Origin of the sequence: Amycolatopsis dongchuanensis, from assembly GCF_039542405.1 — a bacterium.
GTDB lineage: Bacteria > Actinomycetota > Actinomycetes > Mycobacteriales > Pseudonocardiaceae > Amycolatopsis_E > Amycolatopsis_E sacchari.
Genome location: NZ_BAABIB010000035.1, coordinates 1 through 55,311, shown reverse-complemented (window position 1 = coordinate 55,311; position 55,311 = coordinate 1). Strand labels below are relative to the sequence as shown.

Here is a 55,311-nt window from a genome sequence, read left to right as displayed (position 1 = left end):
GGGGTCACCGCGTCCGACATCGCGGCCGCGAAAGCGCTGGGCCGCACGGTGAAGCTGCTCGCGATCTGCGAGCGCGTGACGGCCGACGACGGCACGGAGTCGGTGTCAGCCCGCGTGCACCCGGTGATGATCCCGCGCAGCCACCCGCTCGCGGGCGTCGGCGGCGCGTTCAACGCCGTGTTCGTCGAGGCGGACGCGGCGGGCGAGCTGATGTTCTACGGGCAGGGCGCCGGCGGCGCGCCGACGGCCAGCGCGGTGCTGGGCGACCTCGTCGCGGTGGCGCGCAACCTGGTGCTCGGCGGGCGAGGCCCGCGCGAGTCCGCGCACGCCAACCTGCCCGTGCGCCCGATGGGCCAGACACCCACGCGCTACCACGTGAGCCTCGACGTGGCCGACCGCCCTGGTGTGCTGGCCCAGGTGGCGCAGGTGTTCGCCGACCACGGCGTGAGCATCGCGGCCGTGCGCCAGCGCGACCGGCTGTCCACCGCGAGCCTGGTCATCGTGACCCACCTCGCTCCTGACGCGGCTCTCGACGCGACGGTCGAGGCGATCGGGAAGATGGACGTCGTGCGCGAAGTGGTCAGCGTGATGCGGGTGGAAGGCGAAGACTCATGACCGGTGCGAAGCCCGGTTGGCCGGGGATCATCGAGGCGTACGCGGACCGGGTGCCGATCCCGGCCGGGGCGAAGGTGGTCACCCTCGGCGAGGGCAACACGCCGCTGCTGCCCGCCCCGCACCTGTCGGAGCTGACCGGTGCCGAGGTCTACCTCAAGGTCGAGGGCGCCAACCCGACGGGCTCGTTCAAGGACCGCGGCATGACCGTGGCCATCACGCACGCGCTCGCCAGCGGGCTGCAGGCCGTGATCTGCGCCTCCACCGGCAACACCTCCGCCTCCGCCGCCGCGTACGCCGCGCGGGCCGGGCTGACGTGCGCGGTCCTCGTGCCGCAGGGCAAGATCGCGATGGGCAAGCTCGCCCAGGCCGTCCTGCACGGCGCGCGGATCCTGCAGGTCGACGGCAACTTCGACGACTGCCTCGAACTCGCCCGCAAGACGGCGGCCGACCACCCGGTGACGCTCGTCAACTCCGTCAACCCGGTGCGCCTGATCGGCCAGCGGACCGCCGCGTACGAGGTGTGCGACGTGCTCGGCCGGGCGCCCGACATCCACTGCCTCCCGGTCGGCAACGCGGGCAACATCACCGCGTACTGGGCGGGTTACACGGGTTACGCCGCCGACGGGATCGTCGAGAACACCCCGCGGATGTTCGGTTTCCAGGCCGCGGGTGCTGCGCCGCTCGTGCACGGCGAACCGGTCAAGGAGCCGGAGACGATCGCGACCGCGATCCGGATCGGCAGCCCCGCCTCGTGGGAGGGCGCGGTCAACGCGCGCAACGCTTCCGGTGGCCTGTTCGAGAAGGTCACCGACGAGCAGATCCTCGCCGCGTACCGGCTGCTGGCGAGCAAGGAGGGCGTGTTCGTCGAGCCCTCGTCGGCGACGAGCGTCGCCGGGCTGCTGCTCACCGCGGCGGACGGGCGGCTGCCCAAGGGCGCGACGGTGGTCTGCACCGTCACCGGGCACGGCCTGAAGGACCCGTCTACGGCCCTGGAAGGCAACGTCGAGGTCGAACCCCTGTCGGTGGACCCGAACGCGGTCGCGGCGGCGCTGGACCTGTCGTGACGTCGTTCAAGGTGACCGTGCCGGCGTCGTCGGCGAACCTCGGGCCCGGCTTCGACGCGCTGGGGCTGGCGCTCGGGCTGCACGACGTGGTCGAGGTGCAGGTCATCGAGGCCGGGCTGAAGGTCGAGGTGTTCGACGCGGGCGCGGGTGGCGTCGAGGACGTGCCGACCGACGAAACACACCTCGTCGTACGTGCGATTCGCCACACCTGCGAGCGGCTCGGGGTGCGTGTGCCGGGCCTGCACCTGCGTTGTTTCAACAAGATCCCGCACGCGCGCGGGCTCGGCTCGTCCGCCGCCGCGGTCGTGTCGGGTGTCGCGGCGGGCTACGCGCTCGCGGAGCGCGAGCCGGACGCCGAGGCCGTGCAGCTGGCCGCCGAGTTCGAGGGGCACGCGGACAACGCGGCCGCGAGCCTGCTGGGCGGCCTGGTCATCGCGTGGTGCGAGGACGGGCGGTTTTCGGCCGAGCGGCTGACGGTGCACCCTTCGATCCGCCCGGTCGTCGCGGTACCCGGCGTGAAGTCCTCCACCGCGGCCACTCGCGGGCTGCTGCCGCCGCAGGTCCCGCACCCCGACGCCGCCTTCTCCGCGGGCCGCGCCGCCCTCGCCGTGCACGCGCTGACCTGCGATCCCGCCGTGCTGCTGCCCGCCACCGCGGACCGGCTGCACCAGCACTACCGCGCCTCCGCCTACCCGGCGACCGCGCGGCTCGTGCGTGAGCTGCGTGACGCCGGGGTGGCGGCCACGGTGTCCGGCGCCGGACCCACGGTGCTGGCGCTGACGACCGACGGAATAATTCCCGGTTCGGTCGGTGTTGAAGGCTTCGTCGTCTCCGAACTACCGGTCGATCCGGTCGGAGTCCAGGTCACGCCGCGGTAGCGGGGTCAACCCGATTCGGCGCCACGCCGGGGGTGGTTGTTGCACCTCGACTCCGCTCGGTCTACCCTCGGGGGCGTTCGATCACCGTGCGCAGTTCCGCACCCGGTGACGGTCCCGGGGGATCCTTCCCGGATCGCATCTTCAGTTTGAAGCCGATGATTCCGCACAGCTGATGCAGGGATGGACCTCAGGCGGGTTTCCGGTGGCAACGGTGACGAATTCAGCGTGCTCCCCCGTGGAGCAGGCATCCCGTGTGGCGGCTCCGCCGCTGTGACCTGCCGGTCTCGGGCTGGAGAAGCCGCACCGGGCAGTAGCGAACCGCTGCGCGATCAGACGCGGGCGGTAGTCCGCTGATCCACCTGGAGGCGTGGATCGGTCAGGAAGGACATGTGTGAGCAACACCGATCTTTTGAGCGGTGACCTGGAGACCCAGGCCGCTCCGGTCGCGTCGGGATCAGCAGGGGAACAGGCCAATGGCACGGCGCCGAAGCGCCGCACCGGCGGGCTGTCCGGCATGGTGATCGCTGACCTGCGGGAACTCGCGGCGGAACTGGGTGTCGGGGACACCAAGGGCATGCGCAAGGGCGACCTCATCGCCGCCATCCGCGAGCGTCAGGGCAAGGCACCCCGCAGCAAGCGCGCCGCGGCGGACGACACGCTGCCCTTCGACGCCGTGACCGCCGAGAAGGCGGCCCCCGCCCCGGCCGGGAAGCCGGAAAAGGCGGAGAAGGCGGACAAGCCCGTGGAAAAGCCGGCCGAGCAGCCCGCCGCCGCCAAGGCGCCGCAGGCGGAGAAGACCGCCGAGGAAACCCCCCAGCAGGGGGAGGACGGTGCCCGGCGTGAGGGCGGCAGCCGCCGTCGCCGCGGCTCCAACCGCGCCGCGGGCAGCCCCGACGCGGGCGGCCAGCGCGACGGTGGCCAGCAGCGTGACGGTGGCCAGCAGCGTGACGGTGGCCAGCGTGACGGTGGCCAGCAGCGCGGCGGCGACCAGCAGCAGCGCGAGCGTGGCGGTGAGCAGCGTGACGACCGCCGCCAGCAGAACAACAACCAGTCCCAGAACAACCGCGGCCAGCAGGGTGGCGGTGGCAACGCCGGCGGGTCGGACGACGACGAAGGCGGCCGTCGCGGTCGCCGGTTCCGCGACCGTCGCCGCCGTGGCGGCAGTGGCCGTGGCGAGGGCGGCGGCCCCGACACCGAGATCCGCGAGGACGACGTCCTGCTGCCCGTCGCGGGCATCCTCGACGTCCTCGACAACTACGCGTTCGTGCGCACCTCGGGTTACCTGCCGGGGCCGAACGACGTGTACGTGTCGCTGTCGCTGGTCCGCAAGTACGGCCTGCGCCGCGGTGACGCCATCACCGGTGTCGTCAAGCAGCCGCGTGAGGGCGAGCAGCAGCGCCAGAAGTTCAACCCGCTGGTGCGGGTCGACAGCGTCAACGGGCTCGAGCCGGACCAGGCCAAGAAGCGCCCCGAGTTCACCAAGCTCACCCCGCTCTACCCGAACGAGCGGCTGCGCCTGGAGACCGAGTCGCACAAGCTGACCACCCGCGTCATCGACCTGGTGATGCCGGTCGGCAAGGGGCAGCGTGCCCTGATCGTGTCGCCGCCGAAGGCCGGCAAGACCACGATCATGCAGGACATCGCGAACGCGATCACCACGAACAACCCCGAGTGCCACCTGATGGTCGTCCTCGTCGACGAGCGTCCGGAAGAGGTCACCGACATGCAGCGCTCGGTGAAGGGCGAGGTCATCGCCTCGACCTTCGACCGGCCGCCGTCGGACCACACGTCGGTCGCGGAGCTGTCCATCGAGCGGGCCAAGCGCCTCGTGGAGATGGGCATGGACGTGGTGGTCCTGCTCGACTCGATCACCCGCCTCGGCCGTGCGTACAACCTGGCGGCCCCGGCGTCCGGCCGGATCCTGTCCGGTGGTGTCGACTCGACCGCGCTGTTCCCGCCGAAGCGGTTCCTCGGCGCGGCGCGCAACATCGAGAACGGCGGCTCGCTGACCATCTTCGCCACGGCGATGGTGGAGACCGGGTCCACCGGTGACACGGTCATCTTCGAGGAGTTCAAGGGCACCGGTAACGCGGAGCTCAAGCTCGACCGCAAGATCGCCGAGCGCCGCGTGTTCCCGGCCGTGGACGTCAACCCGTCCGGCACCCGCAAGGAGGAGCTGCTGCTCTCGCCGGACGAGCTGGCCATCCACCACCGGCTGCACCGCGTGCTGTCGGCGCTGGACTCCCAGCAGGCCATCGACCTGCTGCTGTCCCGCCTGCGCAAGACGAAGAACAACGTCGAGTTCCTCATGCAGGTCTCCAAGACCGCGCTGGGTGCCGACGAGGACTGACGGTTGCGAGATGGCGACGCCTGCTCGCGCAGGCGCTTCGCCATCTCTCGCCGTCAGGTGTTTTCCGGGGGTCGAACCCCCGGACCCCCGCCGGGGGCGGGGATTCCCCTGGACCCCCAGGGGAATCCCCGCCCGCGGAATTTCCGTGGGCGGGGGTGCGTTGTGCCAGACGTCAGCTGATCTGGCAAAATCATCCCGCTGAAGTCCGGCTCCGGTTCACCTCCACGCGAGGACCCGGCGGCCACGATGAGAGGACCCCATGAAGAGCGGTATCCACCCCGAGTACGTGCCGACCACGGTCACCTGTGGTTGCGGCAACACCTTCACGACGCGGAGCACGAAGGCGTCCGGCAACATCACGGTCGAAATCTGCTCCAACTGCCACCCGTTCTACACCGGCAAGCAGAAGATCCTGGACACCGGTGGCCGGGTCGCGCGCTTCGAGGCGCGCTACGGCAAGCGTCAGAAGAAGGCCGACGCCAAGTAGCTTGCTCGACGGCGCCCGCACCCGGTCCCGGGGGCGGGCGCCGCTTTCGTGTGTAGGTCTTCTTCCCGCTGAAACCAGAGGTCTTTGAAGTGGAATCGTCGTCACTGCGCGGACTGCTCGACGAGTACGCCGAGCTGGAGAAGCAGCTCGCGGACCCGGCGGTGCACGCCGACCAGGGCCGCGCGCGCAAGCTGGGCCGCCGCTACGCCGAGCTGAGCCCGGTGGTCAAGGCGATCGGTGAGCTGGACGCGGCCCGCGACGACCTCGCCGCGGCGCAGGAGCTGGCCCACGAGGACGCGGCGTTCGCCGCCGAGGCCCAGGAGATCGCGGAGCGCATCCCGGCGCTCGAGTCCCGGCTGACCGAGCTGCTGCTGCCACGCGACCCGTACGACGGCTCCGACGTGGTCATGGAGATCAAGTCGGGCGAAGGCGGCGAGGAGTCGGCGTTGTTCGCGGGCGACCTGCTGCGCATGTACCTGCGTTACGCCGAGCGGCACGGCTGGAAGGCCGAGGTGCTCGACTCCGTGGAGTCGGACCTGGGCGGCTACAAGGACGTCACGGTGTCGCTGAAGAGCAAGGGCACGGACGCCGACGGCGTGTGGGCCCGGCTGAAGTTCGAAGGCGGCGTGCACCGCGTGCAGCGCGTGCCCGCGACGGAGTCGCAGGGCCGCATCCACACCTCCGCCGCCGGGGTGCTGATCTACCCCGAGCCCGAGGAGGTCGAGGTGGAGATCGACCCCAACGACCTGCGCATCGACGTGTTCCGCTCCTCGGGCCCCGGCGGGCAGAGTGTGAACACCACGGACTCGGCGGTCCGCGTGACCCACCTGCCGACCGGGATCGTCGTGTCGTGCCAGAACGAGAAGTCGCAGATCCAGAACCGGGCGCGGGCCATCCAGGTGCTGCAGGCCCGGCTGCAGGCGCTGGCGGAGGAGGAGGCCGCGAGCAAGGCGGCCGACGCGCGGCGCTCGCAGGTCCGGACGGTCGACCGCTCCGAGCGCGTGCGCACGTACAACTTCCCGGAGAACCGGATCTCCGACCACCGGGTGAACTACAAGGCGTACAACCTCGACCAGGTCCTCGACGGCGACCTGGACGGGGTGCTCGACGCACTGGCGGCCGCCGACCGCGAGGAACGGCTGGCCACCGCCGGGTCGTGAGCTGCGGGGTGCGGCAGGCGGGCGGTTCTCCCGCCCGCGTGCGAGGGTTTTCCGACTGCTTGTGGGAAGGTTGAAGCCGTGAAGCGGCAACCCCTGCGCCTGGCGATCCTCGAGGCGACCCGGATCCTGGAACAGGCCGGCGTCGCGTCGCCGAGGACGGACGCCGAGCTGCTCGCCGCGCACGTCCTCGGCGTCGAACGCGGGCGGCTCCCGCTGATCCCGCTGGTCGACCCGCCCGTCATCGACGCGATCGGGCAGCTCGTCGCGCAACGCGCCAAGCGGGTGCCGCTGCAGCACCTGACCGGCTGGGCGGCACTGGGCAACATCACGGTGAGCGTCGGGCCCGGCGTGTTCATCCCGCGTCCGGAGACCGAGCTGCTCCTCGAATGGGGGTTGCAGCTGCTCAAGGGCCGTGAACACCCCGTGGTCGTGGACCTGTGCACGGGTTCGGGTGCGCTCGCGCTCGCCGTCGCCCACGAGCGCCCGGACGCCATCGTCTACGCCGTCGACAACGACCCGACGGCGCTGGCGTGGGCGCGCCACAACGCCGACGCCTGCGCGGCCGCGGGGGACACCCCGATCCGGCTGTACTCCGGCGACGTCGGCGACAGCACGATCTTCGCGGAGCTGGACGGGCTCGTGGACCTCGTCCTGTGCAACCCGCCGTACGTGCCGCCGGGCGGTGACCTGCCGCCCGAGGTGATCGACTACGACCCCGCGCAGGCGGTGTTCGCGTCCGAGGGCGGGCTCGCGGTGCTCCGGCTGGCCGTCGCGACGGCCGCGCGCCTGCTCAAGCCCGGCGGGGGCATGGCCATCGAGCACGACGACTCCCACGGCACGGCGGCCCCGTCGGTCGTCTCGGCGCGCAAGGTCCTCACGGACGTGCGGGACCACCAGGACCTCACCGGACGCCCGCGCTTCGTCACGGCCCGCCGAACCTGAGCGACCCGCGACGGAGACGCTACGCGTCACGGAATAAGCTGCCCGCCATGAGCGCGGTGTACGACTGCAGCCGTCCGGAATCGCGGGCGGAGGGATTGGCGGCGGCCGCGAGCGCGGTGCGTTCGAGCCGCCTGGTCGTGCTGCCGACCGACACGGTCTACGGCATCGGCGCGGACGCCTTCGACGCGGGCGCGGTGCGCGCCCTGCTGCGCGCGAAGCACCGCGGTCCGGACATGCCCGTCGGCGTGCTGGTCGGTTCATGGTCCACAGTGGACGGTCTCGTACTCGGGATGCCGCCCCAGGCAAGGGCTTTGGTCGAGGCCTTCTGGCCGGGCGACCTCTCGATCGTGCTGCCGCACGCGCCCAGCCTGCAGTGGGACCTCGGCACCACGCGCGGCACGGTGATGCTCCGGATGCCGCTGCACCCGGTCGCGCTGGAGCTGCTGCGCGACGTCGGGCCGATGGCCGTCTCGAGCGCGAACGTCTCCGGGCAGCCGCCGGCCGCCACCGCGCAGGAGGCGCAGGAGCAGCTGGGCGACTCGGTCTCGGTGTACCTCGACGGCGGCCCGAGCGGTGAGCCGGTGCCCTCGACGATCGTCGACCTCACCGGCAGCGAGCCGGTGCTGCTGCGGGAGGGTTCCGTGAGCGCGCAGGCCGTGTCCGAGGTGCTCGGCGTGCCGGTGGCGCCCCGCTCCTGATGACTCCCATCGCGACCGCCGGGCTCCCGATCCGGGAGTACATCCTCGTCGGGCTCATCTCGGCGACGCTGACCTTCCTGCTGACCGGTCTCGTGCGCCGGTTCGCGATCCGCGCCGGCGCCATCGCCAACCCCCGCGCCCGCGACGTGCACGTCATCCCGATCCCGCGCATGGGCGGGCTGGCGATGTACCTCGGCGTGGCCGGTGGCATGGCGATGGCCCACCAGCTGCCGGTGCTGCGCCGCGCGTTCGAGTACTCGCTCGACCCCGTCGGCGTGCTGCTCGGCGGCGGCGTGATCGTGCTGATCGGCGCGCTCGACGACCGGTTCGAGATCGACGCGTGGACCAAGCTCGCCGGGCAGGTGCTGTGCGCGGGGATCCTGGTCATCTTCGGCGTGCAGTGGAACGTGTTCTGGGTGCCGTGGGGCGGCGAGGGTGACGCGCTGGGCTCGGTCGTCACGCTCGACAGCAACCAGGGCAGCCTGCTGATGGTCGTGCTGGTGGTCCTGCTGGTCAACGCGATGAACTTCGTCGACGGCCTCGACGGGCTCGCCGCGGGGCTGGGGTTCATCGCGGCGACGGCCACGTGCGCGTTCTCGCTGGGCCTGCTCAACTCCGCGGGCGGCGACGTGGGCACGTACCCGCCGGCCCTCATCGCCGCGACGCTCGCCGGCGCGTGCCTCGGCTTCCTGCCGCACAACTTCCAGCCCGCGAAGATCTTCATGGGCGACTCCGGCTCGATGATGATCGGGCTGATGCTCGCCGGCGCCACCACCTCGGCCTCCGGGAAGATCAACTACACCCGGTTCGGCGGTTCGGACGCGCTCGCGCTGCTGTCCCCGCTGCTGGTCGTGGTCGCGGTGCTGTTCCTGCCGGTGCTGGACCTGCTGATGGCCGTCATCCGCCGCACGCGGCGCGGCCAGAGCCCGTTCGCGGCCGACAAGATGCACCTGCACCACCGGCTGCTGGAGATCGGCCATTCCCAGCGCAGGGCCGTGCTGCTCATTTACCTGTGGGCCGGGCTGCTCGGTTTCGGTGCCGTTTCGCTGACCCTGTTCGATACGGCCGCGGTGCTGTGGATCGCGGGTGCGGGGCTGGTGCTCGCGGCGATCGTTTCGGTCATCCCTAGACTGAGGTCGAGGAACCAGCAGGGAGCGACGTGATGACCGAGACCGAAAACCCGCACGCCCAGTCCGTGCTCAAGCTCGCGGACGCGATGTACCGGGGCGCGCTGTGGCCTGGCCTGGCCACCGTCGCCATCGGGGCGGTGGTGTCCGTCGTCCTCGTCGGCCTGCCCGGGCTGTTCGGCGCGCTCGTCGGCGGTGCCGTGGCCTTCGCGTCCTCGCTGGTCACGCTGTGGATGATGCGCAAGACCGCCGCGATGGAGCCGATGGCCGTGATGGCCGTTTCACTCGGCGGCTACATCCTCAAGATCCTGGTGCTGCTCGGCGTGATGATGCTGCTGCGCCACGTGGGCTTCCTCCACGTGAAAGCGCTGGCGTTCACGATGCTCGCCGTCATTGTCGTGTGGGCCGCGGCCGAGTTCGTCGCATTCCGCCGGACGCGGATTCCGACCATCATTCCCGCGGGCGACCGTTAAGGAGTACGGCCGTACGGCAGCCGGATACCGGCTGGTATCGTCCGCACCGTGGAGGCGGGCCTCGACCGCGCTCCCCGATGGCGGAACCCCGACCAGCACTGTCGCGATCGTGATGGAGCCTCGGGCAACGGTCCTCCCCGGTCCCCGTCCTCGGGAATCGTCGTCGGGTTCCACGGTGGCTGACTGTTCACCGCCAGTTCACCCACGGGAGCCGCTTCCAACTACCTGATACGTATCAGGTACGTTAAGTCCAGATCGTGACGATTCCCCCGGCGGAGTGAACGCCGGCCGGGAGAACCGGAAGGAGCCCAGTTGGGCGCGCTGGTAAAGACCGAGGGCAGCACCTTCACGCCCCCCGGTGCCGGAGACTTCAACCTGCCGCCGATCTTCGGCGGGGTCACCAAGCCGATGATCCTGGTCGTGCTGTCGGTGGTCATCATCGCCGCGTTCTTCCTGATCAGCTCGCGGAAGCTGAAGATCGTCCCGGGCAAGGGGCAGTTCGCCGTCGAGTACATCTACGACTTCGCGCGCAACGGCATCGCCCGCGAGCAGATCGGGTCCAAGGACTTCCGGCCCTTCGTGCCGCTCATCCTGGCGCTGTTCTCGTTCGTGCTCGTGAACAACATCTTCGGGCTCGTCCCGATCCTGCAGTTCCCGACGCTGTCCCACTTCGGCTTCCCGCTCGCGCTGTCCCTGTTCGTGGTCTACCCGGTCTACCACTACGTGGGTTTCAAGCGGCACGGTTTCGTCGGGTACCTCAAGCACGCGACCGTCCCGCCCGGGGCGCCGCTGGCGATCTACTTCCTGCTGACTCCCATCGAGTTCCTGCAGAAGTTCGTGCTCAACCCGCTCACCCTGGCGATCCGAGTCTTCGCCGCGATGTTCGCGGGGCACCTGATCCTGCTGGTGTTCACCGTCGCGGGTGAGTACCTCCTGCTCCACGCGAGCGGTCCGTTCAAGCCGATCTCGGTGGTGTCCTGGGCCTTCGCGATCCTGATGACCTTCGTCGAGGCGCTGATCCAGGTGATCCAGGCCTACGTGTTCGCGGTCCTGTCCGCGAACTACATCGGCGCCGCACTGGCCGAAGACCACTGACAGCAACACCACCAGACGCAAAGCCCCGATCCGCGGTCGCCGCGGACCGAATGAAAGGGAATAGCAAGTGAGCAACATCGTTCTCGCCCAGGCCGCCGACGCCGCGTCGAACATCAACCCGGGTCTCGCCGCGATCGGCTACGGGCTGGGTGCCATCGGCCCCGGTATCGGTGTGGGTCTGATCTGGGCCGCGGTCATCAACGGCACCGCCCGCCAGCCGGAGGCGCAGGGCAAGCTGATGGGTATCGCGTGGACCACCTTCGTGCTTACCGAGGTGCTCGCGCTGATCGGCCTGGTCATCTACTTCATCGCCTCCAACGCCTGAGTTTCCCGCTCACGTTTAAGGAGTCGTTGTGGTGAAGACCCAGATCGTCCTCGCGGCGGAAGAGGCGCCGAACCCGGTGCTGCCGCACCCGAGCGAGATCATCCTCGGCCTGGTCGCCTTCCTGATCCTGCTGTGGCTGCTCTGGAAGTTCGCGGTGCCGCGCTTCGAGAAGCTCTACGAGGAGCGGGCCGCCAAGATCGAAGGCGGTATCGAGAAGGCCGAGCAGGCGCAGGCGGAGGCCGAAAAGGCGCTGGCCCAGTACAAGGCCCAGCTCCAGGACGCCTACACCGAGGCCGCCAAGATCCGCGACGACGCCCGGCTGGAGGCCGAGCGGATCAAGGAAGAACTGCGTGCCGAGGCACAGGACGAGGCCGCGCGCATCATCGCGCAGGGTCACGCCGCGCTGCAGGCGCAGAAGGCGCAGATCGTCGCCGAGCTGCGGGCCGAGCTGGGCCGGAACTCGGTCGAGCTGGCCAGCCGCATCGTCGGGGAGTCCCTCGAGGACGAGGCCCGGCGCCGTGGCACGGTCGACCGCTTCCTCGCCGAACTCGGGACCTCCAACGGAGCAGGGAAGTAGACGCTCATGACTAGCCCGGCAACACTGCACGCCGCCAGTCGCGAAGCACTCGACTCGGCCGAGCGCACCCTCGACGAGGTGCTCGGCCAGTCCGGTGCCGAGCCGGAGGCGCTCGGCTCGGAGCTCTTCGCCGTGGTCGACCTGCTGACCAGGGAGATCGGGCTGCGCCGGGCGCTCGGTGACGGTTCCTCCGACCCCGAAGCCCGTCGTCGGCTGGCCACCTCGCTGCTGACCGGCAAGGTGTCCGGGCCCGCGCTGCGCGTGGTCGAGACCGCGGTCGGCCAGCGGTGGTCCAGCCCGCGTGAGCTGCTGGACGGTCTGGAGTCGCTCGGCCGCTCCGCGCTGTTGACCGGCGCGGAAAAGGCCGGGACGCTGGACACCGTCGAGGACGAGTTGTTCCGGATCGCCCGTATCGTGGTGGGTGAACCGGAACTCGACCAGGCGCTGTCCGACCAGGCGGCACCTGCCGAGGCCAAGCGCAAGCTGGTCAAGGACCTGTTCGGGAGCAAGGCCGGTGGCATCAGCCTCGCTCTCGTCGAGCAGGTCGTGTCCCGGCAGACCGGCCGAGGGGTCGGGCACGGGCTCGACCGGCTGGTGCGGCTGACGGCGGAGCGCCGCGAGCGCTCGGTCGCCTACATCACCAGCGCGGCCGCGCTCTCCGGGCAGCAGGAACAGCAGCTGGCCGAGAAGCTGAAGGCCATCTACGGCAGGCCGATCGCCCTGCACGTGGAGGTCGACCCGCGGCTCGTCGGCGGGCTGGTCGTCCGCGTCGGTGACGAGGTCATCGACGGCAGCGCGGCGGGCCGGATCGCGGCACTGCGCAGGCAGCTGGCGTGACGACCGTGATGACACAGACTTTGGACACTGGCAAGAACGAAGCGAGAGCGGGAACGACATGGCGGAGCTGACGATCTCCTCGGACGAGATCCGTAGCGCGATCGAGAACTACGTCTCGAGTTACTCACCCGACGTGAGCCGGGAAGAGGTCGGCGTCGTCGTGGACACCGGTGACGGCGTCGCCCACGTGGAGGGCCTGCCCTCGACCATGGCCAACGAGCTGCTGGAGTTCCCCGGCGGCATCCTCGGCGTCGCGCAGAACCTGGAACCGCGCCAGATCGGCGTCGTGATCCTGGGTAACTACGAGGCCATCGAAGAGGGCCAGGAGGTCAAGCGGACCGGGCAGATCCTGTCCATCCCGGTCGGCGACGGCTTCCTCGGCCGGGTCATCGACCCGCTGGGCAAGCCGATCGACGGCCTCGGCGACATCGAGGCGAACGACCGGCGCGCACTGGAGCTGCAGGCGGCCTCGGTCGTCCAGCGGCAGCCGGTGTCGGAGCCGCTGCAGACCGGTATCACCGCGATCGACGCGATGACCCCGATCGGCCGCGGCCAGCGCCAGCTGATCATCGGTGACCGCAAGACCGGCAAGACCGCGGTCTGCGTCGACACGATCATCAACCAGAAGGCCAACTGGGAGAGCGGCGACCCGAGCAAGCAGGTCCGCTGCATCTACGTCGCGGTCGGCCAGAAGGGCTCCACGATCGCGGGTGTGAAGAAGGCGCTCGAGGACCACGGCGCGATGGAGTACACCACCATCGTCGCGGCCCCGGCGTCCGACTCGGCCGGCTTCAAGTGGCTCGCTCCCTACACCGGTTCGGCGCTGGGCCAGCACTGGATGTACCAGGGCAAGCACGTGCTGATCGTGTTCGACGACCTGTCCAAGCAGGCCGACGCCTACCGCGCGATCTCGCTGCTGCTGCGCCGCCCGCCGGGCCGCGAGGCCTTCCCCGGCGACGTCTTCTACTTGCACTCGCGGCTGCTCGAGCGGTGCGCGAAGCTGTCGGACGAGCTGGGTGGCGGCTCGCTGACCGGGCTGCCGGTCATCGAGACCAAGGCCAACGACATCTCGGCCTACATCCCGACCAACGTCATCTCGATCACCGACGGGCAGTGCTTCTTCCAGTCCGACCTGTTCAACTCGGGTCAGCGCCCGGCGGTCGACGTCACCACCTCGGTCTCCCGCGTCGGTGGTGACGCGCAGATCAAGGCGATGAAGAAGGTCTCGGGTTCGCTGCGCATCGACCTGTCGCAGTACCAGGAGCTGCAGGCGTTCGCCGCCTTCGCCTCCGACCTGGACGCGACGTCGCGTGCCCAGCTGGACCGCGGTGTCCGCCTGTACGAGGTGCTCAAGCAGCCGCAGTACTCGCCGGTCCCGGTCGAGCAGCAGGTCGTCACCGTGTTCCTCGGCACCAACGGGCACTTCGACGAGGTCCCGGTGGAGGACGTGGCGCGGTTCAACACCGAGCTGCTGCAGAACCTGCGGCACAAGCACGACGACATCCTCGCCGAGATCCGCGACAAGGGTCAGTGGACCGACGAGCTGGCCGAGCGCGTCATCGCCGCCACCGCCGAGTTCAAGAAGGGCTTCACCACCTCCGAGGGTGGCCGCCTGGTGAACGAGGCCGAGGCCGAGGCGATGGACGCCGACAAGGTCGGGCAGGAGACCGTCAAGGTCAACAAGCCGGCCCCGACGAAGTGACCGGATAGCTGATGGCGCAACTTCGCGAGCTCCGGGCAAAGATCCGGGCGACCAAATCGATCGGCAAGATCACCAAGGCGATGGAACTGATCGCCACCTCGCGCATCGGCCGTGCGCAGGCGCGGGTGGAGGCCTCCCGGCCCTACTCGACCGAGATCACGAAGGTGCTCTCGGCGCTCGCGAGCGCGGCGTCCAACCTGGACGACCCGTTCCTCGTCGAGCGGCCGAACCCGAAGCGCGCCGCGGTGCTGGTGGTGACCAGTGACAAGGGTCTGTGCGGTGGCTACAACGCCAACGTGCTGCGGACCACCGAGGAGCTGCTGTCGCTGCTCCGCTCGGAGGGCAAGGAGCCGTCGGTCTACGTCATCGGCGGCAAGGGCCTGAACTACTACCGGTTCCGGGGCCGCGAGGTCGCGGACAGCTGGACCGGGTTCTCCGACCAGCCGCACTACGAGAACGCGGCCGAGGCCGGCCGGGCGCTCACCGAGGCGTTCCTGGCCGAGGACGGCGTGGACGAGGTGCACATCGTGTACACCGAGTTCCGCTCGATGCTCAGCCAGGTGCCCACGGCCAAGCGGATGGCCCCGCTGGAGGTCGAGTACACGGAGGAGGACGAGCAGCAGCAGCCCCAGTCCGGGGACCTGCTGCCCTCCTACGAGTTCGAGCCCAGCGCGGACCGGCTGTTGTCGGCCCTGCTGCCGAAGTACATCAACACGCGGATCTTCTCGGCGTTGCTGGAGTCGGCGGCCTCCGAGCTGGCAGCCCGGCGGACCGCCATGAAGTCGGCCTCGGACAACGCCAACGACCTGGTGAACACCTACACCCGGCTGGCGAACCAGGCCCGGCAGGCCCAGATCACCCAGGAGATCAGCGAAATCGTCGGTGGGGCCGATGCGCTCGCCGCTGTAGGAAGTGATGAGTAGATGACCACCACTGAAACCCGGACCAAGGGACGGATCGTCTCCGTCGCCGGTCCCGTCGTCGACGTCGAGTTCCCCCGCGGCGCGGTGCCCGAGCTGTACAACGCGCTCAAGGTCGAGATCGAGTTCGAGCAGCTGCGCAAGACCGTCACCCTCGAGGTGGCGCAGCACCTGGGCGACAACCTGGTCCGCACGATCTCGCTGGCCCCGCAGGACGGGCTCGTCCGCGGTGCCGAGGTGCTCGACACCGGTGCCCCGATCTCGGTCCCGGTCGGCGACGAGGTCAAGGGCCACGTCTACAACGCGCTGGGCGACTGCCTCGACCAGCCGGGCTACGGCAAGGACCTCGAGCACTGGAGCATCCACCGCAAGCCCCCGGCGTTCGACCAGCTCGAGGGCAAGACCGAGATGCTGGAGACCGGCCTCAAGGTCATCGACCTGCTCACCCCGTACGTGCAGGGTGGCAAGATCGGCCTGTTCGGCGGTGCCGGCGTCGGCAAGACGGTGCTCATCAAGGAGATGATCACCCGTGTCGCCCGGAACTTCGGTGGCACCTCGGTGTTCGCCGGGGTCGGCGAGCGCACCCGTGAGGGCACGGACCTGTTCCTGGAGATGAGCGAGGACGGCGTCATCAACGACACCGCGCTCGTGTTCGGCCAGATGGACGAGCCGCCGGGCACCCGTATGCGGGTCGCGCTGTCCGCGCTGACGATGGCGGAGTACTTCCGCGACGTCAAGAACCAGGACGTGCTGCTGTTCATCGACAACATCTTCCGGTTCACCCAGGCCGGTTCCGAGGTGTCGACCCTGCTGGGCCGCATGCCTTCGGCCGTGGGTTACCAGCCGACGCTGGCCGACGAGATGGGTGAGCTGCAGGAGCGGATCACCTCGACCAAGGGCCGCTCGATCACCTCGATGCAGGCGATCTACGTGCCCGCGGACGACTACACCGACCCGGCGCCCGCGACGACGTTCGCGCACCTGGACGCCACCACCGAGCTTTCGCGGTCGGTGTTCCAGAAGGGCATCTTCCCGGCGGTGGACCCGCTGGCCTCCACGTCGACCATCCTCGACCCGGCGATCGTCGGTGAGGAGCACTACCGCGTGGCCTCCGAGGTCATCCGGATCCTGCAGAAGTACAAGGAGCTGCAGGACATCATCGCGATCCTCGGTATGGACGAGCTGTCCGAAGAGGACAAGCTGACGGTGCAGCGCGCCCGCCGCATCGAGCGGTTCCTGTCGCAGAACATGCTGGTCGCCGAGCAGTTCACCGGCCAGCCGGGCTCGACGGTGCCGCGGTCGGAGACCGTCGAGGCGTTCGACAAGATCGCCAAGGGAGAGTTCGACCACTACCCGGAGCAGGCGTTCCTGGGCATCGGTGGTCTGGACGACCTCGAGAAGAAGTACCGCGAGATCACCAAGAAGTGACCCGACCGGGAGCGGCGGGGCAGGTGTCCTTTGAGGACGCGGGCCCCGCCGTTCTCGTCAGCCGATCCGGGCGTATTAGACTCGGGTACGACGCCCGAGGTGAAGGAGAGCTACGTGGCTGAGATTTCCGTCGAGCTTGTCGCCGTCGAGCGCCGCCTCTGGTCGGGCCAGGCCACGTTCGTGGTCGCGCAGACGACCGAGGGCGAGATCGGCATCATGCCCGGCCACGAACCGGTACTCGGGCAGCTCGTCGAGGGTGGCATCGTCAAGATCGAGACCACCGACGGCGAGACGGTGCACGCGGCTGTGCACGGCGGCTTCCTCTCCGTGACGCACGAGCGCGTCAGCGTGCTCGCCGAGTCGGCCGAGCTCGCCGAGGAGATCGACGTCGAGCAGGCGAGGGCCGCGCTCAACGCCGAGGACGAGGCGGAGAGGGCGAGGGCGAGCGCCCGCCTGCGAGCGGCCGGCCAGCCGGCCTGACCGGGGCGACGAGCGGGAGCCGGCCGTGGAGATCGCCGTGGTTGTCCTGGTTCTCCTGCTGGCTCTTGTCGTTCTGGCGGCCTGGTACGGGCTGCGCTGGGTGCGGATGCGCCGTGGCGGTGGCGTGAGCGTCGCGCTGCGGTGGGATCCGGACAACGCCCGCGCGGGCTGGCACCTGGGCATGGCGCGCTACGAGGCCGAGGTGTTCGCCTGGTACCGCGTGTGGAGCCTGCGGACCGGGCCGGACCGCGTGTTCGAGCGGGAAACCCTGATGATCGCCGACCGGCGGGATCCCGCGGGCACGGAGGCGTACGCCGTCCCGGCGGACGCGACGGTGCTGCGGTGCGAGTCCGAGGGGCACGAGCCCATCGAGATCGCGATGGGGCCCGGTGCGCTGACGGGCTTCCTGTCCTGGCTGGAGTCGGCCCCACCGGGGCGGCGGCTGCCACGGGCGAGCTGAGCTTTGCGAAGAGCCATCCCTTTCGGGGTGGCTCTTCGTGTTTCCGCAGGTAGGTTGCCCGATGCATCATGATGCGCCCAGGTGATGCTATGATGTGGTCATGAGAACCACGGTGACGCTCGACGACGCGCTTCTGCGTGAGGCCAAGACTGTGGCGGTGCGGAGCGGAAGGTCGTTCAGCGCCGTGCTGGAGGACGCGCTGCGGGTGTGGCTGGCGGAGCGGGCCGACGCACGGAGGCAGGCGGCCGGGTTCCGGCTGCCCGTCGACGGCGAGGGTGGCCTGCGCCCCGGCGTGGACCTCGGGGACAAGGAGGCGCTGTCCGCGCTGCTCGATGAGGATGTGCCCTTTGCTGATCGTTGACGTCAACGTCCTCGTCCACGCCTTCCGGCAGGACGTCGAGGGGCACGATCAGTACCGGAGGTGGCTGGAGCACCGGCTCCTCGGGATCGAACCGGTGGGGATCAGCGAACTCGCGTTGTCCGGCTTGCTGCGGCTGGTGACCAACCACCGGGTCTTCCGGGTGCCCAGCACCCCGGACAAGGCGCTGGCCTTCTGCGAGGCCGTGCGCCACGCGCCCGCCGCGGTGCCGGTCCGGCCGGGCCCGCGGCACTGGGACATCTTCGCGGAGTTGTGCCGCAAGGTCGAGGCGCGCGGCAACCTCGTGCCGGACGCGTACCACGCGGCGCTGGCCATGGAGAACGACGCGACGTGGGTGAGCACGGACCGCGACTTCGCGAAGTTCCCCGGGCTGCGCTGGGAACTGCCGCTCAACTAAGGAGCCCCGCCGGGCTGCCAGAGCACGTCGCCGTCGGGGTTGGCGGCGCGGGCGAGGATGAACAGCAGGTCGGACAGGCGGTTGAGGTACTTCACGGCCAGGGCGTTGGTGTGCTCGGCGTCGGCCTCGACGAGGGCCCAGCCGCTGCGTTCGGCGCGGCGGGCGACCGTGCGGGCCTGGTGGAGGAAGGCGGCGCCCGGGGTGCCGCCGGGCAGGATGAACGACGTCAGCTTCGGCAGGCGCTCGTTGAACTCGTCGCACCAGCCTTCGAGGCGCGTGATGTAGTCCTCGGTGATCCGGAGAGGTGGATACGGAGGATTTTCGACGACCGGCGCGCACAGGTCGGCACCCACGTCGAACAGGTCGTTCTGCACCCGCCGCAGCACGCCCGCGATCTCCTCGCCGAGGTTGCCCATCGCGATCGCGAGACCGATGACGGAGTTGGTCTCGTCGACGTCCGCATACGCGGCCAGGCGCGGATCGGTCTTCGGGACGCGGCTGCCGTCACCGAGCGCCGTCGTGCCGTTGTCGCCGACCTTGGTGTAGACGCGGTTGATGCGTACGGGCATGCCTCGAATGTAGCTGTCACGCGGAGCGTGTCCGTTGAGGGTGGTGGTGGGGAAGCGGCTGGCCTTAGGACTGTTCGAACAAGCGCATCGCGTCCGGCGCGTCGAAGCGGACCTCCTCGGGGAACCGCGACAGCAGCTCGCGCACGAGCGCCCTGCCGCCGCGCCAGTCGCCGGGGCGCACGGTGATCATGCCGCCGTGCAGGCCGGACACGTGCAGGATCGGCAGCTGCCCGTCGGTGTGCTCGACGCCCACCCCCGCGACGTCGTCGAAGCGGATCACGGCGACCGGCACCGGGCTGCCGCCGTAGTACGACGTCAGGCCCTCCTCGCCGACCACGAGCCGCAGGCCGCGCGGCGCGGTGGACCCGACGAACGCCCGCTTGACCTCGCGGCCCTGCGGCGGCGTCAGCGGGCTGCCGGGCAGCTCCGGCAGGTCACGCGGAACGCGGCCCTCCGGCGCGCACAGCACGAGGTTCGCGGCGAGTTCCCGTGCCGCGGCCGCGACCGCGTCCGGATCAACGCCGGCGAGGACCTCCTTCTGGTGCCCCGCGGCCGACGACCAGCCCGTGAGCTCGCTCATCGCCTCGTCGAACACGCGGTACTCGGCGAACTCGCGCTCGGTGAGCTGCTCCACCAGGTTGTCGCGGTCCGCGGCCAGCTCCTCGTCCCTGGGCCCGGCCTCGCCCAGCACGAGCAGCTCCCCGCGGATCGCCTCGACGACGCGGGAGGCGTGCTTGTCGGGCACGTCCGTGCCGAAACCGAGCACCGCGCGCCGGTCGTCGACCATCTGGTGGTCGAAACCGAGGTCGTAGACGAGGCCTTCCCCGTGCCGCAGCCGGTCGGTCAGGCGGGTGATCAGCACGCCGGTGGCGCAGCCCATCGCGGCCGTCCAGTCCACCAGCGCGCAGCCGACGACGCCGTTGGGCACGGTGGTCGTGGCCGGGGTGGGCAGCGTGAACGGCGGGGCCACGGGCGGCCGGCCGCGAGGCCCGTCCGGCAGCGGGAGCCGCAGGTCCTCCGGCGGCGGGCCGGAGAGCACGAGCGCGGCGTTGCCGCGGTGGAACCAGCGGGCGCACCAGGCGCGCACGTCCTCGGCGCTGGCGCGGACGGTGGCGACCTGGACGTTGCCCGCGAGGCCGTAGGCGCGGTTGCCGAACCACAGCGACGCGGGGAGCCACGACGTGACGCCCGGGCCCTCGCTCGTCCGCTCCTCGGCCATCAGGATGCCGCGTTCCAGGTCGAGCGGGCCGGTGTCGAGATCGCTCAGCGAGTCGCAGATCCGGCGCAGGTGCTGGACGACGGTGGCGGGGTTGCTGCCGACGTCGAAGCTGGTGTGCAGCATCTCGGTCGAGGCGTTGTTGTCGTAGCGGCTGGTGCGCAGCGGGCGCATCGCCAGGTGTTCGACGAGGTGCGTGATGCCCGTTTCGAGGAACGTCTCGTGCGCGAGGCCCACGCCGAAGATCAGACTCGCGTTCAGCCGACCGGGTTGGTCGTGCCAGAAGACCGGTACGCCGTCGATCTCGGTGCGGTGCACCGTCGGTAGCTCGGGGGTCGTGGGACGGGCCACCATCTCGCGCTTCGCTCCCTCGGGCGGGTTACACAGCAGGCGTTTATCGCTCGTGAAGCGCGTAGTGTTTCACACTTTCGCCTGAATCTTGTCGCGGTGTGTTATCGCGTGCCCTCCCGATCGGGTGGCATCCGGGGGAGGCATGATGACGGCCATGAGCGAGCACTGGGACGTGCATGGCGGGGCCCGCCTGGAGGGCGAGGTCGAGGTCGTCGGGGCGAAGAACAGCGTTCTCAAGCTGATGGCCGCGGCGCTGCTCGCCGAGGGCACCACGACGATCACCAACTGCCCGCAGATCCTCGACGTCCCCCTGATGGCGGACGTCCTGCGGAGCGTCGGCTGCGAGGTGGAGCTCGACGGCGACACGGCGCGGATCACGACGCCGTCCGAGCTGTCGCACCGCGCCGATTCGCCGGCGATGGGCAAGCTGCGGGCGTCGGTGTGCGTGCTCGGGCCGCTGGTGGGCAGGCTGAAGCGGGCCGTCGTGGCGCTGCCGGGCGGGGACGCGATCGGTTCGCGGCCGCTGGACATGCACCAGAACGGGCTGCGTGCGCTGGGCGCGACGAGCACGATCGAGCACGGCTGCGTCGTGGCGAAGGCCGACGAGCTGCAGGGCGCCCAGATCTGGCTGGACTTCCCGAGCGTCGGGGCGACCGAGAACATCCTGATGGCCGCGGTGCTGGCCGAGGGCACGACGGTGATCGACAACGCGGCCCGCGAGCCGGAGATCGCCGACATCTGCACGATGCTGATCGAGATGGGCGCGAAGATCGAGGGCGCCGGCACATCGACCCTGACCGTGCACGGCGTGGACGCGCTGCACCCGACGGAACACCGCGTGATCGGCGACCGGATCGTGGGTGCCACGTGGGCGTTCGCGGCGGCGATGACGCGGGGCGACATCACCGTGCGCGGCGTGAACCCGCACCACCTCGACCTGGTGCTGGACAAGCTGCGCATGGCCGGCGCCGAGGTGACGACGTTCGACGGCACGGGTTTCCGCGTGGTGCAGGCGGAACGGCCGAAGGCGGTGGACTTCGTGACGCTGCCGTACCCGGGTTTCGCGACCGACCTGCAGCCGTTCGCCGTGGCGCTGTCCGCGATCTCGGAGGGCACGTCGATGATCACGGAGAACGTGTACGAGGCGAGGTTCCGGTTCATCGAGGAGATGCAGCGCCTGGGCGCGGACGCCCGGACGGACGGGCACCACGCGGTCGTGCGCGGGGTGGATTCGCTGTCCAGCGCGCCGGTGTGGGCGTCGGACATCCGCGCCGGAGCGGGCCTCGTGCTGGCCGGCCTGTGCGCCGACGGTGTGACGGAGGTGTGGGACGTCTTCCACATCGACCGCGGCTACCCGCACTTCGTCGAGAACCTGAACCGGCTGGGGGCGCGCATCGAGCGGGTTTCGGGAGCGCCGGAGCGCTCCTGACCGCGTCCCGCGGTCGGGGTGGTGCCGGGTGAGGTTGCGGAAGCGGCCTGGTGGACCTGGACGAGGGCGCGGTCATGGCGCCGCGCCCTCTCTAGCCCTCCGCGGCGAGTGCGATGCCGAAGCCGATCAGGGCGCTGCCGGTCACCGCGTCGAGGGAGCGGCGGACGCGGCGGCGTTGCAGCCACGCCCGCACGCGGTGCACGAGCGCCATCAGCACCAGCAGCCACAGCGCACCCAGCACCGCGACCGTGTAGGCCAGCAGCAGCGCGTCCCACGCCGTGGAGCGCACCGGGTCGAGGAACTGCGGCAGCACGGACAGGTACAGCGCCAGCACCTTCGGGTTGGTGATGTTCGACAGGAAACCCTCACGCCAGCGCCGGAACCCGCTGGCACGGGAACCGATCGCGTCGAGCATGCCGTAGTCGCCGCGGCGGGCGCTGCGCAGCGCCTGCACCCCGAGGTAACACAGGTACACCACGCCCGCCCAGCGCAACGTCGTGAACAGCGGCTGTGAGCGCACGATCAGCGTCCCGAGCCCCAGCGCGACCGCCGTGCCCTGCGCCAGGTTGCCCACCGCGATCCCGAACACCGCCAGCAGCCCGCCCCGCGTGCCGCCCGCCAGCGCGTTCTTCAGCGTGACCATCGTGTCGGGCCCCGGCGCGAGGACCACCAGTACGACGAACACCAGGTAGGTGCCATAAGAACTCCACGTCACGGATATCCACGCTAATCCGCTGGCCTGCCCGCGCGAAGGGGTTTTCGGGTTGGTGTGCGATCACACGCTGATGCAGTTGCCGACGATCCGGTGGATGACGGGGCTCCAGGCCTCGCCCTGGTAGGCGCCGCGGAAGATGGCATGGGCCTGCCACGCCTGGTCCCCGGCGAGACCGTCGGTGTACTCCGCCGTGGCGGCCGAGCAGCCCTGCCCGACGGCACAGGTCGCGTGGGACGAGGAGGGGAGTCACAGCTGACCCGACCGCCGGCGGTGACGTTCGCCGGGCGCGCGTCCACCGTGTAGGCGAGCGCTCCCGGCGTACAGGCGATCCTCGGAGCCACTTGTGCGGTGGTGGTCGTGGCGCCGCAGACGAGCACCAATGCGGGCAGGCCGGCGGCCGCCCTGGATTTCGTGAACCGCCTCGATCCGGTTGGCAATTCACGGTCATCAGGCGATAGGTGCTGCTCGGTCGCTCCGCGGGCTTTTCCAGAAATCCGCCGCTTTGATCTCGATCTGGTAACGCCCCCTGACCTGAACGGGTGTTCCACCTACGTTCGGTGACAACCCGAACCGACAAGGGGGCGATGATGCCGCACGGTGAGTGGACGCGACGGGATTTCTTCATGCGGTCGGCGGCAGCCGGCGCGGTGGCACTGGGCGGACCGGCGGTCCTCGCCGCGTGCACGCAGGTGCCCCAGGGCGGTTCCGGCAGCGGCGGAACGCTCCAGAGCGCGCGGAGCGTGGGGGTCATCAAAGTCGGCATCGCCGGCGAAATCCCTTACGGCTACACGGACAAGGGCGTCGTCACCGGTGAGGCGCCGGAGGTCGCGAAGGCGGTGTTCCGCAACATCGGGATCGCGAACGTGCAGGCCGACCAGGTCGAGTTCGGCCAGCTGATCCAGTCCCTCAACGCGCGGCAGTACGACATGGTCGCGGCGGGCATGGCGATCCTGCCGAAACGGTGCGAGAACGCGGCCTTTTCCGATGTGGACTACGTGACGCCCACGGCTTTCCTGGTACCGAAGGGAAATCCGCAGCAGGTCCGCAACTTCGACGACGCCAAGGCGAAGGGCGTCGACGTCGCAGTGTTGTCGGGGACCGTCGAGCAACAGGTCGCCACCGATCTCGGGCTGCCCAAGGACAAGATCCACGCCTACGACGGCCAGCCGGAACTGCTGCAGGCGCTGCTGACCAACCGCGCCTACTGCGGCGCGCTCACCGACATCTCCCTGCGTGCACTGGTCGCGCAGAACCCCGGCGCCCCGCTGGAGGTCACCGACGGGTTCATCCCGGTGGTCAACGGAAAACGCCAGATCCAGGCGGGCGGTTTCGTGTTCCGCAAGGACGACAACGACCTGCGCACGGCCTTCAACACGGAGCTGAAGAAACTCCAGTCGAGCGGGCAGTGGCTGCAGATCGTCAAACCGTTCGGCTTCGCGGAGTCGAACGTGCCACCCGCGGACATCACGACCGAGCAGCTGTGCGCGGGAAAGTGACCGGATGTTCGACAACCTCGGCTTCTTCGCCTCGACGATCGCCGACGGTCTGCTCCTGACGGTCGAGGCCACGGTCGGCGGGATCGTGGTGGCGGCGCTGCTGTCGTTCGTCGCGGGGCTGGCGATGCTGTCGCCGTTCCTCGTCGTCCGTTTCGTGGCCAGGGTGTACGTCGAGGTGTGGCGCGGGACGTCCGAAGTGGTCCAGCTGCTGTGGATCTACTTCGTGCTGCCGATCCTCACCGGGTTCCAGCTGATGCCGTTGTGGGCGGGCATCCTGGTGCTCGGGCTGAACCACGGCGCGTACGGCGCGGAGATCGTGCGCGGCGCGGTCCAGTCCGTGCCGAAGGCGCAGTACGAGGGTGCGGTCGCGCTGAACCTCACGGCGTGGCAACGGATGCGGCGCGTGATCCTGCCGCAGGCCGTCGTCGAGATGCTCCCGCCGTTCAACAACCTGTTCATCCAGCTGCTCAAGGCTTCCGCGCTGCTGACCATCGTCAACGTGCACGAGATCACCTACCAGGCACGGCGGGTGCTGCTGATCAACCACACCGGACAGGCCCTGCTGATCTGGACGCTCGTGCTGCTGTTCTACCTCGTGCTGGCGATCGTGATCACCTTCGGCATGCGGCTGCTGGAACGGGCCGCGGCCGCACGCGTCGGCCGGACGCCGGTGGAGCGGCGGGGGATGTTGCGCACCAAGGCGTTGCAGGCAGGTGTGCGATGACGTGGGACTGGAACTTCGCCTGGGAAGCGCTTCCCTCCGTGCTCAACGGGCTCGTGGTGACGATCGAGGCGACGCTGCTGGGCTCGTTGCTGGCCTACGTGCTCGGGCTGCCGCTGGCGTTGCTGCGGCGTTCCCGCATCCGCGTGGTCAGCACGATCACGTGGCTGTTCATCGAGTTCGTCCGCAGCACCCCGTTGCTGGTGCAGCTGTTCTTCCTGTTCTTCGTGCTGCCGACGGTCGGCATCACGATGTCCCCGCTGACGACGGGGGTGATCGGGCTCGGGGTGCACTACGCGACCTACACCGCGGAGGTGTACCGCGCGGGGATCGAGGGCGTGCCGCGAGGGCAGTGGGAGGCGGCGCGGGCGCTGAGCCTGCCGCCGTGGCGGACGTGGCGCGCGGTGATCCTGCCGCAGGCCGTGCCGCGCGTGCTGCCCGCGCTGGGCAACAACATGATCTCCATGTTCAAGGAGACCCCGCTGCTGCTCACGATCAGCGTGCTGGACGTCGTCGGCGCGGCCTACGAGGTCGGCTCGGCGTCGTTCCGGTTCGTCGAGCCGCTGACGATCGCGGGTGTCCTGTTCCTGCTGCTGAGCTATCCGGCAGCGCTGCTCGTCCGATGGTTGGAGCGCTGTTTTGGCATCGCACAGTGACCCCGAGATCGTCTTCGACGGCGTGGTCAAGCGCTTCGGCGACCACGTCGTGCTGCGGGACCTGGACTTCTCCGTGGCGCCCGGCGAGTTCGTCACGCTGATCGGGCCGAGCGGGTCGGGCAAGACGACGATCCTGCGCCTGCTCATGACGCTGGAACGCGTCGACGACGGCCGCATCCACGTCGGGGGCGAGTGCCTCACGCACGAGCAGAAGGGCGACCGGTGGGTGCCCGCGGGCGAGAAGCACCTCCGGCGCATGCGCAAACGGATCGGCATGGTGTTCCAGCAGTTCAACCTGTTCCCGAACATGAACGTGCTCCAGAACGTCACCGAGGCGCCGGTGCGCGCGCTCGGACTGTCCAAATCGGACGCCGAGGAGCGCGCGGTGGAGCTGCTGGAGCTCGTCGGGCTCGCGGACAAGATCCGCGAGCACCCGAGCAGGCTGTCCGGCGGGCAGCAGCAGCGGGTCGCCATCGCGCGGGCGCTGGCCATGCGGCCCGAGGTGCTGTTGCTGGACGAGGTGACGTCGGCGCTCGACCCGGAGCTGGTCGCCGGGGTCCTCAAGGTGCTCAAGGACATCGCGACGACCACGGACATCACGTTCCTGTGCGTCACGCACGAGATGCAGTTCGCGCGTGACGTGTCGGACCGCGTGATGATGTTCGACCAGGGTCAGGTCATCGAGGACGCCCCGCCGGAGAAGCTGTTCACCGAACCGGACCACGAGCGCACGCGGGAGTTCCTGCACGCCGTGCTCGACCGGCCCTGAAAGCGGTTCACCGCCCGCCGAACAGCTTCCGCCCCAGCCGGAGACGACGGCCCTTGCCCTCGCAGGCCCCGCAGCTGCGGAAGGCCTTTCCGGACGGTGAGCGGTGCTTGCCCGTGCCGCCGCAGCTGCGGCAGGCGGCGAAGGGCCAGATGAGGCACTGGATGGCGTAGACGGCTGCGACGATCAGGCCGAGCACGATGAGCTGGGTCATCGCGCGCTCCTTCCCCTCGGGGACCGCCGGGCGCGGACTCGGCGGCCGGACTGGCTGCGGCTCCGCGGCGCGGTCTCGAAAAGAAAGCGCTGCCCCTGCAGGCCGGCCACGGTGCCGTCCTTTCGGGATGCCCAGACCCGAGCGGAATTCACCTCGGATGGTCCAAGTGGCCGGTTTTCCCGGCGCCCCTTGACCAGGTGTACCCGAACGGCGCATCATGTGTTCGTCAGTCGAGCAGATGTGCGTCAGTCGAACAAGCGGAGACGATGATGTCGGCCGGAAGAGTCCTCAAAAGCGCTTTCACCACGAAGCTCTACGTCACCGTCCTGGTGGCGATCGTCCTGGGCGCGGTGCTCGGCTTCGTCGCGCCCGGCGTGGGCGCCTCGCTGCAACCCGTGGGCACCGGGTTCATCTCGCTCATCCAGATGCTCATCGCGCCTGTCGTGTTCTGCACGATCGTCACGGGGGTCGCGTCGGCCGGCGAGCTGACCAGCGTCGGACGGGTCGGCGTGAAAGCGCTCGTCTACTTCGAAGTGCTCACCACGATCGCCCTGATCATCGGGCTCGTCGTGATGGACCTGTTCCGGCCCGGCACCGGCATCCACGCCGACCCCGGGTCGCTCAAGCTGTCCGGCACCGCGCAGCAGTACGTGCAGACCGGCGAGTCGCAGCACTGGTACGACTTCATCGTCAACATCATCCCGAAGACCGTGGTCAGCGCGTTCACCGAGGGCAACGTGCTGCAGGTGCTGCTCGTCGCGGTCCTGTTCGCCATCGCGGTCAAGGCGCTGGGGGAGCGCGGCGCGCCGCTCGTGCGCGGGATCGAACGCGTCAGCGACGCGTTGTTCGGCATCGTCAAGATCGTCATGTACCTGGCGCCGCTCGGCGCGTTCGGCGCGATGGCTTACACCACCGGCAAGTTCGGCGCGTCCACCCTGGCCAGTCTCGGCGGGATCGTCGTGTTGTTCTGGGCCACCGGGATCGTGTTCTGCCTCGTCGTGTTCGGCGTCGTGGCGCGGCTGTGCGGGATCCGGATCCTCAAGCTGTACAAGTACTTCAAGGACGAGTTGCTGATCACGCTCGGCACGGCCAACTACGAGGCCGTGATGCCGCAGCTGATGCGCAAGCTCGAACACCTGGGCGCGCCGAAGCGGATCGTCGGGCTCGTCGTGCCGTCCGGTTACGCCTTCAACGGCGACGGCGTCTGCCTGTACCTGGGCTTCGCGTCGCTCTACATCGCACAGGCCTTCGACGTGAACCTGACGCTGTGGCAGCAGATCGGGCTGCTCGCGGTGTTCATGGTGACGTCGAAGGGCAGTGCGGGCGTCGCGGGCGCGGGCTTCGTCATCCTCGCCGCGACGTTGTCCACGACGGGTGCCGTGCCCGTCGCCGGGATCATGCTCGTGCTGGGCATCGACCGGTTCCTGTCCACCATGCGCGGCCTCGTCAGCCTGTGCGGCCAGATGCTCGGCAGCATCGTCGTCAGCCGCTGGGAGGGCGTGTTCGACCTCGACCGGGCGCGGAAGGTGCTGTCCGGTCAACAACCCGCGGGCGCGCCGGAAACCGTGCCCGCGGCCTGAAAAGGAGTGGGAAATTGGCAAGGCTCGACTACGTGGCCGAGGGCGGCGAGGTCGCCGAGCGCATCCGTGCGCGACGCGGCGGCAGGCTGACCCCGCTGGACGGCGTGCTGCTGCACAGCCCGCCGTTCGCGGACGGCTGGAACAGCCTGCTCGGCGCCATCCGCGGGGCTTCCACGCTGCCCGGGGACGTCCGTGAGCTGGCGATCCTGCGCGTCGCCGAGCTCAACGGCGCCGAGTACGAGTGGTCCGCGCACGAGCCCGTCGCGAAGGACGAGGGGCTGGGCGTCGAGCAGATCGGCGCGCTGCGCACCGGCGGGGACGTGTCGGTGCTCGACGCGCGGCAGCGGGCCGCGCTCGCCTACACCGACGCGATGACCCGCGACGTCACCGTGCCCGAGGAGCTGTTCCGGGCGCTGGGCGAGCACTTCGACGAGCAGCAGGTCGTGGAGCTGACGGTCACGGTCGCCGCCTACAACATGGTGTCCCGGTTCCTCGTCGCGCTGGAGGTCGGGCGGTGACGGGCAGGCTCGACGGCAAGGTCGCGATCATCACCGGCGCGGGGAGCGTCGGCCCCGGCTGGGGCAACGGGCGTGCGGCGGCGGTGTTGTTCGCGCGCGAGGGGGCGAAGGTCTTCGCCGTGGACCTCAACCCGGACGCGCTGGCCGAGACGGTGGGCATGGTCGAAGGCACCATCAGCACGCACCTCTGCGACGTCACCGACAGCGCGGCGGTGGCGGGGATGGTCGAAGCCTGCCGCGCGGAGTTCGGCCGGGTGGACATCCTGGTCAACAACGTCGGCGGCTCGCGGCCCGGCGGTCCGGTCGAGCTGAGCGAGCAGGACTGGCAGTCACAGCTGGACTACAACCTGACCAGCGTGTTCCTGACGTGCAAGCACGTGATCCCGGTGATGAAGGCCCAGGGCGGCGGGGCGATCGTGAACACTGCGTCCACGTCCGGCACGCGCTTCACCGGCTCACCGCAGGTCGGCTACGCGTCCGCGAAGGCGGGCATCATCCAGTTGTCCAAGGTGACCGCCGTGCAGCACGCCGCCGACGGCATCCGCGTCAACACCGTCGTGCCGGGGCAGCTGCACACGCCGATGGTCGAGGCGCGGCTCGCCGGGCAGCGCGCGGGCGGGGACGTGGACACGCTGCTGGCGCAGCGGCAGTCCCGCATCCCGCTCGGGTTCATGGGCGACGGCCGGGACACCGCCTACGCCGCGCTGTACCTGGCCTCGGACGAAGCCCGGTTCGTCACGGGCACGGAGATCGTCGTCGACGGTGGCATGACCGCGAGGTGCGACTGATGACCGAACCCACCTGCCCCGGCCCGGACCCGGACCCGAAGCGGCCGGCGCTGACCCTGCCGCCGGGTGCCTGCGACGCGCACTGCCACATCTTCGGGCCGACCGCGAAGTTCCCGTACGCGCCGGACCGGACGTTCACCCCGCCGGAGGCGCCGTTGGAGGATCTCCAGCGGCTGCACGGGTTCCTCGGCTTCGAGCGGGCGGTGATCGTGCAGTCCGCCTGCCACGGCACCGACCACTCCGCGCTGCTCGACGCGCTGTCGAGGGGCTCCTACCGCGGGGTGGCGCTGGTGCGGCCGGACACGCCGGACGCTGAGATCGCGAGGTTGCACGAGGCGGGCGTGCGCGGGGCGCGGCTGCACTTCACCCCGCACCTCGGGCCGGCGCCGTCGGCCGAGACGATCCAGGGGATCGTGGACAAGATCCGGCCCTACGGCTGGCACATCGCCCTGCACGTGGCGGGGGACGGCATTGCCGACCACGAGGACATGGTGCGTGCGCTGCCGCTGCCCGTGGTCGTCGACCACATGGCGCGCGTGGACCTGCGGCAGGGGCTGGACAGCAGGGCCGTCACGGCGTTGCGGCGGCTGCTGGACACCGGCTCGGTGTGGGTCAAGCTGAGCGGCGCCGACCGGATCGCCGTGCACCCGCCGGAACTGGGCGACGCGGCGGTGCTGGCGAGGCTGCTGGCGGAGCACGCGCCGGAGCGGGTCGTGTGGGGCACGGACTTCCCGCACCCGAACACGCACGGCTTCATGCCCAACGACGGCGATCTGGTGAACCTGCTCGCCGAAATCGCCCCCGACGAGGCGTCGTTGCGCCGCTTGCTGGTGGATAATCCTTCGCGGTGTTTCGACTTTCAGTGAAGGCCCGCGATGTCCCGCGAGATCGCCTCGGCGGTTTCCAGCAGGCGCGGCACGAAGACGTCACGCAGCTCGTCGAGCGTGACGCGGGCGGCGTTCGCGGAGACGTTGAGCGCCGCCAGCACCTGCCCGCCCGAGCCCCGCACCGGGGCGGCCGCCGAGCGCACGCCCTCCTCGCGCTCGCCGTCCACGACGGCGTAGCCCTGCTCGCGCACGCGCCTCAGCTCCGCGCGCAGCTTCCCGGCGTCGGTCGTGGTGTGCGGGGTGAGCCGGCGCAGTTCCGCGGTGTCCAGATAGGACCGCAGCTCGTCGTCCGGCAGGGCGGCGAGCAGCACGCGGCCCATCGACGTCGGGTACGCGGGCAGGCGCGAACCCACGTTCAGCGTGATGCTCATCGAGCGGGGCGCCGGGACCCTGGCCACGTAGACGATCTCGCCACCGTCCAAAGTGGCCATCGAGCTGGCTTCCCGCAGCTCGTCGGACAACGCGCGCATGTGCGGCTGGGCGTGCTCCCAGAACGGCAGCGCCGCGAGGTAGCCGTACCCCAGCCGCAGCACCCCGGCGGTGAGCCGGAACTCGCGGCCGTCCGTCTCGGCGAAGCCCAGCCGCTGCAGGGTGAGCAGGATCCGGCGGGCCGTCGCGCGGGTCAGTCCCGTCGCGGCCGCCGCGCTGCTCACCGTCATCGCGGGGCGCTCGGCCGAGAAACTCTGCAACAGCCGGAAGGCCTTCTCGACCGAGTCGATGACGTCGGGGTCTTCTCTCGACACCGGAAAGACGGTACCCGATGACCGAAGGACTGCTGTTCGTTCTCGCCGAGCCCGGCCGGGTGCCGGAGGCGGAGTTCCACGACTGGTACGACACCGAGCACGCGCCCGCGCGCGTGGGGGTGCCCGGCATCCGCAGCGGCTACCGGTACCGCGCGCTCGACGGGCGGCGCCCCGGCTGGCTGGCGTGGTACGAGCTGGACACCGAGGTGCTGCGCGGCGAGGCGTACCAGGCGATCCGGCGGCGCAGCCCCCGCGAGCAGTCCGTCGTCGAGCGGCTGGAGACCCTGGACCGGCGGGTGTACGAGCTGATCGACGACCAGGGCACCCCCGTGGTGGAATCGCCGGTGGTCGTGTCGGTCGCCCTGTCCAGCGGCGACGAGCGCGGGCTGGACGCGTGGTACCGCGAGGAGCACGTGCCGCTGCTGCTGGCGATCCCCGGCTGGCGCCGCGTGCGGCGGTACCGGCGGGTCGAGGGCTCGGGCCCGGACCTGCTGGCGTTCCACGAGATCGACGACGTCGGCCTGTTCGACCGAACGGCCTACCGCGCCGCGACGAGCACGCCGTGGCGCAGCGAGGTGATGGCCCGCGTGACCGCCCGCGAACGCCGGGTTTTCGGCTACCACAACACCGCACGCCCTTGCCCGCCCGGCGAAGGGTGAGGTAGACCGGAGAGGTGACGCTCGCGCAGCTGCCGTCGGTTTTCGCCGGGCGGGCGCGGGAACTCGCCGAACTCGACGCCCATCGCGAGGGGCTGGTGATCCTGACCGGCCCGGCGGGCGCTGGCAAGACGACGCTGGCGCTCCACTGGCTCCACCGCGTACGCGCCGACTATCCCGACGGGCAGCTGTACGCGGACCTCGCGGCTTTCGACCCGGCAGGTCCGACAACGCCGGAAACGGTGCTGCACCGGTTTCTCACGGCGTTGGGCGTTCCGGCGGACGAAGTGCCAGAAACGCGCGAAGAGCGCGAAGCGGTGTACCGGTCGTTGACGGCTGGGCGCGCTGTCGCCGTGTTGCTCGACAACGCTGTCTCGGCCGCGCAGGTGCGTCCTTTGCTGCCTGCCGGTGGCATCGCCGTGGTGACCAGCCGGTGGCGGCTGGCCGGTCTGGCGAACTACGTCGAAGTCGGTCCGCTCGACGGTGACGAGGCCGTCGAGCTGCTGGCGGAACTGGTGGGACAGGAGCGGGTCGAGGCTGAACCCGAGGCGGCTCGGACGCTTGTGATGCTGTGCGGAGGGTTGCCGCTCGCCCTGGCGGTCGTCGCCGCGCGGCTGCGCGCCCGGCCGCGACGGAGTCTGCGGCGCGAGGCGGATTCGCTCGGACGGCGTGTCGTGTCGTCGGAGGAACCGTCACTGAGCGGGGTGCTCGACGCGTCTGTCGTGCGCCTTTCCCCGGCAGCGGCGAGGCTGTACCGCCTCGGCGGGCTGCACCCGGGCGGCGGTTTCGACGCCGGGATGCTGATCGACGTGAGCGGCGCCGAGCCCGAGGAGGTCGACGACGCGCTGGAGGAGTTGCTCGACGCGAACCTGATCGAGGAGGACGAGCACGGCCGCTTCTGCTTCCACGACCTCATTCGCGCGCACGCCGCCGCCAGCGCGGAGCAGGAGCCCGATGCGCTCAGGCGCGCGATCGTCGAGTGGTACCTGAAGGCGCTGGTGCGGGCCGACGCCAGCGTGCACCCGCACCGCTGGCGGCTGAGCCCGCTCTACGCCGAGGTCGGGCCGATGTCTGCCGACGAGGCCTGGCGCTGGCTGGACCGGGAGCAGGCGGCGGTGCGAGGCGCGCTGCTGGAGGCGGAGCGTCAGGGCTGGTCGGAGCTGGTCTGGCAGTTCTGCGAGGCGCTGTGGGGGTTCTTCCTCCACCACCGCGACTACGCGGAGTGGATCGAGCTGCAGCAGCTGGGCATCGCCGCCGCGCAGCGGTGCGGCCACCGGCTCGCGGAGGCGCGGCTGCGGTCGCAGCTCGGGTTCGCCTACGCCAAGGTCGGCCGGTACCGCGAGGCCGTCGCGGAGAACGAGCTCGCGTTGCGGCTCGGCCGGGCCGAGAAGCACGACCTGACGATGGCGACCGCGTTGTCGCAACTCGGCCGCGCGGCGAGGGGTTCCGGCGACCTGCTCGCCGCACTGGACCACTTCCGCGACGCGGCGGGGGTCCAGGCGCGCATGGGGGTGCCGCGCGGGGTCGCGTTGTGCCGCCGGCGCGCGGGGGAGGTGCTCGCCGACCTGGGCAGGCTGGAAGAGGCCGCGGCCGAGCTGACCGCGGCCGCCAGGGCGATGGCGGAGCTGGACGACCCGGTCCAGTACGCGCGGACCCTCACAGCACTGGCGTCTCTGCACGCCCGCCGCGGCCGCGCGGAGGAGGGGCTCGCCCTGATGCGCGAAGCACTGGCGATGACACGCGAGGCCGGTTCACCCGCGTCCCTCGCGGAGGTCCTGCTCGCCTTCGGTGAGCTGGAGACCGCGTCCGGTCGCGTCGAGTCGGCGCGGGAGCACCTCGCGGAGGCCAGAGCGCTCGGCGAGGCGCGGAGCCGAGTTCCCATCGAGGAGTCCGGGACGTAAGTTCGGGAGCATGGGCGAGTACGAGCACATCCTGGTCAAGCGCGAGAACGACACGGTCACGATCACGATGAACCGGGCCGCGCGGCGGAACTCGTTGTCGGAGGAGCACCTCCGTGAGCTGCACGCGGCGTTCCAGGCGGCGGGGCAGAGCGACGCCACCGGGATCGTGCTCGCGGGGGCGGGGCCGGTGTTCTCCGCCGGACACGACTTCGGTGACGTGGCCGCGCGCGACCTCGAAGGCGTGCGCTCGCTGCTGCGGCTGTGCACGGACCTGATGCACACCATCCAGTCGGTGCCCCAGGTCGTCATCGCGCGCGTGCACGGCCTCGCGACCGCTGCGGGCTGCCAGCTCGTCGCGTCGTGCGATCTCGCTGTCGCCGCCGAATCGGCCGGTTTCGCGCTGCCCGGCGGCAAGGGCGGCTGGTTCTGCCACACCCCGGCGGTGCCGGTGGCGCGCGCGGTCGGCCGGAAGCGGTTGATGGAGCTGGCCCTCACCGGCGACCCGATCGACGCAGCGACCGCGCTCGACTGGGGGCTGGTGAACCGCGTGGTCCCGGACGAGCAGCTCGACGAGGCCGTCGCGGAGCTCCTCGGCCGGGCGACGCGCGGCAGCCGGGCGAGCAAGGCGCTGGGCAAGACCACCCTGTACGCCCAGCTCGACCGCCCGGAAGCCGACGCGTACGCCATCGCGGTCGAGGTGATGGCGGCCGCTTCGCAGACCCCCGACGCTCGCGAGGGCATGGCCGCCTTCCTCGAGAAGCGCAAGCCGAACTGGGGTTAGGGGCTGTCGGCCAAGGTGAAGTGGCCGAGCTCCGCGTACACCTCCGGCTTGCGGCGGCGCAGCACGAGTGCGATCACCACACCGATCGCGAACATGCCTGCCGCGATTTCGGGCAGGAACCGGATGAACCACGCGTCGCCGGCGCCGGAGAGCGCGCTGCGGTTCGCCACCAGCAGGAAACACGCCCCGGCCATCGCCGCGCCGCCGAGCACCGGTGCCACCAGCGTGGACCACCAGTGGAAGCCGTCGCGGGCCTTCGTCAGGAAGTACCGGATGATCGCGACCGACGCGAGCGCCTGCACCCCGAGGATGCCGAACACCCCGAGCAGTGGCGCCCACGTGCCGAGCTTGAGCAGCGCGCCTTCGGTGCTGGGGTCGTAGAGCACGAAACCCAGCCCGCACAACGCCACGAGGATCGTGACCGTCATGGCCGCCGTCGCGGGGCTGTGCCGCTTCGACGTCTTCGCCAGCTTCGCGGGCAACACGCCTTCACGGCCGAGCGAGAACAGGTACCGCGCGCCGGTGTTGTAGAACGCCATGGCGCACGCGAAGGAGCTCGTGATCGCGAGTACCTGCATGACCGTCGTGAGCGGTGTGCCGACGTAGCGGTCCGCCAGCGGGAAGAACGCCGACGCGAAGGCGCCCTCGAACTGGTCCTTCACCGCCTGCACCGACTCCGGCAGGCCCCAGCCCGAGACGAACAGGTACGACACGAACATGTAGAAGAGGCCGAGCCCGATCACCGAGGCGTAGGTCGCGGAGCGGGCTATGCGGTGCGGGTCGCGGGACTCCTCGGCGTAGTTGGGTGCCATCTCGAAGCCCACCCAGGACCAGAACGCGGCGAACAACGCCACGCCCGCCGCGGCCCCGCCGAACACCGAAATCGCACTGCCGTTGCCGAAGATCTCGGCCGGGTTGAACGGTTTCGCCGAAAACCCGTGCGCCCCACCGTGCACGAGCACGCCGATCCCGAGCACGAGCAGCGCCAGCACCTCGGAGATCAGCAGCACGCCGAGCACCTTGGACGTGAGCTCGATGTGGAACCACGCGAGCAGCGTCATCACCGCCAGCCCGGCGATCATGTAACCCCACGCGGGAATGCGCACGCCGGTCCACGATTCGACCCCGGTGGCGGCGAAGTACCCCATCACGCCGATCACCGAGGCGGCGAACACGATGTAGCACAAGGCGATCAGCACCCCGGAGCCCACGCCGACGACGCGGCCGAGCCCGCGGGTGACGAACGTGTAGAACCCGCCGGCGGACGTCACGCGGCGGCTCATCGCGATGTAGCCGACGGAGAACACCGTCAGCGCGACGGTCGCGAGCAGGAACGCGGCGGGGGCCGCGTAGCCGCCGCCCTGCACGGCGACGGGCACGTTGAACAGCATCGCCGTCAGCGGCGCGGCGCCGGTGACGATGCAGAACAGGACGGAGGGCAGCCCCAGCGCGCCCGCCGCGAGGCGGCCGTGGTGCGGGGCGGGTTCGGCGACGGCGACGGGACGGGCGGTCAGTTCGGTCATCCGGTGCCTCCGGAACGGGGGAGGGGGCGAATTCCCGAACGCTAGGACCGCGGTGTTGCCTGGGCGTTGCGCTGCGGAGAAATCACCGTTCCCGCTCGCGGAGCAGCAACAGGGCGTACGCCGCGATGGACTGCGCGTCGGTGATCTCGCCGCGCTTCACGAGCTGTTCGAACTCGGCGCGAGTGAACCAGGCCGTGCGCATGTCCTGTTCCTCGTGCTCGCGTTCGTGCGGGCCTTCGGTGAGGTCGGTGGCGAGGTAGACGCGGCCGCGCTGGCTCGACATGCCGGGTGCGACGTCGAGCAGGCCGAGGTCCTCCAGCTTGCCCGCGATCAGCCCGGTCTCCTCACGCAGTTCGCGTGCGGCGAGTTCGAGGGGGTCGACCTCGGCGAGGTCGGGTGCCGTGCCCTGCGGGAACTCCCAGCGGCGCAGCCCGACGGGGTAGCGGAACTGCTCGACGAGGTGCAGCCGGTCGCCGTCGAGGGGGATGACCAGCGCGTACCGCGGCTTGTCGACGACGCCGTAGATGCCGTCGGAGCCGTCGGGGCGGCGGATGGCGTCTTCGCGCACGGTCATCCAGTTGTTGCGGTACACCTCGCGGGAGCTCAGCTGTCGAATGGGATCCACCCGAACAGTGTGCCCAAGGCGTCTTCTACCCTCCTCGGGTGCGCCTCGTCATCGCTCGTTGCCAGGTCGACTACGCCGGCCGCCTGACCGCCCACCTGCCGATGGCCACCCGGCTGCTGCTCATCAAGGCCGACGGCTCGGTTTCCATCCACTCGGACGACCGGGCCTACAAGCCGCTGAACTGGATGAGCCCGCCGTGCTGGCTCATCGAGGACGGCGACATCTGGACGGTGCAGAACAAGGCGGGCGAGAAGCTCGTGATCACGATCGAGGAGCGCCTGCACGAGCTGAAGCAGGACCTCGGCGCCGAGCCCGGTCTGGTGAAGGACGGCGTGGAGGCGCACCTGCAGGAGCTGCTGGCCGAGCACATCACCACGCTGGGGGAGGGCTACTCGCTCATCCGCCGCGAGTACCCCACGGCGATCGGCCCGGTCGACATCCTCTGCCGTGACGCCTCGGGCAGCACGGTCGCGGTGGAGATCAAGCGCCGCGGTGAGATCGACGGGGTGGAGCAGCTGACGCGGTACCTGGAACTGCTCAACCGGGACCCGCTGCTGGCGCCCGTGCAGGGCGTGTTCGCGGCGCAGCTGATCAAGCCGCAGGCGCGCACCCTCGCGGAGGACCGGGGCATCCGCTGCCTGACCCTGGACTACGACAAGCTCCGCGGCACGGAAAGCGACGAGTTCCGGCTTTTCTGACGGCAGAATTGCCGCCTTCGGGCCCGCGCGATCGATCGCGTCCGAATTGTTTCCGGTCGCTTCGGCGCTGACCTCCTCAAGATCGGTTAGGGTCATGATCGTTTGTGCGACTTGGGGAGTTGGGCATGAGCAGACCGGACGACTACGAGGCGGCGGCCACGAAGGCCGGACTGGGGAAAAGGCTCGCGGTGCACCGGCGGTACCGGCCGGTGCCGCTGGCGATGCAGGCGTGGCTCGGCGGTGCGGCGCTGGCCATCGGCATGGCCGTCGGGGTGGGCGTCGGCACGTGGTGGCCGCTGGCGGTGGCCGTCGTCGTGGCGATCGCGGCCGGGATCGCGTACGGGCGGTTGGTGCCGGTCCAGGGCCTGCAGGCCGTGCTGGTGTACGAGGAGGGTCTGCTCCTCGCTGGCGAGGCCGGGCCGGGGCGCATCGTCCACTGGGACGACGTCCGCGCCACCGAGTACGTCCCGGAGAGCTACCGGGACGAGCGGCTGGGGGCCGGGCAGACCAGGACCACCCGCACCTACGAGCGGGGCACGATCTGGGTCCCGGGCGCCCCGATCGACCTGCAGCACGTGCGGCGGATGGCGCGGCTGTTCGAGGAGATCGACGACCGGATCATCCCCGCCATCCAGGTCGATCTCGAAGAGGCGCTGCACACGGAGGGGAGCGTCCAGTTCGACAAGGGCGGTCTCGTCGTGACGCCCGCCGGGCTGGTGCACAACCCGCGGTACGGCGAGGGTGGGGAGTTCCCGTGGTCGCAGGTGCGGTCGGTGAAGGCACCGAGCCACGGCGAACTGGAGATCAAGGTGACGAACGGTCCGCCGATCAGGCTCCGGCTGATGAACGCGAGGGCGGTCGTGGAATTCATCGAGGAACTGCGCTCGGCGGCCGGCAGCGGCCAGTCCTGAGAACGGTGCGGGATCGTCACTAAGTACCACTTGCCGCCCCGCTGCCCGTTATCGGTCATCGCCTTTCGTTCCTCCACGAGAACGCCCGGGGATTGCCGGTCTGGCCACAGCGCTGCCGAGGTGGCATTCAGGCATGAGCTGAACCGGGACGCTGAACCGGGATCGTCCTGGCCGCGATGACTAGGTGTTTCGATCGCGAGTTGTTGCGGCGTTTCAAGCCCCTTCTCCCTCAACCAGCGATTACGCCAAACGGCCTACCCCCTACTGTCATTCGACCAAAACCGATAACAGGACAATTCGGATCTGCGTAAAAACCTCGTAACACCGCGCGCCCGGGGATCGATCAGCAGGCATGACGATCTCCTGGGGGTTGTCGTCGTCGGTGGCTCGCCCGACGCGGCGGGCCGGGCATTCCCTTGCGCTGGACGGACTTCGGGGGCTCGCGGTGCTGGCCGTGGTGGCGTTCCACACCGGGGTGCTGCCGTTCGGCTGGCTCGGGGTGCCGGTGTTCTTCGTGCTGAGCGGGCATTTCATCACGCGCATCCTGCTGGAGCGCCGCACCGGGAACAGAAGCACCGACCTCGGGAATTTCCTGCGCAATCGCGCCCTGCGGTTGGCCCCTTTGTACCTGCTGGCGTGTGTGGCGCTGACGGTGCTCGCGGTGGTGAAGCACGGGCCGAAGAACCTGGCGGGGGATCTGCCGTTCCTGTGGACCTGGACCTACGACTTCCGCCCGGTCACGGCCGGGTATGTCGACAACAACCTCTACGACCACTTGTGGTCGCTGGGGGTGGAGGTGCAGCTGTACCTGGTGTGGGCGGCGCTGGCGTTGCTGCTGCCGCGGCGCTGGTTCACCCGCGTGCTCGTCGCGCTCGCCATGGGCGGGCCGGTGGTGCGGGTGCTGGTGTGGCTGGCGATGGTCGGGTTCGGCCCGGATCAGCGGGTGATCGCGACGTACGAGCTGCCCACGACGTACCTGGACGCGTTCGCGATCGGGGCGTTGACCGCGCTGCCCGAGGTGCGGGCGCGCCTGCCGCGCCCGGCCCGGGTCCTGTGGGTGGTCGCCGGGCTGACGGCCGTCATCTGCGTGGTGGAGCTGGTCGGGGTGTTGCGCCGGGAGGGTCCGATCACGGGCAACCTGCATTTCCCGATCGCGTTCCCGCGGCAGCTGGCCTGGATCTGGGGGTATTCGCTGATCGCCGCGCTCACCGGCGCGATCGTGCTCGTCGCGCTGGGCGGGTCGCGGCCGTTGTCGTGGCGGCCGCTGGCGTGGGTCGGGCTGATCTCCTACGGCGTCTACGTCGGACACCGCCCCGTGCTGGAACTGGGCAAGCGCCTGCTGCCCGAGGAACCCAGCATGGTGCTGCTGGCCGGGCTGGCCGTGGCCGTCGTCCTCGTCAGCCTGGGACTCGCCGCGGTCAGCTACCGCTGGTTCGAGCGCCCCTTCATGAGCCGCAAGCGCAACGCCCTCAGCACCACTGCGTAGGGATTTCCGGCCCCGGGTCGAAACGCGGCCGGGTGGGCAGCCACGGCTGCTCCGTCTCCTGCGTCTCCACGAGGTCCTCCCGACGCGGCCGGGGCGGTAGCTCTCCGAAGCGCGCGTAACGGAGAAACGCCAGCTCTTCCTCGGTGAACTTCTCGGCGCCGTCCACGGGACACCTCCTTGCCGGAAGGCCTCTGATCGTACTCGCGCGGCGCTCTCGAGTTGCCGATCCTCACTCGACGCGGTTGGCTGCTCACAGCGTCGGTCTCAACATGGTCAACGCGCACCGGCGAAGTTCACATGTCGGAAGCCCAGGTAGTAATGTGCGCTCGTCAGCTTGATCCTGGTGTTTCTTGTTGAATGGTGTTGACTCGTGGAGGTGCACCGGTGCATGTCCTAGCCGCAGCGAACCTGCGACTTGATGCGAGCGCGATCGACTACGTGTTGCTCGCGTTCTACTTCGTGCTGGTGCTCGGCATCGGCTACCTGGCCCGGAGGCAGGTTTCGACCAGCCTCGACTTCTTCCTCTCCGGGCGTTCCCTGCCGGCCTGGGTCACCGGTCTCGCCTTCATCTCCGCGAACCTCGGCGCCATCGAGGTCATGGGCATGTCGGCGAACGGCGCCCAGTACGGTCTGCCGACCGCGCACTACTTCTGGATCGGCGCCATCCCGGCGATGCTGTTCCTCGGCGTCGTGATGATGCCCTTCTACTACGGCTCCAAGGTCCGCAGCGTCCCGGAGTTCATGCTCCGCCGCTTCGGTCCGACGGCCCACCTGGTCAACGGCGTGAGCTTCGCGCTGGCCCAGATCCTCATCGCGGGTGCGAACCTGTACCTGCTGGCGAGCGTCGTGAACCTGCTGCTCGGCTGGAGCATCTGGGTCTCGATCATCGTCGCCGCGCTGATCGTGCTGGTCTACACCGCGCTGGGTGGTCTCTCGGCCGCCATCTACAACGAGGTGCTGCAGTTCTTCGTCATCCTCGCCGCCCTGATCCCGCTCACGATCGTCGGCCTGTACAAGGTCGGCGGCTGGAGCGGCCTGATGGACAAGGTCGGCGCGGGCCCCGGCGGCACGCCGCAGCTGCACTCCTGGCCCGGTAACCAGCTGACCGGTTTCGGCAGCAACTTCCTGTCGGTGCTCGGCCTGGTGTTCGGTCTCGGCTTCGTGCTCTCGTTCGGTTACTGGACCACGAACTTCGTCGAGGTCCAGCGCGCGATGGCGTCGAAGAGCATGTCGGCCGCGCGCCGCACACCGATCATCGGCGCGTTCCCGAAGATGTTCATCCCGTTCATCGTGATCATCCCCGGCATGATCGCCGCGGTCACCGTCACCGAGCTCATGGGCGACAACAAGCAGGCCCTGCTCGACGGCAAGGCCGCGCCCAGCGGCGCGAAGTTCAACGACGCGCTGCTCCTGCTCATGCGGGACGTGCTGCCGAACGGCATCCTCGGTGTCGCGATCGCCGGTCTGCTGGCCTCGTTCATGGCCGGGATGGCGGCGAACCTCAGCTCGTTCAACACGGTGTTCACCTACGACATCTTCCAGACCTACATCAAGAAGAACCGGCCCGACGCGTACTACCTCACGACGGGCCGCGTCGTCACCGTGATCGCCACGCTCCTGGCGATCGGCACCGCCGCCATCGCTTCGACCTACTCGAACCTGATGGACTACCTGCAGACGCTGTTCTCCTTCTTCAACGCGCCGCTGTTCGCCACGTTCATCCTCGGGATGTTCTGGAAGCGCATGACGAAGGCCGCGGGCTGGTCCGGTCTGGTGTTCGGCACGCTCGCCGCGATCGTGATCTTCGTGCTGAGCGAGATGGGTGTGCTCGACCTGCCCGGCCAGGGCACGAGCTTCGTCGCGGCGATCGCGGCCTTCGTGGTCGACATCGTCGTCAGCGTCGGGGTCACCATGGTCACCAAGCCCAAGCCCGAGGAGGAGCTGGTCGGCCTGGTGTACTCGCTGACGCCGCGCGACACGCTCAAGCACGAGACCACGGGCGAGGACGCGGGCTGGTACCGCAAGCCGGTGCTGCTGGCCGGTATCGCCGCCGTCATCACCATCGTGCTGAACATCGCGTTCTAGGAGGACGACAGCCATGGCAACCCCCACTCCGAACCGGACGCGCCGGGCGGGCGCGTTCGACATCCGGCTGGTCATCGCCCTGCTGACCGGCGTGTACGGCATCGTGCTGACGATCATGGGCATCGGGTTCACCGACGACGCGGACATCGCGAAGTCCGGTGGCATCAACATCAACCTGTGGGGCGGCATCGGCATGCTGGTCTTCACGGCGCTGTTCGTGCTGTGGGCGCTGGTGCGGCCGCTGCGCGTGCCCGAGGAGCCGCCCGCGGGCGAATGACGCGGTTCGGTGCGACCCGGCGGGGCCGGGCGGTTACGGTGCAGGCGTGCGTCTGCCTGCCCGTTCCGCCCGGCCCCGTCTTTTCGTCCCCGTCCTGCTGGGGGCGCTGCTGACCACCGCGTGCGGAGGTCCGGACCTGAGCAAGCAGAACTTCCCGCGCACCACCGTCACCGCCTCGGCCGCGCCCGACAGCCCGGTCGCCGACCCCGCCGTATCGCTCGCGGCGCTGCGCACCGTCGACCCATGTGCGCTGCTCGACAGCTCCACCCTCGCCGACGTCGGCACTCCGCGCGGCGACGCGCCGGACTCCTCCTCGCTCGGGGAGTGCGCCGTCGAGCTGACCGACGTCGGGGGCAAGAACGTCAGGCTGAACCTGAAGCTGGACGACATCACCATCAACCCCGGGGCGGCGACCGGGACCGTCGAGGGGCTGCCGCTGCTGGTCCGCGGTCCGGACGGCAAGTCGTGTTCCGTCACGGCCGTGACCTCGCGCAGCCCCGGCTACGGCGTCAACCTCGACGTCTCCTACCAGGGTGGCGACCCGTGCGGCGCGGGGCAGCTCGCCCTGCGGAACGTGGTGCGGCGCCTGCACAGCTCCCCGGCGAAGCTGTCGAAACCCGCCGGTTCGCTGATCGACGTCGACTTCTGCACGATCCTCGACGAAACGACCATCACGAACGTCCTCGGCCGCGGGTCCGATCCCACGCCCTACGGCATGCACGGCTGTTCCTGGAACGGCGGCGCGGCGACCGGCTACCTCGACTACGACGAGAAGCGCGTGCCGACCGTGGGCGAGGGCGAGACCCAGGTGGACCTCGGCGGCGGGCTCACCGGCGTCCAGGAACTCCGCAGCGGTTCGGGCAAGACCTGCTCGATCGACTGGCTGCACCGCCCCACCGCCGACGGCGAGGGCGAGGTCGTGTCCTTCGAGTACAACAACTTCCACGACGACGCCGCGAACGACGACGCCTGCGGCAAGGCGCTCACCGTCGTGAAGGCCCTGCTGGCGAAACTCCCGCGCGCGTAGCGCCGGAGCCCTCCGGGAGGTAGACAGGGGGCGGGAGATCGAGAGCCAACGGAGGCGGGCATGAAAAAGATCATCAACGATCCGGCGGACGTGGTCACCGAATCCCTGCGCGGGTTCGCCGCGGCGCACGCGGACCTCGTGCGCGTGCAGTACGAACCGGACGTGGTGGTCCGAGCCGACGCCCCCGTGGCGGGCAAGGTCGCGATCATCTCGGGCGGTGGCTCCGGGCACGAGCCGCTGCACGCCGGGTTCGTCGGGCCGGGGATGCTCGACGCCGCCGTGCCGGGTGCGGTGTTCACCTCGCCGACGCCGGACGCCGTGCAGGCCGCCGTCACCGCGACCACCGGCGAGGCCGGCGCCCTGCTGATCGTCAAGAACTACACCGGCGACGTGCTCAACTTCGAGACCGCCGGCGAGCTGGCCGCCGCCGAGGGGCTGGACGTGCGCAGCGTCGTGATCGACGACGACGTGGCCGTGGCGGATTCGACGTTCACCGCGGGGCGGCGCGGCGTCGGTGGCACGGTGCTGCTGGAGAAGATCACGGGTGCCGCGGCCGAGAGAGGGGACTCGCTGGACGCCGTGGAAGCGTTGGCGCGCAAGGTGATCGGGCAGGTGCGCTCGATCGGCGTCGCGCTCACCGCGCCCACCGTCCCGCACGCGGGAGAGCCGAGCTTCGAGCTGGCCGACGACGAGATCGAGTTCGGCATCGGCATCCACGGCGAGCCCGGCCGCGAGCGGATCAAGCTCGAACCGGCCGACGCGCTGGTGGCCAGGATGGTCGACGCCGTCGTGGAGGACCTGCCGTTCACCAGTGGGGACCGGGTGCTGCTGTTCACCAACTCGATGGGCGGGACGCCGCAGCTGGAGCTGTACCTCGCGCACGGCATCGCGGAACGGCTGCTGGCCGAGCGCGGGATCACCGTGGCGCGGCGGCTCGTCGGCCCGTACATCACGAGCCTGGAGATGCAGGGCATCAGCCTGACACTGCTCAAACTGGACGATGAACTGGCGGAGCTGTGGGATGCTCCCGTCGAAACCGCCGCACTGCGTTGGAGGGCCTGACATGAGTTGCACCGCGAACGGGGTCGCGGATGCGCTGCGCGCCGCCGCGAGCGCCATCGCCGAGCACCGGGTGGAACTGATCGAACTCGACAGGGCCATCGGCGACGCCGACCACGGCGAGAACCTCAACCGCGGTTTCGCGGCCATCGTGTCCGCACTGGACTCGGCAGTGCCGGACACGCCGGGCGCGGTGCTCAAACTCGCCGCGACCACGCTGATCTCGAAGGTGGGCGGTGCCGCCGGGCCGTTGTACGGAACCGCTTTCCTGCGGGCCGCCACCAAGGTCGGCGCGGTGTCCGAACTGGACGCCGCAGCGGTCGCGGAAGCGCTGCGTGCCGCTGTGGAAGGGGTGCAGGCGCGAGGAAAAGCCGTGGAGGGCGACAAGACGATGGTGGACGCGCTGCTGCCCGCCACCGCTGCCGCCGAGGAGGCCGCCCGCGTGGAAGGAGCCGACGTCGCGGCCGTGCTGACCGCGGCCGCCGATGCCGCGGCCAAGGGTGCGGAGTCCACTGTGGACCTGGTGGCGCGCAAGGGGCGCGCGTCGTACCTGGGGGAGCGCAGCGCGGGTCACCTGGACCCGGGCGCGCGCTCCTCGGCGTTGCTGCTCCGCGCGCTCGCGGAGGCGGCCCGGTGAGCCGCGTCGGACTGGTGCTGGTGTCCCACAGCGCGAAGCTCGCGGAAGGGCTGGCCGAGGTCGCCGGGCAGATGGCGCCCGACGTGGCGATCGAGCCCGCCGGCGGCCTCGAGGGCGGTGGCATCGGCACGGACTACGACAAGGTGGTCGCGGCGATGCAGCGCGCCGACGGCGGGGCAGGGGTCGTGCTGCTCTACGACCTGGGCAGCGCGCAGATGACCGCCGAGCTGGCGGTCGAGTCGCTGGCCGACCCGGAGGCCGCCGTAGTCGTCGACGCACCCTTCGTCGAGGGCACCGTCGCCGCCGCGGTCGCGGCGCAGGGCGGGGCGAGCCGGGCGGACGTGCTGTCCGCCGCGGCGGCCGCCGGCGCACCGGACGCCCCGCAGGCGACGGCTGGTACCGGCGCCGACCGCGTGGAACTGGTGCTGCACAACGAGGTCGGCCTGCACGCGCGGCCCGCGGCCGTGCTGGCGCGCAGCCTGGCGGGCATCGAGGCGGACGTCAGCGTCGTGCTCGGCGAGCAGGAAGCCGACGCGCACAGCGTGCTGGCGCTGATGTCGCTCGGCGCGCGCAAGGGCGACCGGATCGAGGTGCGGGCGCGGGGCGCACAGGCGGCCGAGGCGCTGCGGACCGTGCGGGACCTGGTGGAGCACAACTTCGGCGAGGAGTGACGCCGTTCAGTTGGCGCAGCCGCGGCGGGCGCTGGTGGCCAGGCTCCGGCGGCGCCGGTCAGCGTCACGGTGGAGGTCGGCTGTGTCGGCGTGCCTTTGCGGGCAGGGCGGCGAGGAGTGACCCCCGTTCAGTTGGCGCAGCCGCGGCGGGCGCTGGTGGCCAGGCTCCGGCGGCGCCGGTCAGCGCCGTGGCGGAGTTCGGCTGTGTCGGCGTGCCTTTGCGGGCAGGGCGGCAAGGAGTGACCCCCGTTCAGTTGGCGCAGCCGCGGCAGGCGCTGGTGGCCAGGCTCCGGCGGCGCCGGTCAGCGCCACGGTGGAGTTCGGCTGTGTCGGCGTGCCTTTGCGGGCAGGGCGGCGAGGAGTGACCCCGTTCAGTTGGCGCAGCCGCAGGCTCCGCCGCAGCAGCCGCCGGTGGCCGGTGCTCCGGCGGCACCCGTCAGCGCCACGGTGGTGAGCAGTTTGACCGTGTCGGCGTGCCCTTCCGGGCAGGTCGCGGGCGCCGCGGATTCGCTCATCGGGCGGTTGACCTCGAAGGTCTCCGTGCACTCGCGGCAGCGGTAGGCGTAGGTCGGCATGGCCCCATTATCAGCTGGACATGCGGAGGTGGGGTAGTCCCTGCCAAGCTGGGCCGCGTGGATCTGCCGACGGCGGGAAGCACCCCGCACCTGGCCGAGGTCGTGCCCTCCGCGCTCGCGGTGCTCGGGGTTCCCGGGTTCGAGAACTCCCTCGGCCTGCCGCCGTGCTCCGCCGCCTGCGTGCTGCTCGTCGACGGGCTGGGCTGGGAGCTGCTGGAGACCCACGCGGCCGATGCCCCCGTGCTGGCGTCGCTGCCCCGGCGCCCGCTGACGGTCGGCTTCCCGTCGACGACGGCGGGCGGGCTGGCGGCCATCGGCACCGGCGTGCAGTCGGGCGAGCACGGGCTGACCGGCTACACCTTCGAGGTGCCCGGCGTCGCGGTGCTGAACGCGTTGCGCTGGCGGGAGCACCCCGGTGGTCCGGACCTGCGGGAGCGGCTGCGCCCGGAAGAGGTCCAGCCGCTGCCGACGACGTTCATGCGTTCGGCGGCGGCGGGAGTGCACGCGTGCGTGGTGTCGGACGCGCAGTTCGCGAAGTCCTCGTTGACGGCGGCGGTGCAGCGGGGCGGGGAGTACGTGGGCGTGCACGCGCTCGGCGATCTCGCGGCGTCGGTGCAGCGGGCGCTGGCGGCGCCCGGGTTCTGCTACGCCTACCACAGCCAGCTCGACCAGCTCGGTCATCTGTACGGTCCGGGGACGCCGGCGTGGCGCATGCAGCTGCGGCAGGTGGACCGGCTGGTGGAGTCCATTGTGGACGATCTGCCGCCGGGGGCGCTGCTGGCGGTGGTGGCCGACCACGGGATGGTGGCGGTCGACGCGACGGCGCTCGACCTCGACGCGACTCCTGGCTTGATGGACGGCGTACGCGTGGTGGCGGGTGAGGTGCGGGCGCGGCACGTGTACGCGCGGCCGGGCGCCCTGTCCGACGTGCTCGCCACGTGGGGCGCGGAGCTGGGCGAACACGCGTGGGTGGCAACCCGCGAGGAGGCGATCGAGGCGGGCTGGTTCGGCCCGCGCGTGAGCGACCGCGTGCGCCCGAGGATCGGCGACGTCGTCGTGGCGGCGCGGGACCGCTTCGGCCTGCTACGCCGCCGCGCCGAGCCGATCGAGTCCGCGCTGATCGGGCAGCACGGGTCACTCACGCCGGCGGAGCAGCTGGTGCCGCTGGTGGTGGCACACCGGGAGTAGCGGTCACCGGAGCGGGGCCGGCAGGGCGATGGCCGGAGGGCGATGGTCGGAGGTGGGCTTGGCGTCGCGGCCCGCGCGGCCACGCACCCCGGCGGCCGCGCCCCGTCGCGACGATCCACCGCCCCGCCGAGGCGGCTCCGCTGTCGCTCCCGCCCCCAGAGAGGGTGGCGAGTCGCCACCGGCCGCCACGAGCAGCCACCGCTGTCCTGCCGCCTGGCAGCCACCGCAGCCCCGCAGCCGCTGCCCGGCTGCACCGTCCGCGTCCGCACCGCAGCGACCGCCGTTCCGGCCAGCGCCCCGCAGCCACCGTCGTCCCGGCCGCCTCCCGGCCGGGTCACCAGCCACTGCCCCGCGGCCGCTCGCCACCCTGCGGCCGCCGCCTGGCAGCCACCGCAGTCACCGCAGTCACCGCCCGGCAGCCACCGCCGTTCCGGCCCGCACCCCGCAACCACCGCCCGGCAGCCACCGCCCCCCCGGGCGCGCGCCCGGGATCAGCTCCCCCGCAGGCCGTCGAGCATCACCTGGAGCAGGCGGTCCGCCGTCTCCGGCGTCTTCTCCGACGCGACACCGATCCCGTGCGCCATGAGCAGCACGTCCCTCGGCTCGATGTCCCACCGGACGGCACCGGCCTGCTGCGCGGCCCACACCAGCATCTCGGCCGCGGCGTTGAGCTCGACCTTGCACGCGGCGAACACCTCGGAATCCCGGTCCATCGCCGCCTTGAGCGCGCCCGCCAGCGCCCGCTTGCGGACGCCGAAGTCCACGTGCACGCGCAGCCACCTGGCCAGCGCCTCACCCGGCTCGTAGCGCTCCGCCAGCTCGTGCGCCTGCCTTGCCAGGTTCTCGATGTCCGCCCGGTACACCGCCGCGATCAGCGCCTCGCGGTTGGGGAAGTGCCGGTAGAGCGTCCCGGGACCCACACCGGCGCGGCGGGCGATGTCGTCCAGCGGCGCTTCGGGGCCCAGCTCGGCGAAGACCTGGCGCGCGACCTCGACGAGCCGCTCGTAGTTGCGCCGGGCGTCGGCACGCATCGGCCGTGGTGTCGTCGGTGATGCCACGGGCCCTCCTTCGAAAAAAGCGGACGCGATCTCCGAATCCGGTTGCGAAACCGGAGACAACCTCCATATGATAGCTCCTGAGAAGCGGAGAGTTCGTCCGCTTGTTTTCGCGCATCCGATGGAGCACTTCTTGACTGAAAGAACGCTGTCCGCGACCGCTCCGGCGCTCGCCCGGGAGGTCCGGGCGCACCGGCCCGGCATCGTCCTGGCCACCCTGCTCACCTGTCAGCTGATGATCGTCCTCGACGCCACGGTGATGAACGTGGCGCTGCCGCGCATCCAGTCCGACCTGCACTTCAGCGCCACCGGCCTGTCGTGGGTGATCAACGCGTACACCCTCGTCTTCGGCGGCCTGCTGCTGCTCGGCGGCCGCGCCGGGGACCTGTTCGGCCGCCGCCGGGTCTTCCTCGGCGGGCTGACCCTGTTCACACTCGCCTCGCTCGCCGGCGGGTTCGCCGACTCCGCGACGTGGCTGCTCGTCGCCCGCGTCGTGCAGGGGCTCGGCGCCGCGGCCGCGGGGCCCAGCACGCTCGCGCTGCTGACCACCACGTTCACCGAGCCGAAGGCCCGGCTGCGGGCGCTGGCCCTGTTCTCCGGCATGGCCAGTGCCGGGTTCGCGGTCGGCCTCATCCTCGGCGGCCTGCTCACCGAATGGCTGTCGTGGCGCGCGGTGCTGTTCATCAACGTCCCGTTCGGCGTCGCCGCCGTGGCGCTCGCCGCCCGCTACCTGCGGGAACCGGAGCGGCACCCGGCGAAGCTCGACCTGCCCGGCGCGATCACCGCGACCGGCGGCGTGGCCGCGCTCGTCTACGGCTTCATCCGCGCCGCCACGGACGGCTGGGGCGATTCGACGACGTTGCTCGCCCTCGGTGTCGGTGTCGTCCTGCTCGCGGCCTTCTTCGCGATCGAGGTCCGCACCGCCCAGCCGCTGCTGCCGCTGCGCCTGTTCGCCGACCGCAACCGCGCGGCGGCGTACGCGAACTTCTTCCTCGGGCCGATGGCCGGCATGTCGATGTTCTTCTTCCTCGCGCAGTACCTGCAGGAGGTGCACGGCTACGGCGCGCTCGCGACCGGGTTCGCGTTCCTGCCGATGGCGCTGCTGGTGTTCGGCACGAGCAGGCTCATCCCGCGGCTGCTGCCCAGGTTCGGCCCGAAGCCGGTCGCGCTCGTCGGCACCACGCTGATGGCGTCCGGGCTCGCGCTGCTGACCCAGCTCACGACGACCACCGGGTACTTCCCGCTGCTGTTCCTGCCGATGCTGCTGATGGGCCTCGGCATGGGGCTGGCCTTCTCGCCGCTCAACGTGATCATCATGGGCACGGTGCCCCCGCGGGACGCGGGTGCGGCGGGCGGCGTGCTGCAGACCATGCAGCAGATCGGCGCCACGGTCGGCCTGGCGATCCTCGTCACGATCTTCGGCACCACGACGCGGCACGCGACCGGTTCGGCGCACGAGGTCCTGGTCACCGGCATGACGCACGCGTTCGTCGCCTCCGCGGTGATCGCCGCGCTGAGCTTCGTCGTCGCGCTGACCTTCAAGCGCACCAGATAACTTGGAGGTATGCCCCGCCGCAACCGACCCGACCGTGGCCGCCCCGTCCCACTCGGGGCGGCCACGGGCTGGGCGCGTTCGGAATCGGGGCCGGACGGCGACTGGCTCGTGCGGACGGTGCCCGGCAACCAGGCGAGCAAGGTGTACCGCTGCCCGGGGTGCGACCACGAGATCCACGTCGGCGTCGCACACGTGGTGGCCTGGCCCGCGGACGAGACCGGCTCGGTGGCCGACCGCAGGCATTGGCACCAGGCCTGCTGGCGCGCCCGCACCCGCCGGAGGCCAACCCGGCGACACTAATTTCAGAGGTGGCTTGCGGGCCGGTGCGGGTGGCGGAACCTGAGGCCCGCCCGCCAGCCCGACCACCACCCCCGGCGGAGGCGCTGCCGCGCCGCAGTGCCTTCGGCTCCGGGATCGCCGACTCATGACCCCCCGCCCGCCAGCCCGCCCACCGCCCCTCATGGACGCTTCGCGGCTGTGCCTCCCACCACGTCGGCGCTGTCCTCGCGAGGAACCGCCTCAGAACCCGCGGCGGTGCCGGTTGCTTGGGTGGTGAAGGCCGCTACGCCGCGACTGCTTCCTTGAACCAGGTGCGGAAGTCGGTCTCGGTGGGGGTCGCCGCTGCCCAGTCGGCCTCGTACAGGCCGTCGTTCTGGGCGTCGTGCATTTCGACCATGTCCTGGATCGCCTGCGTGCTGAAGCCGGCCGCGGTCAGTCCTGTGACGAAGTCCTCGTGGCTCGTCTGGTGGTAGGCGACGGAGCGGCCCATCACCTCGGACATCACGTCGGCCAGCTGGTTCGGAGTCAGCCGGTCGGGCCCGAACACGGGGACGTGCGCCTGCCCGGTCCACGACCGGTCCGTGAGCAGCCCGGCCGCCGTGCTGGCGATGTCGCGCGTGGCGATCATGGCCAGCGGCCGGTCCGGTGCGTAGGGCAGGGAGAACTCTCCCCGCTCGCGGATCGCCCCGAGATCGCGCTCCAGGTTTTCCATGTAGAACGGCATGCTGAGCGCCCGGTACGCCACACCCGTCCGCTCGAACTCGGCGTCCATCGCGAACGCGGCCGACAACAGCCCGGCGGGCTTCGGCCAGCCGTGTCCGGCGCTGGTGACTCCGACGACGTGGCCGACGCCGTGTCGGCGAACCGCGTCCGCGCCCGCCCTGGCGAAGGCCAGGTAGTGCGCCTCGGCGCTCGAAGCGCGCATATCGGGCGGCACGAGCCAGAACAGCGCATCCGCTCCGGGTAGTGCCCGGTCCAGCACGTCCGCATCCCCGTGGGAGCCCTCGACCACCTCGACGCGCTCGCGCACGTCGGGGCCGAGTTTCGCGGCGTCGCGGACGATGACCCGGACAGGCTCGCCCTCGGCGAGCAGCCGGGCCACGAGCTTGCTGCCGATCTGGCCGGTGGGGGTGGTGACGACGATCATGATCTCTCCTAATCGGAAGTTGAACTCCGGTTCCTATTTGAACCGTAGCGGAAGCGGAACTACGATTCAAGTTATGTCCGCCCCCGACCGCGCCCTCCGTGCCGATGCCCGACGCAGCCGTGACGCGATCGTCGCGGCCGCCAGTGAGCTGTTCGCGCAGCGCGGCAGCGAAGTCCAGATGGACGAGATCGCCGAGCGCGCCGGAGTGGGCATGGGCACGCTGTACCGGCACTTCGCCACCAAGCAGGCCCTGCTCGCCGCCATCGTCGGACTGCGGTTCGCGGCGATGACCGAGCAGGCCCGCGCCGCCGAGGAGGTCGACGACCCCGGTGCGTCGTTCCGGGAGCTGCTGCTCGGCTACCTGGAGGCGGCGGCACGGGACGCCGCGTTCCGGTACGCCATCCTCGGCCCCGAGAAGAAGGAGTGGGCGGGGATCGCCGACCAGAAGGCGCGGTTCGCCGACATCGCGCGGCGGATCATCCGGCGCGCCGTCGACGCCGGCCACGTCCGCAGCGACCTGACCTTCACCGACTTCGTCCTCATCACCCGCGGGGCCATGGCCAACATGAACCCGGACGACGATGACTGGCGCCGCCACCTGACGCTCGTGTTCGAAGGCATCGGCGCGGGGGAGCGCTAGTCCCGGCGCAGGTGGCGCGTGAGGGCTCCCTCGTACAGCGTCTCCAGGTACGTGCGGAAGCCCAGCCGCTTGGCGACGTTCATCGACGGCTGGTTCGCCACGTTCACGCTGATCTGCACCGGGTACCGCGGCAGCGTCCGGTCGGCCCAGCCGATCACCGCCGCGGCCATCTCCGTCGCGTAGCCGTGGCCCCACGCCTCAGGCAGGAACCGGTAGTACACATTCAAAATCTTCTCGTCGCCGAACGTCCGCAGCTGCAGCCCGCCGACGCCGAGCACCTCTCCCGTCGCCAGTGTACGCACGGGCAGGTAGCCGAAGCCGTGCACCGCCCAGTCCTCCAGCCACGAGTCGAACTTCGCGTCGCTCTCCGCGGCGTCCGGCGGCTCGGGGTGGTACCGGTTCGTGCGCGGGTCGGTCTGGATCCGCACCACGATCGCGCGGTCGGCCTCCGTGAGCGGGCGCAGCAGCAGCCGCTCGGTGCGGATCTCGGGGAACTCGGCGGCCACGGCAGTACACAATAGGGACCCATGTCGGAACTCCCGCTCGTCCTGCTGCACGCCTTCCCCGTCGACGCCCGGATGTGGCAACCGGTGCGGGCACCCCTGTCCGCCGCGGGCCGGTTGATCACCCCCGACCAGCGGGGCCTCGGGCGCACCGCGCTGCCCGAGACCGACCGCGCGCCCAGCCTCGAGGACGCCGCACGGGACGTCGTGGCGCTGCTGGACAAGCTCGAACTCGACCGCGTGGTGCTCGGGGGCTGCTCGATGGGCGGCTACGTGACCATGGCCGTGCTGCGCCTGGCCCCGGAACGGGTGGGCGGCTTGGTGCTGATCGACACCAAGGCGGCCGCCGACACGCCCGAAGCGGCGGAGAACCGCGAGCGCGTGGCCGCGCGGGCCGAGGCCGAGGGCATCTCGTGGCTCGCCGAGTCGATGCTGCCGAACCTCCTGGCCGAGCGCACCCGCACCGAGCGGCCCGACGTCGTGGAGACCGTGCGCGACCTGATCGGCTCGCAGCCCCCGGCCGGGGTGGCGTGGGCGGCACGGGCGATGGCCGCCCGCCCGGACTCCTTCGACGTGCTCGCTTCGGCCGACGTCCCGGCGCTCGTCGTCGTGGGCGAGGAAGACGGCCTGACCCCGCCGGACGCGGCGCGCGCGATGGCGGACGCCCTGCCGAAGGGGGAGCTGGTGGTCCTGCCGGGTGCCGGTCACCTCACCCCGCTGGAGGTTCCGGACGCGCTGGCCGAGGCGATCGTGGGCTGGTGGCGCTAGGCGAAATACCGGTCGGCGGCGGCTCGCGCCTCGGGTAACCGGTCCGGGAACCGGCGGGCGATGACGAACCGCCAGCACACCGCGTACAGCTCACGCAGTCGCAGGTACGCGGCCAGCCCTTCGACTTCGCCGGGATAGGCGGCCACGGCGCCGGGGCCGTCCGAACGGGCGAGGCACGCGAGGTCCCACGCCACCGGCCCGCGCCAGGTGTCCTCGAAGTCCAGTCACTTCGGACCGTCCGGGGTGCGCACGAGGTTCCCGGTGTGGGCGTCGCCGTGGAGCGGTTGCGCGGGCAGGTCCGGCAGGGCGGCGAGGCTGCGCGCCACCTCGTCCGGCAGCCGGGGGTCGTCCGCGGACGCCAGCATCGCCGGAAGATCCGTCGCGGGGCCCGAATCGCTGTAGTCGCCCGGAAAGTCCGCCAGTGCGGCGTGCAACCCGGCGAGCAGAACGGCCGCTTCGCCCGGTTCGAACACCGCCCCGGGCTCGTGACGTGTGAAACGCCACAGCGTCACCGGAAGCCCCAGCTCGACGTGTGGTCCCGGGTCTTCGAAGGGCGGGATGACCGGTGCGTCCCGCTCCGCGAGGAACGCCGACAACGCGACGTCCCGGGCCATCCTGGCGGTCGGATCGGGCCACGCGAGGAGCGTCGTGGCGGGCACCCTCGCGACCGCCGGACCCAGCCTGACCAGCACGTTCGACCGGGACGCGAGCACCTCGGGCTCGCCGGCGGGCAGCCCGAGCCGCCGGCCGACGGCGACCGCCGCGGCAACGGCCGAGGTCAGCCACGGGTCTTCCATCGCGTGATCTTCCCAGCCGGTGCGCAGGCTTGTCGGACCCGGGGGATACGATCCGATCGGCTGCCCCGGCGGCCGCAGACAGACATCGAGGCAAGTCTTGGAGGCAGGAGTGACAGCCGTAGCCCCGCAGCCGATCGCTACGCGGCCGTACCCGGCGCGTGAGGCGGCCAAGGGTTCGTTCCTGCTGCGGTTGTTCCGCACGACGGACCACAAGCAGATCGGCGTGATGTACCTGGTCACGTCGTTCGCCTTCTTCATGATCGGTGGCGCGATGGCGATGCTCATCCGCACCGAGCTGGCGCGTCCGGGGCAGCAGTTCCTCTCGAACGAGCAGTACAACCAGCTGTTCACGATGCACGGCACGATCATGCTGCTGATGTACGCGACCCCGATCCTGTTCGGGTTCGCGAACTTCGTGATGCCGCTGCAGATCGGTTCGCCGGACGTCGCGTTCCCGCGGCTCAACGCGTTCTCGTACTGGCTGTACCTGTTCGGCAGCACGATCGCGGTGTCGGGCTTCCTGACGCCGGGTGGCGCGGCCGACTTCGGCTGGTTCGCCTACACGCCGCTGTCCGACGCGATCCACTCGCCCGGTGTCGGCGCCGACATGTGGATCGCGGGCCTCGCGGTCTCCGGTCTGGGCACCATCCTCGGTGCGGTCAACATGGTCACCACGATCGTCTGCCTGCGCGCGCCCGGCATGACGATGTACCGGATGCCGATCTTCACGTGGAACATCCTGGTCACGTCGCTGCTGGTGCTGATCGCGTTCCCGATCCTGACCGCCGCGCTGATGGGCCTGCTGGCCGACCGGCACATCGGGGCCCACGTGTTCGACCCCGCCAACGGCGGCGTGATCCTGTGGCAGCACCTGTTCTGGTTCTTCGGCCACCCCGAGGTGTACATCGTCGCGCTGCCGTTCTTCGGCATCGTGTCGGAGATCTTCCCGGTCTTCTCCCGCAAGCCGATCTTCGGTTACAAGGGCCTGGTCTGGGCGACGCTGGGCATCGCGGCGCTGTCGGTCGCGGTGTGGGCGCACCACATGTACGCCACCGGCGCGGTGCTGCTGCCCTTCTTCTCCTTCATGACCTTCCTGATCGCGGTGCCGACCGGTGTGAAGTTCTTCAACTGGATCGGCACGATGTGGAAGGGGCACCTGACCTTCGAGACGCCGATGATCTTCTCGATCGGCTTCCTGGTCACGTTCCTCTTCGGTGGCCTGACCGGCATCCTGCTGGCGGCGCCCGCGATCGACTTCCACGTGTCGGACAGCTACTTCGTGGTGGCGCACTTCCACTACGTGCTCTACGGCACGATCGTGTTCGCGACCTTCGCCGGGATCTACTTCTGGTTCCCGAAGATCACCGGCCGGATGCTGGACGAGAAGCTGGGCAAGCTCCACTTCTGGACCACGTTCATCGGCT

62 protein-coding genes (1 of these 62 only partly in view) are annotated in these 55,311 nt (G+C 70.5%); 48 read left to right on the top strand and 14 right to left on the bottom strand.

Annotated features, from left to right (window positions below; all coding sequences use genetic code 11):
* The 21 genes from ABFX51_RS06820 to ABFX51_RS06720 all read left to right on the top strand — a co-directional run.
* Window positions 1-615, top strand: partial view of a homoserine dehydrogenase gene (locus tag ABFX51_RS06820; RefSeq protein WP_346052850.1) — the final stretch only. The gene continues 672 nt to the left of window position 1, outside the view; the window shows 615 of its 1,287 coding nt (coding positions 673-1,287); its start codon lies off the left edge, out of view; the stop codon is at window positions 613-615.
* A complete protein-coding gene (gene thrC / locus ABFX51_RS06815; RefSeq protein ID WP_346052818.1) occupies window positions 612-1,679 on the top strand; it encodes a threonine synthase in 1,068 nt (355 codons plus the stop codon). Before ABFX51_RS06820 ends, thrC begins: the two co-directional genes overlap by 4 nt.
* Complete coding sequence (gene thrB, locus ABFX51_RS06810) at window positions 1,676-2,557, top strand: homoserine kinase (protein ID WP_346052816.1); 882 nt, start codon at window positions 1,676-1,678, stop codon at window positions 2,555-2,557. Before thrC ends, thrB begins: the two co-directional genes overlap by 4 nt.
* Window positions 2,558-2,948: 391 nt before the next feature.
* On the top strand, window positions 2,949-4,907 hold the full coding sequence (rho, locus tag ABFX51_RS06805) for a transcription termination factor Rho (RefSeq protein ID WP_428832444.1): 1,959 nt from the start codon (window positions 2,949-2,951) through the stop codon (window positions 4,905-4,907).
* 259 nt (window positions 4,908-5,166) lie between these two features.
* Window positions 5,167-5,394 (top strand): 50S ribosomal protein L31, encoded by a 228-nt coding sequence (rpmE, locus tag ABFX51_RS06800; RefSeq protein WP_091513941.1) that lies wholly within the window; start codon window positions 5,167-5,169, stop codon window positions 5,392-5,394.
* Between the two features lie 89 nt (window positions 5,395-5,483).
* Window positions 5,484-6,554 carry a peptide chain release factor 1 gene (gene prfA / locus ABFX51_RS06795; RefSeq protein ID WP_091513938.1) on the top strand — a complete coding sequence of 357 codons (1,071 nt, stop codon included), beginning with the start codon at window positions 5,484-5,486 and terminating at the stop codon, window positions 6,552-6,554.
* 78 nt (window positions 6,555-6,632) lie between these two features.
* Entirely contained in the window at window positions 6,633-7,496 is an 864-nt protein-coding gene (prmC, locus tag ABFX51_RS06790) for a peptide chain release factor N(5)-glutamine methyltransferase (RefSeq protein WP_091513936.1), read from the top strand.
* A gap of 47 nt (window positions 7,497-7,543) precedes the next feature.
* Window positions 7,544-8,194, top strand: a complete 651-nt coding sequence (locus tag ABFX51_RS06785; RefSeq protein ID WP_091513934.1) for an L-threonylcarbamoyladenylate synthase — start codon at window positions 7,544-7,546, stop codon at window positions 8,192-8,194.
* Entirely contained in the window at window positions 8,194-9,357 is a 1,164-nt protein-coding gene (locus tag ABFX51_RS06780; RefSeq protein WP_091513932.1) for a glycosyltransferase family 4 protein, read from the top strand. The genes ABFX51_RS06785 and ABFX51_RS06780 overlap by 1 nt, the downstream gene beginning before the upstream one ends.
* The gene (locus ABFX51_RS06775) at window positions 9,357-9,794 is read left to right on the top strand and encodes a Cg1360 family ATP-synthase-associated protein (RefSeq protein ID WP_091513930.1); all 438 of its coding nucleotides are present in this window, start codon (window positions 9,357-9,359) and stop codon (window positions 9,792-9,794) included. The genes ABFX51_RS06780 and ABFX51_RS06775 overlap by 1 nt, the downstream gene beginning before the upstream one ends.
* A gap of 312 nt (window positions 9,795-10,106) precedes the next feature.
* Window positions 10,107-10,889: a F0F1 ATP synthase subunit A gene (gene atpB, locus ABFX51_RS06770; protein WP_091513927.1), complete on the top strand. Its 783-nt coding sequence runs from the start codon at window positions 10,107-10,109 to the stop codon at window positions 10,887-10,889.
* A 67-nt stretch (window positions 10,890-10,956) separates the two neighbouring features.
* Entirely contained in the window at window positions 10,957-11,214 is a 258-nt protein-coding gene (locus tag ABFX51_RS06765; RefSeq protein ID WP_091513925.1) for an ATP synthase subunit c family protein, read from the top strand.
* Window positions 11,215-11,242: 28 nt separating this feature from the next.
* Window positions 11,243-11,791: a F0F1 ATP synthase subunit B gene (locus ABFX51_RS06760; protein ID WP_091513922.1), complete on the top strand. Its 549-nt coding sequence runs from the start codon at window positions 11,243-11,245 to the stop codon at window positions 11,789-11,791.
* 6 nt (window positions 11,792-11,797) lie between these two features.
* Window positions 11,798-12,628 carry a F0F1 ATP synthase subunit delta gene (locus ABFX51_RS06755; protein ID WP_091513920.1) on the top strand — a complete coding sequence of 277 codons (831 nt, stop codon included), beginning with the start codon at window positions 11,798-11,800 and terminating at the stop codon, window positions 12,626-12,628.
* Window positions 12,629-12,686: 58 nt separating this feature from the next.
* On the top strand, window positions 12,687-14,330 hold the full coding sequence (atpA, locus tag ABFX51_RS06750; protein WP_346052811.1) for a F0F1 ATP synthase subunit alpha: 1,644 nt from the start codon (window positions 12,687-12,689) through the stop codon (window positions 14,328-14,330).
* Between the two features lie 8 nt (window positions 14,331-14,338).
* A complete protein-coding gene (locus tag ABFX51_RS06745; RefSeq protein WP_091513916.1) occupies window positions 14,339-15,253 on the top strand; it encodes a F0F1 ATP synthase subunit gamma in 915 nt (304 codons plus the stop codon).
* Window positions 15,254-16,678, top strand: a complete 1,425-nt coding sequence (atpD, locus tag ABFX51_RS06740) for a F0F1 ATP synthase subunit beta (RefSeq protein WP_346052809.1) — start codon at window positions 15,254-15,256, stop codon at window positions 16,676-16,678.
* 114 nt (window positions 16,679-16,792) lie between these two features.
* The gene (locus tag ABFX51_RS06735; RefSeq protein ID WP_091514088.1) at window positions 16,793-17,158 is read left to right on the top strand and encodes a F0F1 ATP synthase subunit epsilon; all 366 of its coding nucleotides are present in this window, start codon (window positions 16,793-16,795) and stop codon (window positions 17,156-17,158) included.
* A gap of 25 nt (window positions 17,159-17,183) precedes the next feature.
* Entirely contained in the window at window positions 17,184-17,618 is a 435-nt protein-coding gene (locus tag ABFX51_RS06730; protein WP_091513911.1) for a DUF2550 domain-containing protein, read from the top strand.
* A 100-nt stretch (window positions 17,619-17,718) separates the two neighbouring features.
* Window positions 17,719-17,979 (top strand): ribbon-helix-helix domain-containing protein, encoded by a 261-nt coding sequence (locus ABFX51_RS06725; protein ID WP_346052806.1) that lies wholly within the window; start codon window positions 17,719-17,721, stop codon window positions 17,977-17,979.
* Window positions 17,966-18,394 (top strand): type II toxin-antitoxin system VapC family toxin, encoded by a 429-nt coding sequence (locus tag ABFX51_RS06720; protein ID WP_346052804.1) that lies wholly within the window; start codon window positions 17,966-17,968, stop codon window positions 18,392-18,394. Before ABFX51_RS06725 ends, ABFX51_RS06720 begins: the two co-directional genes overlap by 14 nt.
* Here ABFX51_RS06720 and ABFX51_RS06715 read toward each other — a convergent pair.
* Entirely contained in the window at window positions 18,391-18,963 is a 573-nt protein-coding gene (locus tag ABFX51_RS06715) for a cob(I)yrinic acid a,c-diamide adenosyltransferase (protein ID WP_346052802.1), read from the bottom strand. The genes ABFX51_RS06720 and ABFX51_RS06715 overlap by 4 nt on opposite strands.
* A gap of 64 nt (window positions 18,964-19,027) precedes the next feature.
* Window positions 19,028-20,533, bottom strand: a complete 1,506-nt coding sequence (locus ABFX51_RS06710) for a peptidase M16 family protein (protein WP_091513905.1) — start codon at window positions 20,531-20,533, stop codon at window positions 19,028-19,030.
* A 151-nt stretch (window positions 20,534-20,684) separates the two neighbouring features.
* On the opposite strand from ABFX51_RS06710, the gene murA reads away from it, so the two are divergent.
* Entirely contained in the window at window positions 20,685-21,959 is a 1,275-nt protein-coding gene (murA, locus tag ABFX51_RS06705; protein ID WP_091514086.1) for a UDP-N-acetylglucosamine 1-carboxyvinyltransferase, read from the top strand.
* Between the two features lie 91 nt (window positions 21,960-22,050).
* Here the strand turns inward: murA and ABFX51_RS06700 are convergent, their stop codons facing one another.
* Complete coding sequence (locus tag ABFX51_RS06700; protein WP_346052800.1) at window positions 22,051-22,674, bottom strand: LysE family translocator; 624 nt, start codon at window positions 22,672-22,674, stop codon at window positions 22,051-22,053.
* A gap of 587 nt (window positions 22,675-23,261) precedes the next feature.
* Between ABFX51_RS06700 and ehuB the strand changes: the two genes are divergently transcribed.
* The 4 genes from ehuB to ehuA are packed head-to-tail and all read left to right on the top strand — an operon-like array spanning window position 23,262 to window position 26,316.
* Window positions 23,262-24,170 carry an ectoine/hydroxyectoine ABC transporter substrate-binding protein EhuB gene (gene ehuB, locus ABFX51_RS06695; protein ID WP_346052846.1) on the top strand — a complete coding sequence of 303 codons (909 nt, stop codon included), beginning with the start codon at window positions 23,262-23,264 and terminating at the stop codon, window positions 24,168-24,170.
* Window positions 24,171-24,174: 4 nt separating this feature from the next.
* Window positions 24,175-24,894 carry an ectoine/hydroxyectoine ABC transporter permease subunit EhuC gene (ehuC, locus tag ABFX51_RS06690; protein ID WP_346052798.1) on the top strand — a complete coding sequence of 240 codons (720 nt, stop codon included), beginning with the start codon at window positions 24,175-24,177 and terminating at the stop codon, window positions 24,892-24,894.
* Window positions 24,891-25,547: an ectoine/hydroxyectoine ABC transporter permease subunit EhuD gene (gene ehuD / locus ABFX51_RS06685; protein WP_346052796.1), complete on the top strand. Its 657-nt coding sequence runs from the start codon at window positions 24,891-24,893 to the stop codon at window positions 25,545-25,547. Before ehuC ends, ehuD begins: the two co-directional genes overlap by 4 nt.
* Window positions 25,531-26,316, top strand: a complete 786-nt coding sequence (ehuA, locus tag ABFX51_RS06680; RefSeq protein ID WP_346052795.1) for an ectoine/hydroxyectoine ABC transporter ATP-binding protein EhuA — start codon at window positions 25,531-25,533, stop codon at window positions 26,314-26,316. Before ehuD ends, ehuA begins: the two co-directional genes overlap by 17 nt.
* A 7-nt stretch (window positions 26,317-26,323) precedes the next feature.
* Here ehuA and ABFX51_RS06675 read toward each other — a convergent pair whose 3' ends face one another.
* Window positions 26,324-26,527 carry a hypothetical protein gene (locus tag ABFX51_RS06675; protein ID WP_346052793.1) on the bottom strand — a complete coding sequence of 68 codons (204 nt, stop codon included), beginning with the start codon at window positions 26,525-26,527 and terminating at the stop codon, window positions 26,324-26,326.
* 269 nt (window positions 26,528-26,796) lie between these two features.
* Between ABFX51_RS06675 and dctA the strand changes: the two genes are divergently transcribed.
* The 4 genes from dctA to ABFX51_RS06655 are packed head-to-tail and all read left to right on the top strand — an operon-like array spanning window position 26,797 to window position 30,279.
* Window positions 26,797-28,107, top strand: coding sequence for a C4-dicarboxylate transporter DctA (gene dctA, locus ABFX51_RS06670; protein ID WP_346052791.1), 1,311 nt, complete (start codon window positions 26,797-26,799; stop codon window positions 28,105-28,107).
* A 14-nt stretch (window positions 28,108-28,121) separates the two neighbouring features.
* Window positions 28,122-28,625, top strand: coding sequence for a carboxymuconolactone decarboxylase family protein (locus ABFX51_RS06665; protein ID WP_346052789.1), 504 nt, complete (start codon window positions 28,122-28,124; stop codon window positions 28,623-28,625).
* Window positions 28,622-29,413: an SDR family NAD(P)-dependent oxidoreductase gene (locus ABFX51_RS06660; RefSeq protein WP_346052788.1), complete on the top strand. Its 792-nt coding sequence runs from the start codon at window positions 28,622-28,624 to the stop codon at window positions 29,411-29,413. Before ABFX51_RS06665 ends, ABFX51_RS06660 begins: the two co-directional genes overlap by 4 nt.
* Entirely contained in the window at window positions 29,413-30,279 is an 867-nt protein-coding gene (locus ABFX51_RS06655; RefSeq protein ID WP_346052786.1) for an amidohydrolase family protein, read from the top strand. Before ABFX51_RS06660 ends, ABFX51_RS06655 begins: the two co-directional genes overlap by 1 nt.
* Here the strand turns inward: ABFX51_RS06655 and ABFX51_RS06650 are convergent.
* Window positions 30,273-31,043 (bottom strand): IclR family transcriptional regulator domain-containing protein, encoded by a 771-nt coding sequence (locus ABFX51_RS06650; protein ID WP_346052784.1) that lies wholly within the window; start codon window positions 31,041-31,043, stop codon window positions 30,273-30,275. The two genes, ABFX51_RS06655 and ABFX51_RS06650, sit on opposite strands and share 7 nt — an antisense overlap.
* A 17-nt stretch (window positions 31,044-31,060) precedes the next feature.
* On the opposite strand from ABFX51_RS06650, the gene ABFX51_RS06645 reads away from it, so the two are divergent.
* From ABFX51_RS06645 to ABFX51_RS06635, 3 genes are read left to right on the top strand one after another with little or no spacing between them, the layout of a single operon-like run.
* Window positions 31,061-31,702: a hypothetical protein gene (locus ABFX51_RS06645; RefSeq protein WP_346052782.1), complete on the top strand. Its 642-nt coding sequence runs from the start codon at window positions 31,061-31,063 to the stop codon at window positions 31,700-31,702.
* 14 nt (window positions 31,703-31,716) lie between these two features.
* Window positions 31,717-33,600 (top strand): tetratricopeptide repeat protein, encoded by a 1,884-nt coding sequence (locus tag ABFX51_RS06640; RefSeq protein ID WP_346052780.1) that lies wholly within the window; start codon window positions 31,717-31,719, stop codon window positions 33,598-33,600.
* Between the two features lie 10 nt (window positions 33,601-33,610).
* Window positions 33,611-34,381, top strand: a complete 771-nt coding sequence (locus ABFX51_RS06635; protein WP_091513895.1) for an enoyl-CoA hydratase-related protein — start codon at window positions 33,611-33,613, stop codon at window positions 34,379-34,381.
* Here ABFX51_RS06635 and ABFX51_RS06630 read toward each other — a convergent pair.
* Window positions 34,378-35,904: an APC family permease gene (locus tag ABFX51_RS06630; protein ID WP_091513893.1), complete on the bottom strand. Its 1,527-nt coding sequence runs from the start codon at window positions 35,902-35,904 to the stop codon at window positions 34,378-34,380. The genes ABFX51_RS06635 and ABFX51_RS06630 overlap by 4 nt on opposite strands.
* An 82-nt stretch (window positions 35,905-35,986) precedes the next feature.
* Window positions 35,987-36,520 carry an NUDIX domain-containing protein gene (locus ABFX51_RS06625; protein WP_218153566.1) on the bottom strand — a complete coding sequence of 178 codons (534 nt, stop codon included), beginning with the start codon at window positions 36,518-36,520 and terminating at the stop codon, window positions 35,987-35,989.
* Window positions 36,521-36,567: 47 nt separating this feature from the next.
* On the opposite strand from ABFX51_RS06625, the gene nucS reads away from it, so the two are divergent.
* The 3 genes from nucS (at window position 36,568) to ABFX51_RS06610 (ending at window position 39,624) form a co-directional block, all read left to right on the top strand.
* Window positions 36,568-37,227: an endonuclease NucS gene (gene nucS / locus ABFX51_RS06620; RefSeq protein WP_091513888.1), complete on the top strand. Its 660-nt coding sequence runs from the start codon at window positions 36,568-36,570 to the stop codon at window positions 37,225-37,227.
* Window positions 37,228-37,352: 125 nt separating this feature from the next.
* A complete protein-coding gene (locus tag ABFX51_RS06615) occupies window positions 37,353-38,138 on the top strand; it encodes a hypothetical protein (protein WP_346052777.1) in 786 nt (261 codons plus the stop codon).
* A gap of 352 nt (window positions 38,139-38,490) precedes the next feature.
* Window positions 38,491-39,624, top strand: coding sequence for an acyltransferase family protein (locus tag ABFX51_RS06610; protein WP_346052775.1), 1,134 nt, complete (start codon window positions 38,491-38,493; stop codon window positions 39,622-39,624).
* Here ABFX51_RS06610 and ABFX51_RS06605 read toward each other — a convergent pair.
* On the bottom strand, window positions 39,608-39,790 hold the full coding sequence (locus ABFX51_RS06605; protein ID WP_091513881.1) for a hypothetical protein: 183 nt from the start codon (window positions 39,788-39,790) through the stop codon (window positions 39,608-39,610). The two genes, ABFX51_RS06610 and ABFX51_RS06605, sit on opposite strands and share 17 nt — an antisense overlap.
* A gap of 218 nt (window positions 39,791-40,008) precedes the next feature.
* On the opposite strand from ABFX51_RS06605, the gene ABFX51_RS06600 reads away from it, so the two are divergent.
* The 6 genes from ABFX51_RS06600 to dhaM are packed head-to-tail and all read left to right on the top strand — an operon-like array spanning window position 40,009 to window position 45,380.
* Window positions 40,009-41,709, top strand: coding sequence for a sodium:solute symporter family protein (locus tag ABFX51_RS06600; protein WP_346052773.1), 1,701 nt, complete (start codon window positions 40,009-40,011; stop codon window positions 41,707-41,709).
* Window positions 41,710-41,722: 13 nt separating this feature from the next.
* The gene (locus tag ABFX51_RS06595) at window positions 41,723-41,986 is read left to right on the top strand and encodes a hypothetical protein (protein ID WP_091513876.1); all 264 of its coding nucleotides are present in this window, start codon (window positions 41,723-41,725) and stop codon (window positions 41,984-41,986) included.
* 46 nt (window positions 41,987-42,032) lie between these two features.
* Window positions 42,033-43,013, top strand: coding sequence for a DUF3558 domain-containing protein (locus ABFX51_RS06590; protein WP_245783310.1), 981 nt, complete (start codon window positions 42,033-42,035; stop codon window positions 43,011-43,013).
* A gap of 60 nt (window positions 43,014-43,073) precedes the next feature.
* Window positions 43,074-44,075, top strand: coding sequence for a dihydroxyacetone kinase subunit DhaK (dhaK, locus tag ABFX51_RS06585; protein ID WP_346052771.1), 1,002 nt, complete (start codon window positions 43,074-43,076; stop codon window positions 44,073-44,075).
* A gap of 1 nt (window position 44,076) precedes the next feature.
* Window positions 44,077-44,709, top strand: a complete 633-nt coding sequence (gene dhaL / locus ABFX51_RS06580; protein ID WP_346052769.1) for a dihydroxyacetone kinase subunit DhaL — start codon at window positions 44,077-44,079, stop codon at window positions 44,707-44,709.
* Entirely contained in the window at window positions 44,706-45,380 is a 675-nt protein-coding gene (dhaM, locus tag ABFX51_RS06575; RefSeq protein ID WP_346052767.1) for a dihydroxyacetone kinase phosphoryl donor subunit DhaM, read from the top strand. The genes dhaL and dhaM overlap by 4 nt, the downstream gene beginning before the upstream one ends.
* Window positions 45,381-45,751: 371 nt before the next feature.
* Here dhaM and ABFX51_RS06570 read toward each other — a convergent pair whose 3' ends face one another.
* Window positions 45,752-45,955 carry an FmdB family zinc ribbon protein gene (locus ABFX51_RS06570; protein ID WP_091513867.1) on the bottom strand — a complete coding sequence of 68 codons (204 nt, stop codon included), beginning with the start codon at window positions 45,953-45,955 and terminating at the stop codon, window positions 45,752-45,754.
* A gap of 57 nt (window positions 45,956-46,012) precedes the next feature.
* On the opposite strand from ABFX51_RS06570, the gene ABFX51_RS06565 reads away from it, so the two are divergent.
* Window positions 46,013-47,143 (top strand): alkaline phosphatase family protein, encoded by a 1,131-nt coding sequence (locus tag ABFX51_RS06565; RefSeq protein ID WP_091513865.1) that lies wholly within the window; start codon window positions 46,013-46,015, stop codon window positions 47,141-47,143.
* Window positions 47,144-47,634: 491 nt separating this feature from the next.
* Here ABFX51_RS06565 and ABFX51_RS06560 read toward each other — a convergent pair whose 3' ends face one another.
* Window positions 47,635-48,201 (bottom strand): TetR/AcrR family transcriptional regulator, encoded by a 567-nt coding sequence (locus ABFX51_RS06560; RefSeq protein WP_245783309.1) that lies wholly within the window; start codon window positions 48,199-48,201, stop codon window positions 47,635-47,637.
* 130 nt (window positions 48,202-48,331) lie between these two features.
* On the opposite strand from ABFX51_RS06560, the gene ABFX51_RS06555 reads away from it, so the two are divergent.
* Window positions 48,332-49,753: an MFS transporter gene (locus tag ABFX51_RS06555; protein WP_346052764.1), complete on the top strand. Its 1,422-nt coding sequence runs from the start codon at window positions 48,332-48,334 to the stop codon at window positions 49,751-49,753.
* A gap of 9 nt (window positions 49,754-49,762) precedes the next feature.
* The gene (locus ABFX51_RS06550) at window positions 49,763-50,053 is read left to right on the top strand and encodes a hypothetical protein (protein ID WP_346052762.1); all 291 of its coding nucleotides are present in this window, start codon (window positions 49,763-49,765) and stop codon (window positions 50,051-50,053) included.
* 262 nt (window positions 50,054-50,315) lie between these two features.
* Here ABFX51_RS06550 and ABFX51_RS06545 read toward each other — a convergent pair whose 3' ends face one another.
* The gene (locus tag ABFX51_RS06545; protein WP_346052760.1) at window positions 50,316-51,179 is read right to left on the bottom strand and encodes an NmrA family NAD(P)-binding protein; all 864 of its coding nucleotides are present in this window, start codon (window positions 51,177-51,179) and stop codon (window positions 50,316-50,318) included.
* A 73-nt stretch (window positions 51,180-51,252) separates the two neighbouring features.
* Between ABFX51_RS06545 and ABFX51_RS06540 the strand changes: the two genes are divergently transcribed.
* The gene (locus tag ABFX51_RS06540) at window positions 51,253-51,819 is read left to right on the top strand and encodes a TetR/AcrR family transcriptional regulator (RefSeq protein ID WP_346052758.1); all 567 of its coding nucleotides are present in this window, start codon (window positions 51,253-51,255) and stop codon (window positions 51,817-51,819) included.
* Here ABFX51_RS06540 and ABFX51_RS06535 read toward each other — a convergent pair.
* Entirely contained in the window at window positions 51,816-52,325 is a 510-nt protein-coding gene (locus tag ABFX51_RS06535) for a GNAT family N-acetyltransferase (RefSeq protein ID WP_346052756.1), read from the bottom strand. The genes ABFX51_RS06540 and ABFX51_RS06535 overlap by 4 nt on opposite strands.
* A gap of 21 nt (window positions 52,326-52,346) precedes the next feature.
* Between ABFX51_RS06535 and ABFX51_RS06530 the strand changes: the two genes are divergently transcribed.
* Window positions 52,347-53,090, top strand: coding sequence for an alpha/beta fold hydrolase (locus tag ABFX51_RS06530; RefSeq protein ID WP_091513852.1), 744 nt, complete (start codon window positions 52,347-52,349; stop codon window positions 53,088-53,090).
* Here the strand turns inward: ABFX51_RS06530 and ABFX51_RS06525 are convergent.
* Together ABFX51_RS06525 and ABFX51_RS06520 are read right to left on the bottom strand one after the other, a co-directional pair.
* Window positions 53,087-53,284 (bottom strand): hypothetical protein, encoded by a 198-nt coding sequence (locus ABFX51_RS06525; RefSeq protein ID WP_346052754.1) that lies wholly within the window; start codon window positions 53,282-53,284, stop codon window positions 53,087-53,089. The two genes, ABFX51_RS06530 and ABFX51_RS06525, sit on opposite strands and share 4 nt — an antisense overlap.
* Before the next feature lie 30 nt (window positions 53,285-53,314).
* Window positions 53,315-53,887 carry a phosphotransferase gene (locus ABFX51_RS06520; protein ID WP_346052752.1) on the bottom strand — a complete coding sequence of 191 codons (573 nt, stop codon included), beginning with the start codon at window positions 53,885-53,887 and terminating at the stop codon, window positions 53,315-53,317.
* A gap of 109 nt (window positions 53,888-53,996) precedes the next feature.
* Between ABFX51_RS06520 and ABFX51_RS06515 the strand changes: the two genes are divergently transcribed.
* A partial coding sequence (locus tag ABFX51_RS06515) for a cbb3-type cytochrome c oxidase subunit I (RefSeq protein WP_346052750.1) occupies window positions 53,997-55,311 on the top strand: 1,315 nt, incomplete at its 3' end.

Coding starts and splice junctions, on each gene's coding strand:
- thrC (WP_346052818.1), top strand. CDS start 612: ATGACCGGTGCGAAGCCCGGTTGGCCGGGGATCATCGAGGCGTACGCG.
- rpmE (WP_091513941.1), top strand. CDS start 5,167: ATGAAGAGCGGTATCCACCCCGAGTACGTGCCGACCACGGTCACCTGT.
- ABFX51_RS06785 (WP_091513934.1), top strand. CDS start 7,544: ATGAGCGCGGTGTACGACTGCAGCCGTCCGGAATCGCGGGCGGAGGGA.
- ABFX51_RS06780 (WP_091513932.1), top strand. CDS start 8,194: ATGACTCCCATCGCGACCGCCGGGCTCCCGATCCGGGAGTACATCCTC.
- ABFX51_RS06775 (WP_091513930.1), top strand. CDS start 9,357: ATGACCGAGACCGAAAACCCGCACGCCCAGTCCGTGCTCAAGCTCGCG.
- ABFX51_RS06755 (WP_091513920.1), top strand. CDS start 11,798: ATGACTAGCCCGGCAACACTGCACGCCGCCAGTCGCGAAGCACTCGAC.
- atpA (WP_346052811.1), top strand. CDS start 12,687: ATGGCGGAGCTGACGATCTCCTCGGACGAGATCCGTAGCGCGATCGAG.
- atpD (WP_346052809.1), top strand. CDS start 15,254: ATGACCACCACTGAAACCCGGACCAAGGGACGGATCGTCTCCGTCGCC.
- ABFX51_RS06725 (WP_346052806.1), top strand. CDS start 17,719: ATGAGAACCACGGTGACGCTCGACGACGCGCTTCTGCGTGAGGCCAAG.
- ABFX51_RS06715 (WP_346052802.1), bottom strand. CDS start 18,963: ATGCCCGTACGCATCAACCGCGTCTACACCAAGGTCGGCGACAACGGC.
- ABFX51_RS06710 (WP_091513905.1), bottom strand. CDS start 20,533: ATGGTGGCCCGTCCCACGACCCCCGAGCTACCGACGGTGCACCGCACC.
- murA (WP_091514086.1), top strand. CDS start 20,685: ATGAGCGAGCACTGGGACGTGCATGGCGGGGCCCGCCTGGAGGGCGAG.
- ehuB (WP_346052846.1), top strand. CDS start 23,262: ATGCCGCACGGTGAGTGGACGCGACGGGATTTCTTCATGCGGTCGGCG.
- ehuC (WP_346052798.1), top strand. CDS start 24,175: ATGTTCGACAACCTCGGCTTCTTCGCCTCGACGATCGCCGACGGTCTG.
- ehuD (WP_346052796.1), top strand. CDS start 24,891: ATGACGTGGGACTGGAACTTCGCCTGGGAAGCGCTTCCCTCCGTGCTC.
- ABFX51_RS06675 (WP_346052793.1), bottom strand. CDS start 26,527: ATGACCCAGCTCATCGTGCTCGGCCTGATCGTCGCAGCCGTCTACGCC.
- dctA (WP_346052791.1), top strand. CDS start 26,797: ATGTCGGCCGGAAGAGTCCTCAAAAGCGCTTTCACCACGAAGCTCTAC.
- ABFX51_RS06655 (WP_346052786.1), top strand. CDS start 29,413: ATGACCGAACCCACCTGCCCCGGCCCGGACCCGGACCCGAAGCGGCCG.
- ABFX51_RS06645 (WP_346052782.1), top strand. CDS start 31,061: ATGACCGAAGGACTGCTGTTCGTTCTCGCCGAGCCCGGCCGGGTGCCG.
- ABFX51_RS06635 (WP_091513895.1), top strand. CDS start 33,611: ATGGGCGAGTACGAGCACATCCTGGTCAAGCGCGAGAACGACACGGTC.
- ABFX51_RS06630 (WP_091513893.1), bottom strand. CDS start 35,904: ATGACCGAACTGACCGCCCGTCCCGTCGCCGTCGCCGAACCCGCCCCG.
- ABFX51_RS06615 (WP_346052777.1), top strand. CDS start 37,353: ATGAGCAGACCGGACGACTACGAGGCGGCGGCCACGAAGGCCGGACTG.
- ABFX51_RS06610 (WP_346052775.1), top strand. CDS start 38,491: ATGACGATCTCCTGGGGGTTGTCGTCGTCGGTGGCTCGCCCGACGCGG.
- ABFX51_RS06595 (WP_091513876.1), top strand. CDS start 41,723: ATGGCAACCCCCACTCCGAACCGGACGCGCCGGGCGGGCGCGTTCGAC.
- dhaK (WP_346052771.1), top strand. CDS start 43,074: ATGAAAAAGATCATCAACGATCCGGCGGACGTGGTCACCGAATCCCTG.
- dhaL (WP_346052769.1), top strand. CDS start 44,077: ATGAGTTGCACCGCGAACGGGGTCGCGGATGCGCTGCGCGCCGCCGCG.
- ABFX51_RS06570 (WP_091513867.1), bottom strand. CDS start 45,955: ATGCCGACCTACGCCTACCGCTGCCGCGAGTGCACGGAGACCTTCGAG.
- ABFX51_RS06550 (WP_346052762.1), top strand. CDS start 49,763: ATGCCCCGCCGCAACCGACCCGACCGTGGCCGCCCCGTCCCACTCGGG.
- ABFX51_RS06545 (WP_346052760.1), bottom strand. CDS start 51,179: ATGATCGTCGTCACCACCCCCACCGGCCAGATCGGCAGCAAGCTCGTG.
- ABFX51_RS06540 (WP_346052758.1), top strand. CDS start 51,253: ATGTCCGCCCCCGACCGCGCCCTCCGTGCCGATGCCCGACGCAGCCGT.
- ABFX51_RS06530 (WP_091513852.1), top strand. CDS start 52,347: ATGTCGGAACTCCCGCTCGTCCTGCTGCACGCCTTCCCCGTCGACGCC.
- ABFX51_RS06520 (WP_346052752.1), bottom strand. CDS start 53,887: ATGGAAGACCCGTGGCTGACCTCGGCCGTTGCCGCGGCGGTCGCCGTC.